At 66.8% G+C, this 57325-nt stretch carries 49 protein-coding genes (1 of these 49 cut by a window edge); 34 read left to right on the forward strand and 15 right to left on the reverse strand.

Features of this window, described 5'->3' with window-relative positions:
• Window positions 1-366 precede the first annotated feature (366 nt).
• The 9 genes from ACO1P8_RS09285 to ACO1P8_RS09325 all read left to right on the forward strand — a co-directional run bounded on the left by ACO1P8_RS09285 (window position 367) and on the right by ACO1P8_RS09325 (window position 12632).
• Window positions 367-1329, forward strand: coding sequence for a Bug family tripartite tricarboxylate transporter substrate binding protein (locus tag ACO1P8_RS09285; RefSeq protein ID WP_486295601.1), 963 nt, complete (start codon window positions 367-369; stop codon window positions 1327-1329).
• Window positions 1330-1377: 48 nt separating this feature from the next.
• Entirely contained in the window at window positions 1378-2856 is a 1479-nt protein-coding gene (locus tag ACO1P8_RS09290) for an aldehyde dehydrogenase (protein ID WP_486295602.1), read from the forward strand.
• Between the two features lie 114 nt (window positions 2857-2970).
• On the forward strand, window positions 2971-3693 hold the full coding sequence (locus ACO1P8_RS09295; RefSeq protein ID WP_486295603.1) for a GntR family transcriptional regulator: 723 nt from the start codon (window positions 2971-2973) through the stop codon (window positions 3691-3693).
• 292 nt (window positions 3694-3985) lie between these two features.
• Complete coding sequence (locus ACO1P8_RS09300; RefSeq protein WP_486295604.1) at window positions 3986-4729, forward strand: SDR family NAD(P)-dependent oxidoreductase; 744 nt, start codon at window positions 3986-3988, stop codon at window positions 4727-4729.
• A 123-nt stretch (window positions 4730-4852) separates the two neighbouring features.
• Window positions 4853-5815 carry a branched-chain amino acid ABC transporter permease gene (locus tag ACO1P8_RS09305; protein WP_486295605.1) on the forward strand — a complete coding sequence of 321 codons (963 nt, stop codon included), beginning with the start codon at window positions 4853-4855 and terminating at the stop codon, window positions 5813-5815.
• Window positions 5812-7845: a branched-chain amino acid ABC transporter ATP-binding protein/permease gene (locus ACO1P8_RS09310; RefSeq protein WP_486295606.1), complete on the forward strand. Its 2034-nt coding sequence runs from the start codon at window positions 5812-5814 to the stop codon at window positions 7843-7845. Before ACO1P8_RS09305 ends, ACO1P8_RS09310 begins: the two co-directional genes overlap by 4 nt.
• Window positions 7838-8545 carry an ABC transporter ATP-binding protein gene (locus ACO1P8_RS09315; protein WP_486295607.1) on the forward strand — a complete coding sequence of 236 codons (708 nt, stop codon included), beginning with the start codon at window positions 7838-7840 and terminating at the stop codon, window positions 8543-8545. Before ACO1P8_RS09310 ends, ACO1P8_RS09315 begins: the two co-directional genes overlap by 8 nt.
• A gap of 95 nt (window positions 8546-8640) precedes the next feature.
• Entirely contained in the window at window positions 8641-9873 is a 1233-nt protein-coding gene (locus tag ACO1P8_RS09320; RefSeq protein WP_486295608.1) for an ABC transporter substrate-binding protein, read from the forward strand.
• Between the two features lie 1265 nt (window positions 9874-11138).
• A complete protein-coding gene (locus ACO1P8_RS09325) occupies window positions 11139-12632 on the forward strand; it encodes a glucosyltransferase domain-containing protein (RefSeq protein WP_486295609.1) in 1494 nt (497 codons plus the stop codon).
• A 23-nt stretch (window positions 12633-12655) separates the two neighbouring features.
• Here ACO1P8_RS09325 and ACO1P8_RS09330 read toward each other — a convergent pair whose 3' ends face one another.
• Entirely contained in the window at window positions 12656-13789 is a 1134-nt protein-coding gene (locus ACO1P8_RS09330; protein ID WP_486295610.1) for a lactonase family protein, read from the reverse strand.
• A gap of 415 nt (window positions 13790-14204) precedes the next feature.
• Between ACO1P8_RS09330 and ACO1P8_RS09335 the strand changes: the two genes are divergently transcribed.
• On the forward strand, window positions 14205-16046 hold the full coding sequence (locus ACO1P8_RS09335) for a hypothetical protein (RefSeq protein ID WP_486295611.1): 1842 nt from the start codon (window positions 14205-14207) through the stop codon (window positions 16044-16046).
• Between the two features lie 366 nt (window positions 16047-16412).
• On the opposite strand, the gene ACO1P8_RS09340 is transcribed toward ACO1P8_RS09335, so the two are convergent.
• From ACO1P8_RS09340 to ACO1P8_RS09370, 7 genes are all read right to left on the reverse strand, one after another.
• Window positions 16413-17207: a MetQ/NlpA family ABC transporter substrate-binding protein gene (locus ACO1P8_RS09340; RefSeq protein ID WP_486295612.1), complete on the reverse strand. Its 795-nt coding sequence runs from the start codon at window positions 17205-17207 to the stop codon at window positions 16413-16415.
• A gap of 105 nt (window positions 17208-17312) precedes the next feature.
• A complete protein-coding gene (locus ACO1P8_RS09345) occupies window positions 17313-17987 on the reverse strand; it encodes a methionine ABC transporter permease (RefSeq protein WP_486295613.1) in 675 nt (224 codons plus the stop codon).
• The gene (locus ACO1P8_RS09350) at window positions 17984-19003 is read right to left on the reverse strand and encodes a methionine ABC transporter ATP-binding protein (RefSeq protein WP_486295614.1); all 1020 of its coding nucleotides are present in this window, start codon (window positions 19001-19003) and stop codon (window positions 17984-17986) included. Before ACO1P8_RS09350 ends, ACO1P8_RS09345 begins: the two co-directional genes overlap by 4 nt.
• 69 nt (window positions 19004-19072) lie before the next feature.
• Window positions 19073-20542 carry an NAD-dependent succinate-semialdehyde dehydrogenase gene (locus ACO1P8_RS09355; RefSeq protein ID WP_486295615.1) on the reverse strand — a complete coding sequence of 490 codons (1470 nt, stop codon included), beginning with the start codon at window positions 20540-20542 and terminating at the stop codon, window positions 19073-19075.
• A gap of 99 nt (window positions 20543-20641) precedes the next feature.
• Window positions 20642-21877, reverse strand: a complete 1236-nt coding sequence (locus tag ACO1P8_RS09360; protein ID WP_486295616.1) for an MFS transporter — start codon at window positions 21875-21877, stop codon at window positions 20642-20644.
• A gap of 4 nt (window positions 21878-21881) precedes the next feature.
• The gene (locus ACO1P8_RS09365) at window positions 21882-22385 is read right to left on the reverse strand and encodes a flavin reductase (RefSeq protein WP_094844908.1); all 504 of its coding nucleotides are present in this window, start codon (window positions 22383-22385) and stop codon (window positions 21882-21884) included.
• On the reverse strand, window positions 22375-23772 hold the full coding sequence (locus ACO1P8_RS09370) for an LLM class flavin-dependent oxidoreductase (RefSeq protein WP_486295617.1): 1398 nt from the start codon (window positions 23770-23772) through the stop codon (window positions 22375-22377). Before ACO1P8_RS09370 ends, ACO1P8_RS09365 begins: the two co-directional genes overlap by 11 nt.
• 328 nt (window positions 23773-24100) lie before the next feature.
• On the opposite strand from ACO1P8_RS09370, the gene ACO1P8_RS09375 reads away from it, so the two are divergent.
• Window positions 24101-25144: a GlxA family transcriptional regulator gene (locus ACO1P8_RS09375; RefSeq protein ID WP_486295664.1), complete on the forward strand. Its 1044-nt coding sequence runs from the start codon at window positions 24101-24103 to the stop codon at window positions 25142-25144.
• Here the strand turns inward: ACO1P8_RS09375 and ACO1P8_RS09380 are convergent.
• Window positions 25051-27924, reverse strand: a complete 2874-nt coding sequence (locus tag ACO1P8_RS09380) for a 2-oxoglutarate dehydrogenase E1 component (protein WP_486295618.1) — start codon at window positions 27922-27924, stop codon at window positions 25051-25053. The two genes, ACO1P8_RS09375 and ACO1P8_RS09380, sit on opposite strands and share 94 nt — an antisense overlap.
• 268 nt (window positions 27925-28192) lie before the next feature.
• On the opposite strand from ACO1P8_RS09380, the gene ACO1P8_RS09385 reads away from it, so the two are divergent.
• Window positions 28193-29188, forward strand: coding sequence for an SLAC1 anion channel family protein (locus tag ACO1P8_RS09385; RefSeq protein ID WP_486295665.1), 996 nt, complete (start codon window positions 28193-28195; stop codon window positions 29186-29188).
• A gap of 68 nt (window positions 29189-29256) precedes the next feature.
• Here the strand turns inward: ACO1P8_RS09385 and ACO1P8_RS09390 are convergent, their stop codons facing one another.
• Window positions 29257-30123 (reverse strand): NmrA family NAD(P)-binding protein, encoded by an 867-nt coding sequence (locus tag ACO1P8_RS09390; protein ID WP_486295619.1) that lies wholly within the window; start codon window positions 30121-30123, stop codon window positions 29257-29259.
• Between the two features lie 294 nt (window positions 30124-30417).
• Here ACO1P8_RS09390 and ACO1P8_RS09395 point away from each other — a divergent pair, with 294 nt between their 5' ends.
• The 3 genes from ACO1P8_RS09395 to ACO1P8_RS09405 all read left to right on the forward strand — a co-directional run bounded on the left by ACO1P8_RS09395 (window position 30418) and on the right by ACO1P8_RS09405 (window position 33047).
• Window positions 30418-31371: a LysR family transcriptional regulator gene (locus ACO1P8_RS09395; protein WP_486295620.1), complete on the forward strand. Its 954-nt coding sequence runs from the start codon at window positions 30418-30420 to the stop codon at window positions 31369-31371.
• Window positions 31372-31474: 103 nt separating this feature from the next.
• Window positions 31475-32041, forward strand: coding sequence for a helix-turn-helix domain-containing protein (locus tag ACO1P8_RS09400; protein ID WP_486295621.1), 567 nt, complete (start codon window positions 31475-31477; stop codon window positions 32039-32041).
• A 94-nt stretch (window positions 32042-32135) separates the two neighbouring features.
• Window positions 32136-33047, forward strand: a complete 912-nt coding sequence (locus tag ACO1P8_RS09405) for a MurR/RpiR family transcriptional regulator (protein WP_486295622.1) — start codon at window positions 32136-32138, stop codon at window positions 33045-33047.
• Between the two features lie 20 nt (window positions 33048-33067).
• Here ACO1P8_RS09405 and ACO1P8_RS09410 read toward each other — a convergent pair whose 3' ends face one another.
• A complete protein-coding gene (locus tag ACO1P8_RS09410) occupies window positions 33068-33928 on the reverse strand; it encodes an HAD-IIA family hydrolase (RefSeq protein WP_486295623.1) in 861 nt (286 codons plus the stop codon).
• 189 nt (window positions 33929-34117) lie between these two features.
• Here ACO1P8_RS09410 and ACO1P8_RS09415 point away from each other — a divergent pair, with 189 nt between their 5' ends.
• Window positions 34118-36289 (forward strand): phosphocholine-specific phospholipase C, encoded by a 2172-nt coding sequence (locus ACO1P8_RS09415; RefSeq protein ID WP_486295624.1) that lies wholly within the window; start codon window positions 34118-34120, stop codon window positions 36287-36289.
• A 68-nt stretch (window positions 36290-36357) separates the two neighbouring features.
• Here ACO1P8_RS09415 and ACO1P8_RS09420 read toward each other — a convergent pair whose 3' ends face one another.
• Window positions 36358-36789, reverse strand: a complete 432-nt coding sequence (locus ACO1P8_RS09420; protein WP_486295625.1) for a type II secretion system protein N — start codon at window positions 36787-36789, stop codon at window positions 36358-36360.
• Between the two features lie 164 nt (window positions 36790-36953).
• On the opposite strand from ACO1P8_RS09420, the gene gspG reads away from it, so the two are divergent.
• From gspG to ACO1P8_RS09490, 14 genes are all read left to right on the forward strand, one after another.
• The gene (gspG, locus tag ACO1P8_RS09425) at window positions 36954-37412 is read left to right on the forward strand and encodes a type II secretion system major pseudopilin GspG (protein ID WP_486295666.1); all 459 of its coding nucleotides are present in this window, start codon (window positions 36954-36956) and stop codon (window positions 37410-37412) included.
• Window positions 37381-37920: a GspH/FimT family pseudopilin gene (locus ACO1P8_RS09430; RefSeq protein ID WP_486295626.1), complete on the forward strand. Its 540-nt coding sequence runs from the start codon at window positions 37381-37383 to the stop codon at window positions 37918-37920. Before gspG ends, ACO1P8_RS09430 begins: the two co-directional genes overlap by 32 nt.
• On the forward strand, window positions 37917-38291 hold the full coding sequence (gene gspI, locus ACO1P8_RS09435; RefSeq protein ID WP_486295627.1) for a type II secretion system minor pseudopilin GspI: 375 nt from the start codon (window positions 37917-37919) through the stop codon (window positions 38289-38291). The genes ACO1P8_RS09430 and gspI overlap by 4 nt, the downstream gene beginning before the upstream one ends.
• Window positions 38288-38941: a PulJ/GspJ family protein gene (locus tag ACO1P8_RS09440; RefSeq protein ID WP_486295628.1), complete on the forward strand. Its 654-nt coding sequence runs from the start codon at window positions 38288-38290 to the stop codon at window positions 38939-38941. The genes gspI and ACO1P8_RS09440 overlap by 4 nt, the downstream gene beginning before the upstream one ends.
• 26 nt (window positions 38942-38967) lie before the next feature.
• Complete coding sequence (gene gspK / locus ACO1P8_RS09445; RefSeq protein WP_486295629.1) at window positions 38968-39888, forward strand: type II secretion system minor pseudopilin GspK; 921 nt, start codon at window positions 38968-38970, stop codon at window positions 39886-39888.
• A complete protein-coding gene (locus ACO1P8_RS09450) occupies window positions 39885-40934 on the forward strand; it encodes a GspL/Epsl periplasmic domain-containing protein (RefSeq protein ID WP_486295630.1) in 1050 nt (349 codons plus the stop codon). The genes gspK and ACO1P8_RS09450 overlap by 4 nt, the downstream gene beginning before the upstream one ends.
• Window positions 40931-41524 (forward strand): type II secretion system protein GspM, encoded by a 594-nt coding sequence (gene gspM / locus ACO1P8_RS09455; RefSeq protein WP_486295631.1) that lies wholly within the window; start codon window positions 40931-40933, stop codon window positions 41522-41524. Before ACO1P8_RS09450 ends, gspM begins: the two co-directional genes overlap by 4 nt.
• A complete protein-coding gene (gene gspN, locus ACO1P8_RS09460; RefSeq protein WP_486295632.1) occupies window positions 41521-42270 on the forward strand; it encodes a type II secretion system protein N in 750 nt (249 codons plus the stop codon). Before gspM ends, gspN begins: the two co-directional genes overlap by 4 nt.
• An 18-nt stretch (window positions 42271-42288) precedes the next feature.
• Complete coding sequence (gspD, locus tag ACO1P8_RS09465) at window positions 42289-44829, forward strand: type II secretion system secretin GspD (protein ID WP_486295633.1); 2541 nt, start codon at window positions 42289-42291, stop codon at window positions 44827-44829.
• Between the two features lie 58 nt (window positions 44830-44887).
• Entirely contained in the window at window positions 44888-46312 is a 1425-nt protein-coding gene (gspE, locus tag ACO1P8_RS09470) for a type II secretion system ATPase GspE (protein ID WP_486295634.1), read from the forward strand.
• Between the two features lie 106 nt (window positions 46313-46418).
• Window positions 46419-47630 (forward strand): type II secretion system inner membrane protein GspF, encoded by a 1212-nt coding sequence (gene gspF, locus ACO1P8_RS09475; protein ID WP_486295635.1) that lies wholly within the window; start codon window positions 46419-46421, stop codon window positions 47628-47630.
• A gap of 72 nt (window positions 47631-47702) precedes the next feature.
• The gene (locus tag ACO1P8_RS09480; protein WP_486295636.1) at window positions 47703-48113 is read left to right on the forward strand and encodes a GFA family protein; all 411 of its coding nucleotides are present in this window, start codon (window positions 47703-47705) and stop codon (window positions 48111-48113) included.
• Between the two features lie 114 nt (window positions 48114-48227).
• The gene (locus ACO1P8_RS09485) at window positions 48228-48566 is read left to right on the forward strand and encodes a four-helix bundle copper-binding protein (RefSeq protein ID WP_486295637.1); all 339 of its coding nucleotides are present in this window, start codon (window positions 48228-48230) and stop codon (window positions 48564-48566) included.
• A gap of 231 nt (window positions 48567-48797) precedes the next feature.
• Window positions 48798-50054 carry a hypothetical protein gene (locus ACO1P8_RS09490; RefSeq protein WP_486295638.1) on the forward strand — a complete coding sequence of 419 codons (1257 nt, stop codon included), beginning with the start codon at window positions 48798-48800 and terminating at the stop codon, window positions 50052-50054.
• Here the strand turns inward: ACO1P8_RS09490 and ACO1P8_RS09495 are convergent.
• Both ACO1P8_RS09495 and ACO1P8_RS09500 read right to left on the reverse strand, forming a co-directional pair.
• Window positions 50016-50687, reverse strand: a complete 672-nt coding sequence (locus ACO1P8_RS09495) for a YrbL family protein (protein ID WP_486295639.1) — start codon at window positions 50685-50687, stop codon at window positions 50016-50018. The genes ACO1P8_RS09490 and ACO1P8_RS09495 overlap by 39 nt on opposite strands.
• A 180-nt stretch (window positions 50688-50867) precedes the next feature.
• Window positions 50868-51818, reverse strand: coding sequence for a LysR family transcriptional regulator (locus ACO1P8_RS09500; protein WP_486295640.1), 951 nt, complete (start codon window positions 51816-51818; stop codon window positions 50868-50870).
• Between the two features lie 156 nt (window positions 51819-51974).
• Between ACO1P8_RS09500 and ACO1P8_RS09505 the strand changes: the two genes are divergently transcribed.
• The 3 genes from ACO1P8_RS09505 to ACO1P8_RS09515 are packed head-to-tail and all read left to right on the forward strand — an operon-like array spanning window position 51975 to window position 55338.
• On the forward strand, window positions 51975-52997 hold the full coding sequence (locus tag ACO1P8_RS09505; RefSeq protein WP_486295641.1) for a Bug family tripartite tricarboxylate transporter substrate binding protein: 1023 nt from the start codon (window positions 51975-51977) through the stop codon (window positions 52995-52997).
• A gap of 18 nt (window positions 52998-53015) precedes the next feature.
• Entirely contained in the window at window positions 53016-54734 is a 1719-nt protein-coding gene (locus tag ACO1P8_RS09510; protein ID WP_486295642.1) for an N-acyl-D-amino-acid deacylase family protein, read from the forward strand.
• On the forward strand, window positions 54724-55338 hold the full coding sequence (locus ACO1P8_RS09515) for a malonic semialdehyde reductase (RefSeq protein ID WP_486295643.1): 615 nt from the start codon (window positions 54724-54726) through the stop codon (window positions 55336-55338). The genes ACO1P8_RS09510 and ACO1P8_RS09515 overlap by 11 nt, the downstream gene beginning before the upstream one ends.
• 45 nt (window positions 55339-55383) lie before the next feature.
• Here the strand turns inward: ACO1P8_RS09515 and ACO1P8_RS09520 are convergent, their stop codons facing one another.
• A complete protein-coding gene (locus tag ACO1P8_RS09520) occupies window positions 55384-56109 on the reverse strand; it encodes a GntR family transcriptional regulator (RefSeq protein WP_094844374.1) in 726 nt (241 codons plus the stop codon).
• 139 nt (window positions 56110-56248) lie between these two features.
• On the opposite strand from ACO1P8_RS09520, the gene ACO1P8_RS09525 reads away from it, so the two are divergent.
• Window positions 56249-57325: the 5' portion of a mandelate racemase/muconate lactonizing enzyme family protein gene (locus tag ACO1P8_RS09525; RefSeq protein ID WP_486295644.1), read on the forward strand. It continues 72 nt past the right edge of the window; only the first 1077 of its 1149 coding nucleotides appear in the window; it begins with the start codon at window positions 56249-56251; the stop codon falls past the right edge of the window.

Here is a 57325-nt window from a genome sequence, read left to right on the forward strand (position 1 = left end):
ATTTTTCGACATGGGCGGCGCCCAGTACGTCCTTGCGGTTCTGGAAGCCTTTCTGGAAGAGCTCGTCGTTTGCCATCGCTGGTTCCTTTTCGATCGGCGCGGCCCGGTGCCGCTGCCGCATGCCCCGCGCAACGGCACCGGGCCCCGCGCGATATGTTCGATCATACAATCCGGCAATCATATAGTAAATGCCGACACGCGCCGCGAATGCGTATCGCGGGAAGGCCGGGGGCTTTCGCCCGCGCCCTGCCGAACGGCATTCCGCCCCGGCGTCCGACGCGTCCGACACGCTAGGGTTATTACTAGCCGAGGCCGCTCATGCTCGATGATACAGTCATACAATCATAACAATACACCGGAGACAACATGAGAAAGCTTGTTGCGATGCTCGCCGCGCTCTGCGGCCTGCTGCTGTACGGCGCCGCGGCCATGGCGGACTATCCCGAACGGCCCATTCGCATGGTGGTCCCCTTCGGCGCCGGCGGCGGCGTGGATGCCCTGGCCCGCCCGCTGGCGCGCGTGCTCAGCCAGATCCTGGGCCAGAGCGTGATCGTCGAGAACAAGCCCAGCACCAATGGCCAGATCGGCATGGCCGAAGTCGCGCGCGCGGAACCGGACGGCTACACGGTGGTGATGAGCTCCGCCGCCTATGCCATCACGCCGGCCTTCTATCGCGACCTGCCTTACGACGTCCGCAAGGATTTCGCGCCGGTCACCATCCTGGCCTCCAATCCGCTCGTCCTGGTGGCGTCCACCCATTTCAAGGCGTCAACCGTGCAGGAGATGATCGCGATGGCGCGCGCCAAGGCCGGCTCGGTCAATTTCGCGGCGCCCGGCAACAGCGGCATCCATTTCCTGGCGGGGGAACTCATGGGCAGCGTGGCCGGCGTCAAGTGGACCAGCGTGCCGTACAAGGGCGCGGGACCGGCCTTTCCGGACCTGATCAGCGGCCAGGTCGACGTCATGTTCGACAACCCCGCGTCCTCGCTGCCGTTCGTGCAGTCCGGCCGGCTCAAGCTGATCGCCACCACGGGCCAGCAGCGCCTGGCCGCCGCGGGCAATGCCCCCACGGTGGCCGAAGTCCTGCCCGGCTTCGACGCGGCCAACTGGTTCGTGCTGGCCGCCCCGGCGGGCACGCCCGCGGACCGCATCCGCACGCTTTACGACGCCAGCAGGCGCGCCATGCAGCAGCCCGCGCTCGTCGAGTTCATGGACCGCAACGGCATCGCCGCCATTCTCAGCCCGCCCGCGCAGGCCGCCGACTATATCCAGGCCGAAGCCGGCAAATGGGGCGGCGTGGTGCGCGATAACCGCCTGGCCGTCCAGTAACGCCGAAGGCCGCGCGCGGCCTTCGGCATGAATCGATAAGGAGCAACCATGCAGGATTTCCAAATGCTTTGCGATGGCCGATGGGTAAATGCCCAGGACGGCCGATGGATCGATTCCTTCAACCCCTATACCGGCGAACCCTGGGCACGCGTGCCCAGGGCCGGCGTCGAAGACGTCGACCGCGCCGTGCAGGCGGCCCGCAGCGCCTTTCTCGACCCGACCTGGCGCGATCTCACGCCCACGGCGCGCGGCGCGCTGCTGCGCCGCCTGGGCGACCTGGTGGCGCGCGACGCCGACGCGCTGGCCGCCATCGAAACCCGCGACAACGGCAAACTGATCTCCGAAATGCGCGGCCAGCTGCGCTACATGCCGCAGTGGTATTACTACTTCGGCGGCCTGGCCGACAAAATCGAAGGCCGCGTCATCCCCATCGACAAGCCGGACTGCTTCAACTTCACGCGCGACGAGCCGCTGGGCGTGGTGGCCGCCATCACGCCGTGGAATTCCCCCCTGCTGCTGGCCACCTGGAAGCTCGCGCCGGCGCTGGCCGCGGGCAATACGGTCGTATGGAAGCCTTCGGAGCATTCCACCGTATCGGCGCTGGCCTTCGGCCGCCTCTTCGAGGAAGCCGGCTTTCCACCCGGCGTCGTCAACATCGTCAGCGGCCTGGGCAGCGACATCGGCGAAGCCCTGGTCACCCATCCGCATGTGGCCAAGGTCGCCTTCACCGGCGGCGACCAGACCGGCCAGCACGTGTACGAAATGGCCGCGCGCGGCATCAAGCCCGTCACGCTGGAGCTGGGCGGCAAATCGGCCAATATCGTCTGCGCCGACGCCGACCTGGACAACGCCGTCAAAGGGACCGTATCGGGGATCTTCGCCGCGACCGGGCAAACCTGCATCGCCGGCTCGCGCGCCCTGGTCCATCGCGACATCCACGACGCTTTCGTCGACAAGCTGGTCGCGTACGCCCGCGCCGCCCGCATGGGCGATCCGTCCCTGCCCGAAACGCAGATCGGACCGGTCACCACGCAGCCGCAATTGGCAAAAATCCTGGACTACATCGAAGTCGCCCGGGCCGGCGGCGCGCGCTGCGTCCTGGGCGGCACCCCGGGCAGCCGCCCCGAATGCGGGCGCGGCTGGTTCGTGGAGCCGACCATCTTCTGCGACGTCAGGCCGGACATGCGCATCGCCCAGGAAGAAGTCTTCGGGCCGGTCCTGTGCGTCATTCCATTCGACACCGACGACGAGGCCATCGGCATCGCCAACGATACCCGCTACGGCCTGGCGGCCGGCCTGTGGACGCGCGACATGGGCCGCGCGCTGAATCTTTCGCGCCGCCTGGAGGCGGGCACGGTGTGGGTCAATACCTACCGCGCCACCAGCTACCTGTCGCCCTTCGGCGGCTACAAGCGATCCGGCATCGGCCGCGAAAGCGGGCTGTCGGCCATTCGCGAGTACCTGCAGGAGAAAAGCGTCTGGATCAGCACCGGCGGCGACGTCCCGAATCCCTTCGTGATGCGTTAGGCATCCACGCAACACCATGCGCGACGATATTGCGATCCGGCACCCAACGGCTTGGGAGCAGTTAAAATCCCCCCCATTGCCGTTATCCGGCCAGCCACTTTCCGAACCATACGCATGAATGCCGTTGCCGCGCCCGAGGGCGATTTCAAAGTGCCGCGTGCCGCTTCCGTCCTGCGGCACAGCGTTACCGAAAGCATACGCAACGCCATCCTGGTCGGCAGATTCCGGCCGGGCGAGCGGCTGCCCGAACGCGAACTCTGCGAAATGACCGGCGTCAGCCGCACCCTGGTACGCGAAGCGCTGCGCCAGCTGGAATCCGAAGGCCTGATCCACGTCATTCCGCATCGCGGCCCGGTGGTCGACCGCCTGTCCCCGGAACAGGCCGAAGGCATCTACCAGGTACGCGAGGAACTCGAAGGGCTGGCCTGCCAGCTTTTCGCCGAACATGCCAGCGACGCCCAGCGCAAGGCGCTGCAGGACGCCTTCCAGGCGCTGAAGCGCGCGATGACCCACGGCACCGCGCTGGAACGCCTCACCGCCAAGAATTTCTTCTACCAGCAGCTGCTGGACGGCGCGGGCAACGAAGCCCTGACCACCACCCTGCGCCTGCTGAATTCGCGCGTCATGCTGCTGCGGTCCACGTCGATGCAGGCGCCGGGCCGCTCCCGCAAGAGCCTGGCCGAACTCTCCGACGTCATCGATGCGGTCGCCGCCCGCGACGGCAAGGCCGCCCGCCGCGCCGGCAGCCTGCACGTGCGCAACGCCGCCAAGGTGGCGATCGAAATCCTGCGCCAGGCCAACGAGGCCGCGGAAGAAGAATCCGCCGCCGCCTCCTGAACCCCACCCCGGGACCCGGCCGGTCGCTGCCGGCAGCAGTCCCGGCCGCGGCCCGTTGTCGACGACGGCGCTCACGCAATCCATCCGCCCCCGACATACCCCGCGACGGCGCCCCGTCCCCCGCGGCTTGCCTGCGCGTAAGTCGCGCGGGTAGCACCCGCAGCCGCCAAGAAAGCCGTCTCCTGATAAACCCCAGCCCCGAAGCCGTTGTAAAGCCGAGAATGCAATAATACAATCATTCTCTAATACGATAACGATACGCCTGGCAGCATCGAGGGCAACGGAGCGGACAATGGCCAGACTTCAAGGCAAGGTTGCGATCGTCACGGGCGCGGCAGGGGGACTCGGCAAGGCAATCGCGCAGGCCTATGCGCGCGAGGGCGCCCACGTCGGCATGCTGGATAACAATGCCGACCTGCTGGACCAGGCCGTGGCCGGCACCCCGGGCGCGGAAGCGCTGGTCTGCGACGTGGCCGACCGTGCCGCCGTCCTCGGCGCCATCGGCGGATACGCCCAGCGCATGAAGGGGCTGGACATACTGGTCAACAACGCGGCGTACTTCCACTACGCGCCCTTGACCGACATGCCGGAAGCCATCGTCGACAAGATGATCGACGTCGGCCTCAAAGGCGTGCTGTGGAGCCTTCAGGCCGCCACGCCGCACCTCATCGCGCGCGGCGGCGGCGCGGTCATCAACCTTTCCTCCGTGGCGGTATCCGTCGCCATCCGGAACGCCGCCGTCTACAGCGCGATCAAGGGCGCGCTGGACACCCTGACACGGCAGCAGGCCGTCGAACTGGGCGCCCACGGCATACGCGTCAATGCCCTGGCCCCGGGCCCGGTCGTCACGCCGGGCGCCAGCTCCGTCATCGATGCGCAAGGCTGGGAAACGCGGCGCCAGAAAACGCCGCTCAAGCGCCTGCCCGCCGGCGACGACATCGCGGCGGCCGCGGTTTTCCTGGCCTGTGACGAAAGCACTACCGTGGCCGGCGTCACCCTGAAGGTCGATGGAGCACTCACGATAAGCGGATATTGACGGCCACGCGGCGCGCGACGCTACTGCGCACGGGTCGCCGCGGCACGACGAAGTTGCGGGACTTCGACGCCACGATAAGAACGTGGAGACATCCATAACAACGCGTTGCTCCAAGGAGACGCGATGACGGAACTGCAGATACAGCTGGAGGCCTTCCTCCAGGCCCTGGCGGCCGGCGTGCTGGTGGGCGCGCTGTATGGACTGATGTGCGTCGGCCTGGCCATGATCTTCGGGATCATGCGGGTCATCAACTTCGCGCAGGGCGACTTCATGATGCTCGGCATGTACGTCGCCTACTTCTTCTTCATCGCCCTGGGTTCGCACGTACTGGCCGGTTCCCCGCTGGGCGCCTATCTGTCCATCCTGCTGACCGTACCGGTTATGTTCGCCGTCGGCTATCTCGCGCATCGCCTGTTGATCTCGCGCGTCACCGGCGGCAGGACCGCCGCGCTGGAGGGCGAGGGACATTACGCGCAGCTGATCCTGACGCTGGGCATCGCGCTGATCCTGCAGAACGGCGGCATGATGGTCTTCGGTCCGCAGCTGGTTTCCATACGGACCTCGGTATCGAGCAGCGCCTGGGAGATCGGCCCGCTGTGGGGCGACTTCGTCAGCATCTTCGTCAACAAGGGGCGCGGCATCGCCGCCGTGATTTCGGTCGCCACCATCCTGCTGCTGATCGCCCTGGTCAATCGCACGCGCCTGGGCAAATCGCTGCGCGCGGCGGCGGACAACCCGGTCGCCGCATCCTACATGGGCATCGACGTCAATCGCGCCTATCGCATCGCCTTCGCGCTGGGCACCTGCGTGACCGCGCTGTCCGGCGGGCTGCTCGCCACCAACTTCCCCTTCCATCCCTTCGTCGGCCTGGAATTCGTCATCATCATGTATGCCGGGGTAGTGCTGGGCGGCATGGGCAGTATCTCCGGCGCCTTCTGGGGCGGCATGGTCATCGGCCTGGTGCAGCAGCTGTCGGCGCTGGTGCTGCCCACGCAGCTGCAGAACGCCGCCATCTTCGTCTTCTTCCTGCTGATCGTGACCCTGCGCCCGCAAGGCCTGTTCGGCCGCCTGTCGGAGCGGACATGAACGGGCGCCGCCATCTCCTGCTGTTGTGCGCGCTGGCGATCGCCTATCCCGCGATCGCGCTGATGGTGCAGAACTCGTATCACCAGCTGATCTTCACGCTGGTGCTGGTGTGGGCCTGCTTCGGCCTGTCCTGGAACATGCTCAGCGGCTACACCGGTCTGGTGTCCTTCGGCCACGCCGCGTTCTTCGGCTTGGGCGCCTACGCCGCGGTGCTCGGCCAGATCTACCTGAACCTGACGCCGTGGCTGATGATTCCCGTATCGGCCGCCATCGGCGCGACCGCCGGCCTGCTCGTCGGCCTGCCGACCTTTCGGCTGCGCGGACATTACTTCGCGCTGGCCATGCTGGCCTATCCGCTGGCGCTGCTCTACGTCTTCGAATGGCTGGGCTACCAGGAGGTCACCTTCCCCATGAAGCGGGAGAACGCGGCCGCCTACATGCAATTCTCCAACCCCGGCGTCTACACCGTGGTAGCGATGATCATGCTGGTGCTGTTCGTGGCATTGACGCGGTATGTGGAACGCACGCGCTTCGGCATGGCGCTGATCGCAATCAAGCAGAACGAGGCAGCGGCCGAAGCCGCGGGCATCGACACCCTGCGCTGGAAGCTGAAAGCCATCGCGCTGAGCGGTGCCATCGCCGGCGCCACCGGTGCCTTCTACGCCGTCGTACTGCTGGTGGTAACGCCGGTATCGGTGTTCGGCATGCTGGTGTCGGCTCAGGCGCTGACCGTGGCAATGTTCGGCGGCGTGGGCACCGTATGGGGCCCCATCATCGGCGCAGCCATTCTGGTACCGCTGGGAGAAATCCTGCACGCCGAACTGGGGGCGCGATATCCCGGCATACAGGGCGTGATCCTGGGCATCGCCATCATCGCGGTCATCCTGGCCGCGCCGGAAGGCGTCTACTGGAAGATACGCGACAGCCTGCGCCGCCGCGCGCCGGCCGCGAGATCCGCCACGCTGCCGACCGCGCCGGCCAGCCAGGCCCCTGACGGCGCGGACTTCGGCACGGCCGCCGCCGGCGCGCGGGGTCCGCTTGCCCGGCCGGGTAACCGCGCCGCTGCCATGACGGCCCCACCCGCGCACGCCGACGCGCTGACGGAAGCGGCCGGCGGCCATGCCATGGCCTCCACGCTGCGCGGCATGGCCGACGGCGCCGCCGCCTTCGTTCCCATGGCCTTCGAAACCATGCCGGCATCCGAGGCCGCGGCCACCATCGCGTCGGCCACGCAGGCGCCGGGCCGCGCCGTGGGCCCGGACACGCGCGGCAGCGCGGCATCGGCGGCAAGCGGCGCGGTGCCCATCCTGGAAGTGCGCAACGTCTCGCGCCGCTTCGGCGGCCTGCAGGCCGTGCGCGACGTCAGCTTCAGCGTGCGGCGCGGCATGATACTGGGCATCATCGGTCCCAACGGCGCGGGCAAGACGACGCTGTTCAACCTGCTCAACGGCTTCCTGCGGCCCGATACCGGCATGGTGCTGGTCAACGGCGTCGATATGGCCGGACGCAAACCGCATGTGCTTTGCGCCGCCGGCATGGGCCGTACCTTCCAGGTGATGCGCCCCTTCATGCGGCTGACGGTGCTGCAGAACGTGCAAGTGGGCGCCTACGTCAAGGCCGACAGCGAGACCCACGCCCGCGAACTGGCGCATCAGGCGGTGGCCCGCGTCGGCCTGTCCGATTGCGCGCACCAGGTTGCCTCGACCCTGACCACGCGCCAGCTGCGGCTGATGGAGCTGGCGCGGGCGCTGGCCGGACAGCCCGACCTGCTGCTGCTGGACGAGACGCTGGCCGGCCTGGGCCATGGCGAAGTCGACGACGTGCTGTCGGTGATCCGCTCGCTATCGCGCGACGGCATGACCATTGTCATCATCGAACACACCATGCAAGCCATGGTGCGCCTGGTCGACCAATTCGTGGTGCTGGATCACGGCGAGGTCCTGGTGGTGGGCGATCCCGCCTCCATCACCCGCGACAGCCGTGTCGTCGAAGCCTACCTGGGCAAGAAGTGGAGCGCCAAGGATGCTTGAGATACGGAACCTCGTCGCCGGCTACTCCGCGCTGCCCGTGCTGCATGACGTCTCCATCCAGGTCGATGCCGGCGAATTCGTCTCCATCGTCGGCCCGAACGGCGCGGGCAAGAGCACGCTGTTCAAGACCGTCTCCGGCACGGTGGCGGCGATGTCCGGCACCATCCGTTTCGACGGCAAGGACCTGCTGACGGTCGCGCCGGCGCAGCGGCCGCACCTGGGCATCGCCCACGTGCCGGAAGGCCGCCAGGTCTTCGCCTCGATGACCGTCCAGGAGAACCTGGAAATGGGTGCCTATACGGCGGCCGGACGGCGCGATTGGCGGCGCAACCTGGCGCGCATCTACGAGTGGTTCCCGGTACTGCCGCAGCGCGCGCGGCAACTGGCGGGCACGCTGTCCGGCGGCGAGCAGCAAATGCTGGCCATCGGGCGCGGCCTGGCTTCGTCTCCGCGTCTTCTGATGCTCGATGAACCCTCGATGGGCCTGTCCCCGGCCATCGCCGATTTCATCTTCGAGCGTCTGATCGATATCCGCCGCGAGGCGCGACTGACGATACTGCTGGTGGAACAGCGCGTGGCCGAAGCGCTGCAGTTCGCCGACCACGCCTACGTGCTGGAGACCGGACGCGTGGCATTGGCCGGCACGCACGAGACCCTGCGGGCGGACGACCGCATCCGCCGCGCGTACCTGGGCATGTGAACGGACGTCCGCGCGCCGGCCAGGCGCCTGGGCATCCGCCCGCGGTTCGAAGCACACTTGGATAGGCCCGCTGACAGGGCCAACAGGAGGAGACGATGAAGACCTTGAAGATCGCGCGCCCGCTGGGCGCGGCGGCCCTGTGCGGCCTTTTGCTGTCGGCCGGCACGCCGGCGCCCGCGCGGGCGGCCGATCCGGCGCCCGTCAGCGTGGGACTGATCGCGCCGATGTCCGGCCTCTATGCCCGCCCGGGGCAGGTGATGCGCATGGGCGCGGAGATGGCGGTGAAGGATATCAACGCCCAGGGCGGCATCAAATCGCTGGGCGGCGCGCCGCTCAAGCTGGTGGTGGTGGACTCCGGCGATTCGACGGAGAAAGCCAAGAGCGCCGCGCAACGCATGGTGGCGGATTACCCCGATCTGGTGGCGGGCACCGGCGCGTACCTGAGTTCTTTCACGTTGGCCGTGACGGAGGTGACGGAACGCGCGAAGCTGCCCATGCTGACGCTGTCGTATTCCGACCAGATTACGGCGCGGGGCTTCAAGTACATTTTCCAGACATCGGCGACAGCGGGCCGCCAGGCCGAGATCGCCTTGCCGATCATTCTGGAGCTGGCCGAGAAAGCATCGGGCAAGCGGCCGAAGACGGTGGCGATCCTGACCGATAACACGGCAGCATCGCTGTCTTCGGTGAAGGCGATGAAGGAAGGGCTGCTGCAGAAGAACCATCTGGAACTCGTGGTGGACGAGACGTTCACGCCGCCGTTGTCGGATGCCTCTTCGCTGATCCAGCGGGTGCGGTCGCGGCGGCCGGATCTGGTGTTCTTCCTGCCGACGGTAATTTCGGATGCGAAGCTGATACTGGAGAAGATGAACGAGACCAATGTGCGGATACCGGTGATTTCCTTCGGGATCGCGATCGCGGAGCCGGACGTGCTGAATACGGTGAGCCCGCAGTTGCTGAATGGGGTGATGTCGGCGGTGGCAAACTGGGGCGCGAAGGGGCAGGAGGCGTTGATCCAGCGGATGAAGACGGAATACAAGGAACCGTGGATGACGCAGAACGCCATTTCGACCTACGGCGATATGTGGATCATGAAGGCGGCGCTGGAAAAGGCGGGCAAGGCGGACCGCGAGGCGGTGGCACAAGCGATGCGGAATCTGAACGAAGGGCCTACGCCGTATTTTCCCGGCGGGGAGTTGAAGTTCGACGAGGCCGGGCATCGGCTGGGGGCGTCGCTGACGATTATCCAGTGGCAGAACGGCGTGCCCGTGACGGTATATCCGGAGAACCTGGCGATTGCGAAGCCGATCTGGCCGGGGGGGAAGTAGGCGGGGCCTTCGTGATGCTGCCGGGGGCGTGGCGAGGAGATGCCGATGCGGTTTCTTGCTCGCTCCCGCAGCTGCTCTCCTTCCCATTCCGCCCGTTGATGGCTGCTGTCGGCAGGTCTTTTGCTCATGCCGTGCGCTGACGGTTGCTGTCCGCGGGTGTCTTGCTGATGCCGTCCGGCGGGGGCGGTGCCTGTCAGGGCCAGCCCGGAGGAGCCGGTCCGGCGCCTTCGCGCCGGACTCCCGCGTTGTCATCTTCGTCCGGCGGCCGAAGCGGCGGTGGTTATCTTGCGGGTTTTTTGCCCGGCCGACCTCCCTACAGATTCCCTCGCGCGGCTCCATCGGGCTGGCCCTGACAGGCACCACCCCCGCCGGACTCCGGTTTGCCTTAATTACGGTCGCTGCGACGGGCTGCGTTCTTGCGCTTCGTGGATGGTGAATGCTGCCGTAGGAAGATTTTGCCGCGCACGTCGATCGCTGGCCGCCCAGCGCGGCCAGCGATCGCCTACACAATGCGCCATGCCGCGGGTGCTTTCGTGCGAAGGTCTGGCATCTGGAGTGGATGCCGTTGCGTGCGTACGCCAGCAGGTGGCCTTGGGCGAGATGACGAACGAGCCGAGATGGTCAGTGAGCCGCGACATTGGCCCCGAACGCGTACGGGACTGCCAGGGCTGAGGGGTGTCCGTGGCATCCAAGCACGTCGCATCCCACGATCGCCGCCATTCGCATGCAGCCCGCCGCATTGAACCACCGCGTAGGCGCAGCGGGGCCGCGCTGGGCGGCCTCGATGCGACGTGCAATGCAAAATCTTCCAGCGGCAGCATCCACCGCCCACGAAGCGCAAGAACCCAGATCGCCCCAGCGGACAGTGAATAAGGCAGACCGGAGTCCGGCGGGGGTGGTGCCTGTCGGGGCCAGCCCGTTGGAGCCGCGCGAGGGAATCTGTAGGGAGGGCGGCCGGGCAAAAAATCCGCAAGAACCCCACCGCCACTTCGGCCGCCGTACGAAGATGACGAAGCGGGAGTCCGGCGCGAAGGCGCCGGACCGGCTCCTCCGGGCTGGCCCCGACAGGCACCACCCCCGACGGACGGCATCAGCAAAATACCCGCGGACATCAACCGTCAGCGCACGGCATGAGCAACAAAACGAGATAAACCACCCAAAAAAAACCATCCGCCTCAAACAAACTTGACGAGAACTAAACGGCCAAGGTGCTCCAATATTGCCCTTCCATGACATGTCGCCGAAAGCCAGTCCCCGATTCTTATATGCTGCCCCCCGCCCCACCCCCGGCATCCCGCAAGAACATCTTCATCGCCGCGATGCTCCTGTACGCCCTGGTAATGTGGCCCATCATCCACGCCGATCGCTTCTACATCGACGACCTCGGCCGGGCCCGCACCGGTTATCTGGGATGGACATCGGATGGCAGGCCGCTATCGAACCTCGTCGTCGAGACCATGAACCTCGGCGCCCCCATCTCCGACCTATCCCCCCTGCCCCAGCTGCTCGCCCTGATGCTGCTTGCCTACCTCGCCGTCACCGCGAGCAGGAAGTTCAACATTCCCGGCACCTGGCGCGCGCCCCTCATCATGGCGCCCCTCGTCGCCAACCCCTTCTTCCTGGAAAACCTCTCCTACAAATTCGACGTCCTGCCCATGACGCTGGCCACCGCCCTATCCTGCATGGCGGTTACCGCCATACCCAGGACGGGATGGCGCGGCGCCCTCGGGGCCGTCGCCTTGCTGGCTACCCTCTGCCTTTACCAGCCCGCGCTGAACGTCTTCCTCGTCCTCGTCATCGCTGAATTCGTACTCGGCCAGCGCGATCGACAGCCCATGCGGCAACTGCTGTGCACCCTGGCCATACGGGCCGGCCAGTTTCTCGCCGCCCTGCTGGCCTACAAAGCCGTCATCGCGAAAACCGTCAAAGGTCATTATGCCCTTGCGCATGGTGCCATCGCTTCCTTCAACACCTGCGTCGCCACCTTCCAGCGCAACCTCGGTGCCTTCTGGCGCTACGCGGTGGACCAGCTTCCCGGCCTATGGGCCAAGCCCCTGTTCGCATTCATCGCCATCGGCGTAGTCGCCGCGCTCTGCTGGAGCGTACGTTACCTGGTGCTTAACTGGCGCGGCGCATCGTCCGCCACGCGCGCAGCAATGGTGGCCGGCATCGTCCTGCTTCCGCCTGCCCTGCTGATCGCGCCATGGGGCCCCATGCTGGTACTCGAATTTCCGGTCTACGCGCCTCGCGTCATGATCGGCTTCGGCGCGCTGGGCGCGGTGGGATTGCTGTTCGCCTGGACCGCGCTGGAAACCACGCACATGAAATCCTCGTGGCAGGTCGTCGTCCTGACCGTGCCCGTCTACGCCTTGCTGACCTTCTGCTTCGTCTACGGCGGTTCGCTGAAGCAGCAAAAGGAATTCGAGAACCGGGTCGCCGCACGGCTATCCGACGATCTTGGCCGGATAGCCGCGCAGCAGGGCATCTCGGAATACGTCCTGCAAGGCAGCCTGGGCCATGCCGTACTGGTCCTGCACACCATGCACAAGTACCCGCTGATCGGCACGCTGGTCCCGGTGTACCTGACGCAAGGTTGGGGATGGGCCTACGAGGAAATGCGGCACTTCGGCGTCGACACCAGACATGAAATGTCGCCGCCGGCCGGCGAGCCGCGCGACCCCGCCGTGGTGGCGTCGCGCGACTACCGCATCTATGTGGACCACGGCAGGGCCGTTGTGGCTTTCACGCCGGCACCGTGACGCGGCGGCCGGCCTTTGCGCGGCTACACTTCGAAAATCGCGATGTCGCCCAGGTCCTCTCCGACATCGACGCCGGGTATGGGAGACAGATTTCCATCCGCTTCGATCTTGCGAACGAAAACATTGGACCCTAAAGCAAAATAGACGTACTGGCTTTGCGGATCGACGACAAGTCCGGCCATACCACCGCCGGTTTTGCGCGCGGGGCGGGTCGATGCGTGGGCCCCGGTTGCCGGGGTACCCGGTTTTTCCAAGCGGCCATCCGGCCCAATGGAGAACGCCAGCAGTTCCCCCCTTCCGGTTCCCGCGATCAGATATTTTCCATCCGGGCTTGCCACGATCGCCATTAGCTCGTCGGATAATCCCGTATTGCCGATGGGCACGAACTCGCCCCCATCTATCCTGAAACCGAACACCTCGCCCCCATTCCCCGTGGGTTCTCCATCTTCGCTACCCGACATATACCCGACGTACAAGAATTTCTGGTTGGGGCATACCGCAAGAAAAATTCCGCCCACGATGGCAAGCTTGCCGCTGTCGTCGTAGCTCAATTTGCCGAAGGCGGAAGATAAAAAGGAAGCGGCATACGTGGTCTTGCCTTCGACGTCGCCGTACACGGCATATAAGCGCGGTGCGGTCTGGGTGCCGTCCTTCCCGATGCCGGATACGCTTTGTAGCGCGTCGATCGGGCCTTCTATAAAAGAAGGCAGGTTGGATGTCGCGTGCCCCATATAGTCCATATTGCCGGGTGGGGTAAATCTGTATCCCAGAATCTCGATGGATTCGGCCGGGGACGGCCCCATCGTGTCAGCGCCTATATAGGCAAAGTAAGCCGCTGTTCCTGGCCACTGCATCGCGGCGAATGCAGTGCTTACCGCGCCCTGCTGCTGCTCCAGTCCCTTGGTGTAATGGTCGACTACCTGGTTCAGCGATCCATCCTTCTCGACGTGATAAACGTCTATACCTTGAACACCCGTCACGGAATCGCTGCCCGCGGTAAACAGATAATTGTCTCCCTGCGGAAACTTCGAATTATTGCAAGGTGCCAGAGCGTATCCGTCGGCCGGGATGCTTCCCAGGGGAGACAGTGAGCCGTCGTCCTTGACGGAATAGCGGTGGATCTTCTGTACGCCAAGCACATATACGAATTTGGCCATTTCCGTTCCATTGAAGTCTTATCCACGATATCGACATTCCGTCCGCGGCCGGACGCTCTCGTAGCGTGGATAAAGCCGCCGCGAGCGTCTTTATTCGGGCTTGCGTGGGTCGGTTCCTGGCATTCTAGGAATTCCCACGGTACGCGATGCGTACTCTATTGAAACCGGGATTGACGAGGACGTCTGTTTTGCCGTTTGAGGCGGCAGTGCCCGCCTTCGCGTCCGAATCAACGGGACACGCCACGGGTACGCGTCCCAGCACGGGTGCAAGCTCCTGCGCTATCGACCCTATCGGGAACCGGGCGGACACGTTTGGTCAAGAAGCATTGACATCCCGGCGCCCCCCCGCATTGCTACCATCAAGTCGCCCGTTTTCCCGACTCAGCCAGCCCGCGAGACGCCATCGCGATAATCCATGCAACGCACGCAGGAGGCGCGCAGCACCATGAACGCACCGACAGTACCGCGGCCGCACACGCCCTCGATTGCCGACAGTGTGCCCTGGGAATCCGACGATGCCCCGGTGTTCATTTTGCTCGGCCAATCCAACAGTTATGGGCACAACACCCTGCTGCCGGCGAATGAGCAAATCACCACAGGCTTGCGCAACGTCCACACGCTTTCGCAAGCCGCGCTATACAACACGAGCTTCACGACGATATCGTGGACCGGACTGACGACGCTTGGCGATTCGAATATCGGCACGCCTGTCGGATCGGGGTTGGGCAACCAGCCCCATCCGGTCAACGCGGCCAACCGATTGGCCCGGCTGTGGCAAGACCACGTCTCCAGCGGCAACACGCTCGGCCTGCCGGATCTGTATGTCGTGTTGATGGGGTGGGGATCCCAGGGGATGTATCTGGGCAATCCGATAGGCGACCGCTGGTCGCCGGACCGCAGCAATACGGATGTCGAGTCGCTTTACCCCAGAGCCTTGCGCACGTTGAGGATTGCCATGGATTCATTGCGCGCCATGGGGAAGAGGCCGCGCATCCTCGCGGTCCATTGGAATCAATGGGAGACGGAGGCAACGGAACTTGCATCCGCCAACGCGGCGGAGATGAACTTCACCCGCATTATCGAGGGCGTCAACGACGCCTTGGCATCGAGCCAGATTCCCTGGCGCTTCTTTTATCCGCTGTCCCTGGTCTACCCGTACACGAAACAGCTGGAGCAGGCCACCGCGTCGATCATCGCTGCGGCTCCCGAATACCGGACAATATTGGATCCCCGGCAAGCGCCGCACTACACGAATGTCGCACCGAACTTCGGGATTTTCGGCCCTGACGACGTGCACTATTCGGCGGCCACGCATGAATGGTTCGCGCAGCAGGAATGGAAAGCGATCGAACAAGGATACAAAGGGTTGGCATTGCCAGCCATGACGCCGCCCATCGAGACGCCGCCGCTGGAGGCCGCGCCGCCCGCGTTGCAATGGACCCCCGGACTATCGCCGTATGGCACATGGATCGATGCCACGACGAGCCAGCCAGGCTTGCTGTTCAAGGATTCCGCCTCGGTCCAAAGCGCCTGGAAAGTCGCCGATATCGGTGGAGAGAAAGCCTACACGGCCGTGACGCTGGCCAAGAAAGGGGTGGGCGGGCAGTCGCTCGCAATATTCAATACCGTACCGGCGGATGTGAAATTCGGCGCCGTCGAGCTGGATCTGTTCTGCGATCCCTGTCCCGACCTGACGGTGTGCCTCCGGATCAACCCCACGGCCCAGCCCTACACCTATGACCAGAACGGCTACGACTATGTCGCCGTGCAATTAAGCTGCGCCTACGTCGGAAAGCCGCAGTACATGCCGGCCAATATCCCGGCGGGCAGCAGCCGGGCGGACGCCAAGGCGTATGCCGTGGTATGGAACCTGCAAGCCGGCGGTGTGATTCAGTCGTTGAACTTCGCCAACCCGTTGGCAGCGGATATGCACACGGGTACGCCAGCCTTCGGCCAGCTCTACGCGGGCCTGGCCATGCCGGCAACCTGGCCGGGCAAGTCTTGGTCGCGTTGGCGGATCGGGCTATATGCGGAAGGGCATGGAACGTTGAAGGTCGAATATTACGATGCCAGCCAGGGTCAATGGCAAACGCTGGCAGGCCAGCAAAACATGGATGCCGTCCTGGTCAACCGCTTGTCCCAAGGACAGTTCGGCCTGCTCGTGGGCATGTCGTCAGTCGCCCCAACCGCAGAACAGCAGAACGCGCTTTACCGGACCGCATTCAAGAATATCGTTTTTCAACCCGGGGGCAAGTAAACGCCGCAGCGGCAATTCGATACACATCGGATACGTACGTCGGGCGCAATATCAAGCTGCCGACGCATTCAACCAGATGATCGCCGCGATCAAACTGCTGGGCAGCACTTCCTTCGCTAACCGTAATGAGCTCCGGGTGGAGGCCTGGAAAAAGGGCGAGCCTGCCCAACGATGGCCCATCCAATCGTTCTTCTATATCGGCGAAATGGGCTGCCAGGCGCGGAAGGACGTCGAAAACCGCGTGGCGGCCCGGCTGTCCGCCCCGGGGCCCGATGCTCCGGGCGCCCCCGTGGCGGTATCGCGGGACTACCGCGCCTACCCGGACCATGAGCGGGCAGCGGTCGCCTTCACGCCCGCATCCCGGGTTCAGAACACCGGCACGATGCTGCCCTTGAAGCGCTCGCGCATGAACTGCGCGGCCTGCGGCGATCGCAGCGCCGCCACCAGCTTCTTCATCGCCGGCGTATCCTTGTCGTCCGGCCGGGCGGCCAACAGGTTCGCGTAGGACGACTGGCCGCCTTCCAGGAACAGCGCATCCTTGGTCGGATCCAGCTTCGCTTCCAGCGCGAAGGTCGTGTTGATCACCGCCAGATCCACTTCGGGCAGCACGCGCGGCAGCATCGGTGCTTCCAGCTGCTTGATCGTAATGTGCCGGGGATTGGCCTTGATGTCCTTCACCGTGGATTTGGTGTTGCGCGGATCGGTCAGCTGCACGATGCCGGCCTGGTCCAGCAGCTGCAGGGCACGGCCGCCATTCACGGCGTCGTTGGGGATGGCCACCACCGCGCCATCCTTCAACTGCTTGATGTCCTTGATCTTGCTGGAATACGCCCCGAACGGCGCGACGAAGATGTCGCTGACCGCAACGATGTCGGTGCCGCGGCTGCGGTTGAACTCGTCCATGAAAGGCTTGTGCTGGAAGAAGTTGGCATCGATGCGCTTCTGCGCCAGCTGCATATTGGGCTGGATGTAGTCCGTGAAGACCACGATCTGCAGGTCCACGCCCTCCTTGGCCAGCATCGGCTTGATGTTTTCCAGTATCTCGGCATGCGGCGTGGGACTGGCGCCCACGACGATCTTTTCGGCGGCATGGGCAGCCGGTTGCAATGCCGCGGCGCAAGCCACGGCCAACACTGCGATCAGTTTGTTCACCTTCGTCATCTCCGTTCGTTGGGACAGTGAAATGCAGCGGTACAACGCACCCGGCGCAACGATGCCGGGATACGGCGAAACACGGCGGGGGCCGGCACGGCGGGCCCCTGCCATCTAACGGGTGTAATGCAGCACCAGCCGGTTGCCCACGGTTTGCAGCAACTGCACCAGCAGCAACAGCAGCACGATGGTGATGAACATCACGTCCAGCTGGAAGCGCTGGTAGCCGTAGCGGATGGCCAGGTCGCCCAGGCCGCCGCCGCCGACCACGCCGGCCAGCGCGGAATACGACACCAGGGCGATCGCGGTCACGGTGGCCGCGGCCAGGATGCCGGGCATGGCCTCCGGCAACAGCGCGCCGAAGACGATCTGCCGCGTATTCGCGCCCATCGCCAGCGATGCCTCGATGATGCCGCGGTCGACTTCGCGCAGTGCCGATTCCACCAGGCGACCGAAGAAGGGAATGCCCGCCACCACCAGCGCCGGCACCGATCCGGCCACGCCCAGCGAGGTCCCGGTCAACAGCGTGGTCAACGGGATCATGGCGATCAACAGGATCACGAAGGGCAAGGAGCGCAGGATATTCACCGCCAGCGACACGCCGCCATAGACGCGCGGCGCGTCGTGCAGCTGTGTCGGGCTGGTCAGGAATAGCAGCACGCCCAGGGGCAGGCCCAGCACCAGGGTCAGGCTCAGCGACCAACCCAGCATCGATAGGGTGTCGACCGAGGCCCAGCCGATATCGGTCCAGTCCACATTACTGAACCACGCGGCGATCAACGCGCTCATGCCCGCAGCTCCTCGACCGTCACGCCCGTCGCCGCCAGGCGCGCCAGGGCGTTCCTGACCTGTTCGTCGGGCCCCTCCAGGGCCACCGTCATCTGGCCGCACGTCAGGGACTTGATGCGTTCGATCCGTCCATTCAGGATGGAAAAATCGACGCCGAACGCGCGCGCGGTCTGGCTCAGGATGGGCTGGTGCACGGTGTCTTGCATAAAGGTCAGCCTGCACAGGGTGCGCGCGCCGCTTTGGACCAGCGCGGCATCGACGTCCTCGTCCTGGATATGCTCGGCCTCCTGCACGAAGCGCCGCGTGGTCTCATGCTGCGGATGCAGGAAGACGGTGCTGACCGGCCCGCTTTCCACGATGGTGCCGGAGTCGATCACCGCGACGCGGTCGCATACGGTACGGATCACATCCATTTCGTGGGTGATCAGCACGATGGTCAGGCCCAGCTTCTCGTTAATCTGGCGCAGCAGTTGCAGGATGGAGCGCGTGGTCTGCGGATCGAGGGCGCTGGTGGCCTCGTCGCACAGCAGCACGCGGGGATGATTGGCCAGTGCGCGGGCGATGCCGACACGCTGTTTTTCCCCGCCGGACAGCTGGCGCGGATACTTTTCCTTGTGGCGGCGCAGGCCCACCAGGTCCAGCAGTTCGTCCACGCGGGCGTCGATGCGGCGGGCGTCGGCCTGTCCCGCGATCTTCAGCGGGAAGGCGACGTTGTCGCCCACGGTTTTCGAACCCACCAGGTTGAAGTGCTGGAAGATCATCCCGACGCCCTGGCGAAAGCGGCGCAGCGCCGTGTCGTCCAGCCCCTGCAGGTCCACGCCGTCCACGTGCACCGTACCGCGGGTGGGCCTTTCCAGGAAATTGATCATGCGCAGCAGCGTGGACTTGCCCGCGCCCGAATGGCCGATGATGCCGAATATTTCGCCGGACGCGACCGTCAGGTCGATATCCTTCAGCGCCACCACGGCCGTTCCCTGGACCGGGTAGCTTTTGTGTATCGATCGCAGCTCGATCATGCTTGCGTATTCCCCTTGTCTTGCTTCTATCGGTTCGACCGGCCCCCGGCCGGTGCCCGGGACGTCGCGTCAAACCGTCAAATGCGAAATGCTCTTCGTCTGCGTGTAGCACTCCAGTCCTTCCGTGCCGCCCTCGCGGCCGTAGCCGCTATCCTTGACGCCGCCGAACGGCGTTTCCGATACCGCCGAGACGAAGTGGTTGATCGCCAGATTGCCGACCTCCAGTTCGTCGCTCAGCACCCGCGCGTTGCGCGCCGAACCGGTAAAGGCATAGCCGGCCAGGTCGTACGGCAGGCTGTTGGCCAGGGCGATGGCGTCGTCGAGGCCATCCACGCGCGTGATCAGCGACAAGGGCCCGAAAGGCTCCTCCCGCATCGCCAGGGCATCGACGGGCACATCGGCCAATGCCGTGAACGGGAAATGAAACCCCGGACCCGGTGCCGGCGCGCCGCCGCACAACAGGCGCGCCCCGCGCCGCAGCGCATCCTCCGTCAGGCGTTGCAGGCCCTGCAGCCGGCGGCCGTTGGCGACCGGCCCGATATCGTTGTCCGGATCCAGGCCGCTGCCCTGGCGCACCGCGCGGCCGATATGCATGTAGGCCTGGACGAAGTCGTCATAGACCGCCTTGTGCACGATGAAGCGCGTCGGGGCCACGCAGACCTGGCCGCCATTGTTCAGCTTTGCTTTCACGCCGGCGGCCGCGGCGACCTGCGCGTCCGCATCGTCGCAGACGATCACGGGCGCATGGCCGCCCAGCTCCATGATGACCGGCTTCATATGCGTGCCGGCCAGGCCGGCCAGCTGCTTGCCCACCCCGGTCGATCCGGTAAAGGTGACCAGGCGCACCACGGGGTGCGGAATCAGAAAGCCGGAAATCGCGGCGGGATCCCCGAACACCAGGTTCAGCGTACCCGCCGGCAGCCCGGCGTCGCAGAAGGCCTGCGCCAGGTGCATCGCGCCGGCCGGGGTTTCCTCCGACGCCTTCAGGATGATCGCGCAGCCCGCGGCCAGCGCGCCGCCGATCTTGCGGGCCGGCGAACTCATCGGAAAGTTCCATGGCGTGAAGGCCGCCACCACGCCGACCGGCTCGCGCAGCACGGTGTGGCGCATGCCCGGCTCGGCCGGGATGACGCGGCCGTAGAGACGGCGCGCCTCGGTCGCATCCCACTCTATCAGGTCGCAGCCGCGCAGCACCTCGGCATGAGATTGCGCCAGCGGCTTGCCCTGCTCCAGCGTGATATCGCGCGCGATGACATCGACGCGCTCGCGCACCAGTTGGACGGCGCGCAGCATGATGCGCGCGCGTTCGGCCGGCGCGACGCGGCGCCAGATCGCGAAACCGCGTCCCGCCGCCGCCGCCGCGCTTTCCAGATGCGCGGACGTCGCACAGGGCACGGTGCCGATCGACGCCCCCGTGGCGGGATCGATGACCGGCGCGCCGGGCGCATCGATCCATTCGCCGCCGATCAACATGCGAATGGCGGGATAGCCGCCCGTCGGGGAGGCCGCGCCAGTCCGCTCGCCGAGTATCGAGCTCATGTTGTTTCCCCTCTTCGTTGGTTAACGCCTGTGATGCCGGGACTGCATACCAACTGCCGTGCTGCCAGGGCAGCGGTCCTGCGTTCTTGCGTCGACCCTTCAGCGCTTGCCGTTGGCCAGCCGCCGCGAGGCCGGATCCCTACGCAGCCGCAGCATCATCGCGCAACCGAACAACGGCCCCAGCGCCAACATGCCGAACGCGCCGGGCCAGCCCAGCGCCTGCTGCACAGGCGGCACCAGATGGATGCTGACCAGCGTCAACAGAAAGCCGGCGCAGGTCTGCGCGGTCAGCAAGGTGCCTATCGAATCCGGCGCGCTCAACTCCGCGATGCTGGCCGAGAACTGGGCCGAATCGGCAATCACCGTAATGCCCCAGGCCACCGCGACCGCGCCGACGATCAGCGGCGGCGCATCGGCCAGCCACCCCATCGCCAGCGCGCAGCCCCCGCTGGCCGCCATCGCCGCCACGGTGACGGCGGTGCGGCCGTAGCGGTCGGCGAACCAGCCGCCCGCCCAGGCGCCGAGCGCGCCGGCGCCCAGCGCGGCGAAAGTCAGGCTTTCGGCGGCGCGATCCGGCGCCGCCATGCCGCCGCGGGCGAAGCTTTCGTGCAGGAACACCGCCAGCCATGCCCACATCGCGTAGAGCTCCCACATGTGGCCCAGGTAGCCCAGGTTGGCCAGCCGCAACGGCCGATGGCGCCAGGCCTGCGCGACCGCGGCCGGATTCAACCGCGTTGCGCGGCGCATGGCGGGGCCGACGCCGCACAGATTGATGGCCAGCCCGGCGGCGCCGGCCAGCGCCGCGGCGGCCAGGTAGATCTGCGGCCATTGCATGCCGCCGAACGCCGCCAGCAAATGCGGACTGGCCGAGCCGAGCGTCAGCGCGCCCACCAGCAAGCCGATCAGCAGGCCCAGGTCGCGGTCCGCCCAGGTCGCGGCCAGGCGCATGCCCACGGGATAGACGCCGGCCATGCACATGCCCGTGACGAAGCGCAGCGCATAGACCGCCGCGCCCGCCGGCTCGCAGGCCAGCAATGCCAGCGTGGCCAGGGCGGCGATCAACGCCGAGGCCATGAACAGCCGGCGCGGATCGAAACGATCCGCCAGCCCCAGCACGGCGCTGGCGATGGTGCCCGCCACGAAGCCGGCCTGCACCGAGCTGGTCAGCAGCGATTCCTGCCAGGAAGTCAGCGCGACGGTTTGCTTGATACTGGCCACGGCGGCCGACGAGGCGAACCACACCGACATCGCGCAGACCTGGCAAAGCAACAGGATGGCCAGCGAGGCCGTCTTGCCAGTGTGCGGCGCCGTCGTGTCCGGCGCGGGTTCGGCCATGGCGTCAGCAACCCAGGTTCTGCGACAGGCGGCCCACGCGATGGAAGCCGCGGCCGAAATAGATCAGCGCTTCGCTATCGTGCTGCGTCGCCGCGGCCCGCACCGCACAATAGAACACGGTATGGGTACCGACCTCGGCGGTGAACGTGATGTCGCAGTCCAGCGACACCGCGGCGCCGCGCAGCACCGGCGAGCCGGTTTCCAGGACGTGCCATTCACCCACGCTGAAGCGGTCCTCCACGGCCAGATCCTTGGCGGAAAACCGCATCGCCAGGGCCTGCTGGCCGGCGTCCAGCACATTTACGCACAGCCGGGCGTTTTCCTTGAATGCCGCGTTGTTCCGGCTACTGCGATTGATGCAGACCAACAGCATGGGCGGCTGGTCCGTCACTCCGCACACCGCCGATGCCGTGCAGCCGCAGCGGCCGGCCGGGCCGTCGCTGGTTACCACATTGACCGCGGCGCCCAGGTGGGCCATGGCATCGCGGTACGTCGCCTTATCGATCATGTCCGCCTCGCTCGCATCCCGGGACACCGACGCCCGCGCGATACGCCGCCGCGGCATGCGTCGCGGGCAGGCGCGCGCGCCCGAACAGTTTTTCACGATAGACGCCATCGGTGTACGCCGTCTTGTACACACCGCGCTCCTGCAACACGGGCACCACCAGTTCGATGAAATCCTCGAAGCATTCCGGCGTGACCGTGCGCGAAAGATTGAACCCGTCGACACCGGCCTGCTCGCTCCAGGCGATCAGCTGGTCGGCGATCTGTCCGGGCGATCCCACCATGGGCTGCTGCCGGCTGCCCAGCACCATCTGTTCGATCAGCTTGCGCTTGGTCCAGGTCGGCCCCGCGCTGCGTGTCATGGCTTCCACGTTGGAGACGATGGCCTGGCTCTTGTCCGTCTGCACCGGTTCGTCCATGCCGTATTTCGCGAAATCGATGCCCATCGAGGCGGACGCGTGCGCCAGCGCCGCCTCCACGTCCACGTGCCGCTTGTAGTCCTCGAATTTCTCGCGGGCCTCGGCCTCCGTGCGGCCGGTCACCACCGTCGCCCCCATGAAAACCTTCACGTCCTGCGCCTGCCTGCCGAATTTGACGGCGAGCGCGCGGATATCGTCAACGATGGCCTTGACGCCGCTCATGCTCTGCCCGTTCACGAACACGCATTCCGCGTGCGTCGCGGCGAACTGGCGGCCGCGCGTGGAGGCGCCGGCCTGGTAGAGCACCGGCGTGCGCTGCGGCGAAGGCTCGCACAGATGCAAGGCATCGACCTTGTACTGCCGGCCGTCATGCACGATGCGATGGACTTTGGACGGATCCGCGTAGACGCGGGCCGCGCGATCCTTGCGCACCGCGCCGTCCTCCCAGCTCCCTTCCCAGAATTTGTAGACCAGCGACATGTACTCGTCCGCCAGGTCGTAGCGGTCGTCGTGCGCCATCTGGCCGGACAGGCCGGTCGCCCTGGCCGCGCTGTCTAGGTAGCCCGTCACGATGTTCCAGCCGATGCGCCCGCCGGTCAGGTGGTCCAGCGTCGACATGCGCCGCGCGAACGAGAAAGGCGGCTCATAGGTCAGGTTGCAGGTCACGCCGAAGCCCAGGTGGCGCGTGGCGGCCGCCATGGCGGGGATGACCAGGCTGGGATCGTTCACCGGCAGCTGCACGGCGCCGCGCAGCGTCGCATCGACTCCGCCGCCGTAGACGTCGTAGGCGCCCAGCACGTCGGCGAAGAACACGCCGTCGAACAGGCCGGCCTCCAGCTTGCGCGCCAGCTCCATCCAGTAATGGATATCCGTGTAGCGCGTGGACTGGTCGCGCGGATGCGTCCACAAGCCTTGCTGGATATGCCCGACACAATTCATGTCGAAGGCATTGAGACGGATTTCGCGCGACATCGGGGGGTCGTCCTTTGGCGATACGGCGGTCCGGGACGCCCTGTGGTGCAAATGCATGCCACAAGGCTGTAGCCGTTTCGTCTACTATAGTGGACGCCGGAAAGCGCGGACAAGACCCTGGAAGGGGTTTGCGGGTTTGTCCCTATGCGCGGGACGCGGGGCCGCAAGCATCGAAGTCGTGGAGGATTTCGCGCCGGTCGATATGCCGGGCAGCGTCACCGGCGTGCTGGTCGTCAACCCCGGCGTTCCAGCGCAGTCGCCGGGTGCACCGCCAGCGCGGGTTATAGTCCCTTCATCCACCATGGTGCCCGACAGGGAAGGCGGCGTGATGAAACTGGCCATCGTCGTCGTCGACGGCGTACAGGCCCTGGATGTGGCGGGGCCGATGGATGTGTTCGCCGAGGCGAACAATTTCCTCCGTCCCGATGACCAATATCGGATCACGCTGGTCGGGATACACCCCGGCAATGTCCGCTGCGCCAACGGCATGGAAATCCAGGTGGGCGTCGACTACCTGCACTATGACGAGCAGCCGGACCTGCTGCTCGTCGCCGGCGGCCCGAGGCTTCCGGATGTGGACGCTCCAGCCAGCTTCCTTCAATGGTTGAAGGCGACGGCGCAGGGTTGCCGCAGGTTCGGCTCCGTGTGCAACGGCGTTTTCCTGCTGGGCCATGCCGGGCTGCTGGCCGGCAAGGAAGTGACCGGTCATTGGCACGACGTCGATCGCCTCATGGCCCTGTTTCCCCGCGCCACAGTCCGCCCCGACAGGATTTTCGTCCGTGACGGCGGCCTGTTCACCTCCGCCGGCGTCACGGCAGGAATAGACCTATGCCTGGCGTTGGTCACGGAGGACTGGGGCCACGACATGGCGTTGCGCATCGCCAAGCAACTCATCGTGTACATCCGCCGCGACGGCGGCCAATCCCAGTACAGCCCCTATCTGGCGGTGGGCCCGAAGGAAGACACCATCGTCGCCAAGGTGCTGCGCTATGTGACCGAGCACATCAGCGAGCCGCTGTCCATCGAAGACCTGGCCGATGCCGTGGCGGTCAGCCGCCGGACCTTCTCGCGCGTGTTCGCCAGGGATGCCAATATGACGCCCCTCGCGTTCGTGGAGCAGGTGCGCGTCGACTATGCCCGCAAACTGCTGGAAGAGACCGACCTGCCGCTGAAGACGGTGGCGTTTCGATGCGGCTTCCATAGCGGCAACCACATGCGCGTGATCTTCGAACGGCGCCTGGACACCACGCCGCGGGAATACCGCGAGCGCTTTCGCCATCAGGAGCGCCCGATGGAAGCCGCCGGCGCGGCGGCGCCGATATCCAGCGCGGAGGCCAGCACGCTTTCATGCAGGAGCACGTGGCCCGCGTGACTGCCCGGCGCGGTCGAGGCGGCTTCCGGGCATCCCGCATAACGCGGACGACCGGCGCCCGGCAAGCTGCCCAGCAGCGGCGCGACAAAGTTCCACGCGCCCTGGTTTTGCGCTTCTTCCTGGCACCATACGATGCTTCGGGCGTTGGGATAGCGCGCCAGTTCCGCTTGCACGGCTTCGGCGGGGAAGGGGTACAACTGTTCCAGCCGCACGAGCGCGATGTCGTCGCGCCCCAGTTTCGCCCGGCGCTCGGCCAGGTCGTAGTACACCTTGCCCGTGCAAAGGACGACCTGACGGATCGCAGCGGGGTCGGCAACGCCGGGGTCGCCGGTCACCGGCCTGAAAGCGTCCTCGGACAGTTGCCCCAGGCTGCTGGTCGCCGCGGGATGGCGCAACAAGGACTTGGGCGTCATGACGATCAGTGGCTTCTTGTCGGGCATCGACACCTGCGCCCTCAGCAAGTGAAAGAACTGCGATGGCTCGGTGGGCTGGCACACCCGCAGATTGTCCTGGGCGCACAGTTGCAGGTAGCGCTCCAGACGCGCCGACGCGTGCTCCGGGCCCTGTCCCTCCTGTCCGTGCGGCAACAATAGAACCAGTCCGCTCCGCTGCCCCCACTTGGCTTCGCCGGCCGCCAGGAACTGGTCGATGACGACCTGCGCGCCGTTGGCGAAATCGCCGAACTGCGCCTCCCATATCGCCAGCGCCTCGGGGCGCGCCACCGAATAGCCGTACTCGAATGCCAACACCGCGGCCTCGGACAACACGGAATTGACCACCTGGAAGCGGCCTTGCGAAGCTCCGATATGGTCCAGCGGCACATACACGCCTTCCGAACGCTGCGTCCGGCCCTGATCATGCAGGACGGCATGCCGGTGCCCGAACGTTCCACGTTCCGTATCCTGGCCGACCAGGCGTACGTCGACGCCATCCGCGATCAGGGTGGCCAGCGCCAGATGTTCGGCCATGCCCCAATCGAGACCGCGCGTTCCCGCGGCCATCTCGCGCCGGCCATCGATGACCTTGCCGACGAGGGGATGCAGCACCATGGCGGCGGGGATATCCACCAAACGCCGCGCCAGGTCCTGGACGCGGACGGCCGTGGGCGGCGTAGTTTGCCGGCCGGCCGGTATCGCGGCCTGCGCGTCGGATGGCGCGGGCCCCGCCGATGCGCAAGCCCTGGCCTCGTCCAGTTCAGCGCGCCAGGCCTGCGCCAGCGCCTCCGCCTCGCCATCGGCCAGGACGCCCGCGCGCAGCAGGCGTTCGGCATAGAGGGTGCGGATTCCCGGATGGGCGGCGATGGCCCGATACATCAGCGGTTGCGTCATTGTCGGCGTGTCCTGCTCCTGATGGCCGTGCCGGCGAAAGCAGACCAGTTCGATAAACACGCTCCGGCCGAATGCGGCGCGGTAATCGAGCGCGAGCCGCGCCGCCAATACGGCCGCGTCCGGATCGTCGCCGTTCACGTGGAGCACCGGCGCCTCGATCGCCTTGGCGATATCGGAGCAATAGTAGGCAGAACGCGCATCGCGCGGATCCGATGTGGTGAACCCGACCTGGTTGTTGAGCACCACATGCACTGTCCCGCCGGTGGTATGGCCGCGAACGTAGCTCAGGTTCAACGTCTCGCTGACGATACCCTGGCCCACGATCGCGGCATCGCCATGGATCTCGATGGGCAACACCTCGCTCGCCGGTCTGTGCAGCTGTTCGGCCCTGCCGCGCGCGATACCTTGCACGACGGGGTTCACGAATTCGAGATGGGAGGGGTTGTTCGCCAGTACGAATTCGACGATTCCGGCGTCGGTCTCGACGGACCCGGTATATCCCTTGTGATACTTGACATCGTCGGCGAGCAAACCGGCATCGGCCTGCCCTTCGAACTCCCTGAATAGCGCCGCCGCGGGCTTGCCGGCCACGTTCAACAGGACATTCAGCCTTCCGCGATGGGCCATTCCCATGACGACGTTCCTGATCCCGCGCGCCGCGCCGCCACGAACGAGCTCATCGAGCAAGGGAATCAGCGACTCCCCGCCTTCCAGCGAGAAGCGCTTCTGGCCCACGTAGCGGGTGTGCAGATACTTCTCCAGGCCTTCGGCGACGGTCAGTCGGTCCAGGATGCGCCGCTTCGTCGCCGTGGACAAGGACGCCCGCGCACGCGTCGACTCCACCCGCCGCAGCCACCAGTCGCGCTGTTCCTCGCTACCCAGGTGCATGACCTCCGCCCCCAGGGTGCCGCAATAGGTTTCCTCGAGCGCGGCATGCAATTCCGCCAGCGTGGCCTCCCGCGGGCCGAAGAAAGCGCCATCCATGCTGAATCTCGTGCGCATGTCGGCCTCGTCAAGCCCGTGATGGGCGGGCGATAAAGCCGGCAACGGCGGGAGCGTCGTCCACTGCAGGGGATCGAGCCGCGCGTGCCGCGCACCCACGGCGCGATACGCCGCGATCAGCGACTCCACGGCCACCTGCTTTCTCGCCAGGGCCAGGACGTCCGCCGCCGGTGCGGCCCGCGTCCTGCTTCTTGCCATTGCGGCGAAGCGCGTCACGACCGGACCGTGCGCGACGTCGTGGGCGCCGGATCCGTCCACGGCCGGCAGCGTCCCCAGCGCGTCGAAATAGCGGCGCCAATCCGCCGCCACACCGGCGGGATCATCCAGGTACTTCTCGTACTGTTCTTCGACATAGGCGGCGTTTCCTCCGTAGAGAAAGGACGTCGACCGATTGCCATCCATCCCGTCATTGGCGCCGGTACTGGTGTAACGATGTGCGGGCGTGTCCATGTTTCATTACCTCTGTTCGTGACCCTCCCGAACAAGTTTATGGACGCCCGAACCCGTGTGTTCGCGCAGATGCGTCGGGTTTGGGCCATACAGGGTCTGTTTCTGGACAAGGCGACGTGTGGCCGGCACTGCTGGCCGAAAACAGCACGTCTATGGCCCAAATCCGGACGTATCGGGCCAGCGCGCGGAATGGCCGCCCCATAAACTTCCGGGCTCATTCGCCTTCGATGGCGCACCGGCGACGGCCCGCATCAATCCTTGGAGCAGCATCATCAACACGCATACCTCACGCGCGGGGGCAAATCCGCGACAAGCATCCATCCAGTATCTTCCGATCAGCCTGTTCGGCTCGGTCATGGGCGTATCCGGCCTGGCGCTGGCATGGCGCCAGGCCGGCCACCAGTTCGGTACGACACCGCTTATCGATGGCGCAATCGGCGGCATCGCGGTGGCGCTTTTCGTGCTGCTGAGCGTCGCCTACGCCGCTAAGGCGTTGATGTACCCGCACGCCGTGCGCAGCGAGTTCCAGCATCCCGTCGCCGGTAACTTCTTCGGGACGGTGACCATAGCGATCCTGCTGGTTTCGTCCGTTGTCGAGCCGCTCAGCCCCTGGGCATCGCGGCTTATCTGGGGCGTGGGCGCCGTCTCCACGATCGCCTTATCGTTCACGATCGTCAGCCGCATGCTGCGAGGCAAGGTCGACGCCGGCCACGCCGTGCCCGCGTGGCTGATTCCGGGCGTAGCGACGCTGGACATCACCGTCGCGGGCGGCGCCATGCCGATGGCGTGGGCGCGCGAGATCAACCTGTTCTCGATGGCGGTGGGCTCGATGATGGCGCTGGTGTTCTTCACCATGATCATGTCGCGGCTGATTCACCATCAGGAAAGGCTGGCCAGCGCGATGGTACCGTCCCTGATGATACTGATCGCGCCCTTTGAAGTGGGCTTTCTCGCGTACACGAACTTCTTCCAGCGCGTGGACAGCTTTGCCGCCATGCTCTTTTATTTCGGACTGTTCATCTTCTTCGCGATGGTCTTCAAGGTCTTCAGGCGGGATATCCCTTTTGCCGCGGGATGGTGGGCGCTCAGTTTCCCGCTCGCCGCGCTCAGCAACGCCGCGCTTCGCTATGCGGATCACGTGCACTACCCCGCCGTGACGGCGCTTGCCATCGCGCTGCTGGCATTCCTTAGCGCGCTCATCGCCGTCCTGGCATTCCGCACGATGCGGATATTGCTTAACGGAACGCTGCTCGGTCCCGCCTGAACGCGGGGACGTGCGGTACGCACGCCGCCCCGTACACCTCGTACGCCTCCGTACATCCCTACGCCGGCTCAATCCGCCCGCGAAACAAGCGCGCGCAGCACGGGTTCCAGTTCCACTTCGCCCTTGACGACATCGTCTGGATCGCCTTCGAAGGCGATCCAGCCTTCATTGAAACCGTCGAGCATGCGCATGCGCGGCACGGGATGCTTCATGCCCTGCGAGCGGAACAGCGCCTCCCAGGTGTCGCGCGCGACGACCTCGGCGCGCACGGGATGGCCCAGGATGCCAGCGAACGCAGCGGCGATGTCGTTCGGGCTGACGCGACGCGGGCCCTCGAGCTCGACGACACGTACACCGCTCCAGGTCTGCTGCAGCAACTGCGCGGCGACACGGCCGACGTCGGCGGTCGCCACCATGGGGAAGGCCTGGTCCAGCGGCTGCAGGAAGCTGGAAATCACGCCTGTATCGCGCGCCGCCGCGATGTCCCATGCGGCGTTCTCCATGAACCAGCCGGGGCGCAGGAAGGTTACCGGCATCGGCAGCTTGCGCAGGGCTTGCTCCAGCAGCGTGCGCTGCGTAAGCAGATTGGACTCGTGCGCCTGGGCGCCGATGGTCGAAAGGCACACCACCTGGCGCGGCGCGGCGGACTGCAAGGCCGCGCACACCGCGTCGACGACGGCGCGCGCTTCCGGGAAGCCCGGCGCGGGGTCGAACTCGGAAGGCGGCAGGATGAAGACGCCTTTGGCGCCCTGGAACGCCGCGCCGAGCGATGCCGCGTCTTCCATATCGGCCATCGCCACCTCGCAGCCACGTTGCGCCCACGCCTGTCCGCGCGCGGCGTCGCGCACCACCGCGCGCACCGGCTGGCCCGCCGCGAGCAGCGCGCCCGCAACGGCGCCGCCGACCTTTCCTGTTATTCCCGTAACTGCGTACATGTTTGTTCTCCTTGCAGGGATAGAGGTGTTTCCACCGGTCATCGATATGCCGCGAAGGCCGTGAAGGTGGCCTTCTTCCGCAGGTCGCGCCGGCCAGGTAAAGCGCTCATTTCGTACTCCCCGGAAGTGGAACGGTAGGAATGGGGATCGCAGGCCATCCGCGACATGAAGCGCATTCTGTGCAAATATGCCGGGAAACAAAATGGCATTCATGTCATTGCATGAATGACATATAGTCACTGATGGCCGTGGCCGGCCCGATGTTTTCGAATTCCCACGCAAGCCCCACAGGCCATGAAATCGTCCAGCGGCAATCTCTCCAGCGGCATCAACGTATTCGCCGTCGTCGTCGACGCCGGTACCTTCGCGGCTGCCGCCGAACAGCTGGGCTTGTCCCCGCCCGGTGTCAGCCGCGCGATCGCGCGGCTGGAAGCTCGCCTGAAGATACGGCTGTTCGATCGGACCTCCCGCGCCATGTCCCTGACCGAAGAGGGCCGCACGTTCTACGAACAGGTCATCCCGCACCTCAGGGGCATGGAGGAAGCGGCCGCGGCGGGGGCGCGCGGCGCCGGCACCGTGCGCGGCAAGCTGCGCATCAACCTGGATCCGGTGTTTTCGCGCATCATCCTGGGCCCCCGGTTGAATGCGTTCATGGACGCACATCCCGAGCTGGCGCTGGAATTCATCGCGCGGGATCATCTGGGCGATCTGGTCGTGGACGGCTTCGACCTTGCCTTGCGATTCGGCGAGCCACGCTCATCCAGCCTGGTGGCCCGCAAGCTGCTGGAAAGCGGAATCGTCACGGTCGCCGCTCCGTCGTACCTTGCAGCGCGGGGACGCCCGGCAGCACCCCAGGCACTGGGCACGGGCCATCACACCTGCCTCGAATTCAGGAATCCGGAAACGGGGAAGCCTTTCCCCTGGGAATTCCATCGCAAGCGCAAGCGGCTGGTGGTGGAAACCCATGGACGGCTTACCGTCAATGATCCGACGGCCCTCGTCAACGCCTGCGTGGCGGGCACCGGCATCGCGCAGATGCTCGCGCTCGTCGCGGAGCCGCTCATACGCGAAGGGCGGCTGGTCAACCTTTTCCCGGACTGGCCGGACGAGCGCTTTCCGCTCTACGCCTACCATCCGTCCCGGCACCACACGCCCGTCAAGACCCGCGTGTTCCTGGACTTTATCGTCGCGTTGACGAGCGGTATTTCGACGGCCGGGATGGAACGCCAAAGACGCACGCGATCGTGACGATTGGCAAGCGGCCGCTGATACAGATCAAGCCGCGCCTAGGACCGCCCCCTATAATTTCCATTCGCGCCCCCGGCAACACATCGGCTTTACCGCACCCACCATGACCGCCTCCTTCTACGACCCGTCCGCCGCCATCGCGCAGCGCATCAAGCAGGAACGCGATGCCCGCAATTGGTCGCTGGCGGAGCTGGCCGAGCGGTCGGGCGTGTCCAAGGCGATGATCAGCAAGATCGAACGCGGCGAAGCCAGCCCCACGGCGACCATCCTGGGCCGGCTGTCAGGGGCCTTCGGCCAGCAGTTGTCCACGCTGCTGACGCTGGCCGAACAATCCAGCGACCGCCTGCTGCGCGCGGAAGACCAGCCCGTCTGGACCGACCCGGAAACCGGTTATGTGCGCCGCCGCCTCTCGCCGCCCAACGGCGGGGTGCTGGAGCTGCTGCGCATCGACCTGCCGCCCAATGCGCGCGTTTCCTATCCGCCGGACGCCTTTACCTTCCAGCATCAGCAGATGTGGGTACTCGAAGGCGTGCTGGTTTTCCAGGAAGGCGCCGAAACGCACACCCTGAAGGCGGGAGACTGCCTGCAGCTGGGCCGGCCTTCCGCCTGCACATTCGCCAATCCCGGCAAGCAGCCCTGCGCCTATCTGATCGCGCTGGCGAAGCGGTAGGCGCTGCCTGCACAATGACGCGTCCGAGGTCGCGGCGTCCAGCCGCCGCTACAATTCGCCCAAACGCGCACAGGCCAGTCACCGGACACCTTCCATGCCCCGTACACGCAAAGCCGCATCGCCCGCCGCCCGAGACCTTGCGTCCGCGCCGGCCGCGGCATCGGTGCCCACCACGCGCGCGCGCATCCAGAACCTGCTGCCCGCCATGGGACCGGCCGCCCAACGCATCGCGGAATTCGTGATCGATCATCCCGACGAGGTCGTGCACATGTCGGTCAGCGAGGTCGCCGAACGCACCGGGTCCAGCGAAGGCAGTGTCGTCGGGTTCTGCAAAATGGTGGGCGCCAAGGGCTTCCAGCAATTGAAGATCCTGCTGGCGCAGGAAATCGTGCAGCCGGTGCAGTACATCCACGAAGATCTGTCGCCGCGCGACGATGTGCAGGCGGTCATTGCCAAGATCTTCAACAGCAATATACAGACCCTGCAAGCGACGGCATCCGTGCTCGACGCCGAGGCCCTGGCGCGCGCCGTCAAGCTGATCAAGCGCGCCAAGCGCATCGAGATCTACGGCATCGGCAGCTCGGCCACCATCGCCGAAGACGTCTACTACCGCATGCTGCGCATCGGCTTGAATGCCGTCGCCGTCACCGATTCGCACATCCAGGCGATCAGCGCGTCGCGCACCGGGCCTGACGTCGCCACGCTGACGATTTCACATTCCGGCAGCACCTACGAAACCGTGCTGGCGACGCGCCTGGCCAAGGAGGCGGGCGCGCATACGATCTGCGTGACCAACTTCGGCAAGTCGCCCATCCAGCCCTTCGCCGATGTCCTGCTGTACACCATGGCCCAGGAAACGCGCTTCCGCACAGAGGCCATGACCAGCCGGCTGGCGCAACTGGCGATCATCGATACGCTGATCGCCTGCCTGGCGCTGGCCGACTACGACCGCTCGGTGGCCACGCTGAAAAGCACCTTCGACGTGCTGTCGCTGAAGCGCTACTGAGCGGCGCACCGCGCCGCGCATTACCTGACGCTTGCCAACGCCCGCCGGGGCATGTCCGGCAAGGTGGCATGCGCGGGCACCGGACTCGCCATCAGGCCGGCCAAAGTCCGGGCATCGGCATGCTCGCCGTCACCGACCAATAGATAGCGCAGGCCCGCCCGCACCGCGCCCAGCGCGTCGGTATCGGGATTGTCGCCGATCACCAGCACGTCATCGCGCGGCCGCCCCAGGCGGCGCAGGCCTTCTTCGAACATGGCGGGGCCGGGCTTGCCCACCACATGCATGGGCTGGCAGCCGGAGCTGAACACTACGGCCTGCATCAACGCGCCCGTCTCCGGCACGATGCAGCCCTCGGGACCGGGATGGCTGGCGTCGGCGTTGCTGACGACCAGCCCGGCACCGCGCGCCAATTGCCGCGTGACCCGTTCCAGCGCGGCATAGGTAAAGCGCTTGTCCAACGCCAGTACAACGATATCGGCCTCGTCGTGCACCAGGCGGCATCCGCTTTGCGCCGCGTAGCGCCTCAACCCGACCGATGCGCACAGCATTACGCGCGCGTCGGGATGACGGTCGCGCAGGTACCGGATGGTCATTTCTCCGGCCAGCACCAGCCTGTCGGGCTCCACCCGCAGGCCCGCCGAGCGCAACCGGCGCGCCATCTGGCCGGCCGTGTGCGTCGAATTGTTGGACACCACGACATAGCGGTCGTGGTAGGCGCGCAGCAGGTCGGCCGCGCCTTGCACGGGCTCGCGCTCGCGCATCAGCGTGCCGTCCAGGTCCAGGATCAGCGCGGGGCGGCCGGCGGCCCAGGGCGCGCGGGCAGGGTCCGGCGCAACAGATGCAAGTCCGTCGGGCCGGAGGCGGCAGGCAGAGATCGTCATGGCGGATGCATCGCTCGCAGGCAAGTGGGAAGGAAGCCGGCCGCGCGCCCCGCGGCGCGCTGCGGATGCGTCATTCTATTTGAGAAATATTCAATGTCACAAATATTTTCATTGAACCATGTTCATTGGCCTGTCACGTTGGCGAACCAAACTTGCCCGCGACTCCCCCCCAACAACCCTCTGAAGGCCATGACCAAGCTCAATCGACGCACATTCCTGACCGGCACGGCGAAGTCGGCCGGCGCCGCCCTGGCGCTGAACATGCTGCCCCCCAGCATCGCGCGCGCGCTTTCCATCGACGCCAAGGTCGAGACCGGCACCATCAAGGACATCAAGCACATCGTCATCCTGATGCTGGAAAACCGCGGCTTCGACCATTACTTCGGCACCCTGCGCGGGGTGCGCGGCTACGGCGACCGCTTCCCCACACCGCTGCCCAGCGGCAAGGACGTCTGGTACCAGCAGGACGCCACGGGCCTGGAGATCCCGCCGTATCACATGGACGGCACCAAGGTGAAAGCGCTGCAATCGCCCAGCACGCCCCACAGCTTCTCCGACATGCAGGCTGCCTGGGGCCAGGGGCGATCGGGCTACTGGCCGCAGTTCAAAACCAAGTACACGATGGGCTACCTGGGCCGCAACGACATCCCCTTCCATTTCGCGCTGGCGGAAGCCTTCACGATCTGCGACGGCTACCACTGTTCGACCACCAGCGGCACCGATCCGAATCGCGTGGTTTTCTTTTCGGGTTCGGGCTTCGATCCCAGCCTGGCAAAGATGGGCATCAACAGCGACGATCGCACCTCCGAGCCGAACAACAACCGCTGCTGGATTACGGGCACCATGCCTACGCCGGGATACACCTACCCCGACAACGCCCTGACCTGGCACAGCCTGCCCAAGGTGCTGGAGGACGCGGGCATCGATTGGAAGATCTACCAGGATCCGAACGATAACTGGACGGGCGCCATGCACGGCGGCCTGGCGTTCGCCGATTTCCGCAACGCCCGGCCCGGCGATCCGCTCTACGAAAAGGGCCTGAAGCTGTACACCATCGACGACCTGAAGCAGGACGTGGTGGCGAACCGCCTGCCGCAGGTGTCCTGGCTGCTGTGCACCGCGGCCAACTCGGAGCATTCCGGCAACAGCAATCCGGCCATCGGCGCGAACTACACCGCGCAAGTGCTGGACGCGCTGACGGCCAATCCCGAAGTGTGGGCCAAGACCGCGTTCTTCCTGACCTACGACGAGAACGACGGCCTTTTCGATCACGTGCCCCCGCCTGCGCCGCCGTCCTACAACGCCGACGGTACGCTGGCCGGCAAGGCGACGCTGCCGCTGGACGGCGAGTACTTCTCGGACCCGGCCGGCGCCTACCGCAACAAGCTCGATACGCTCAGCGGCAGCCTGCGTCCCTGGGGCTTGAGCGCGCGCGTGCCGATGTACGTGGTGTCGCCCTGGAGCAAGGGCGGCTGGGTGAATTCGCAGGTTTTCGATCACACCTCGATCAGCCTGTTCCTGGAGCAGCGCTTCGATATCAAGGTCGATGCGGTCAGCGCCTGGCATCGCGCCGTTTGCGGCGACCTGACCAGCTGCTTCGATTTCAGGTCGCCCCACGATCCGAGTTTCCCGACGCTGCCCGACACCAGCAATTACAAGGCCGTGCTGGCCGCGCAAAGCAACCTGCCTACCGCCAACCCGCCCGCCACGCCGGACGCGCTCTATCAGGAAAAAGGCGTGCGCCCTTCGCGCGCGCTGCCATATGAACTGGAAGTGCATGGAACCGTGGAGGAAGACGGCCGCACGGTGCGGCTGAAGTTCGAGAACAGCGGCGCGCAGGCGGCCGTCTTCCATGTCTACGACCGCAATCACTTGGACCGCATCCCGCGCCGATATACGGTCGAACCCGGCAAGTCGCTGCAGGATCAATGGGACACGGGCGCGGACAGCGGCAAGTACAACCTGTGGGTCTACAGCACCAACGGCTTCGTGCGCACCTTCGCGGGCGACGCCAGCGCGTACCAGGATGCCGGCTTCCAGCCGGAAGTGATCCGGTTCCATTACCAGCCCAGGGCCGGCCGCGTGACCATGAAGCTGAAGAACATGGCCAAACACCATGGCGGCAAAGGCGGCAACAAGAAGGACTACACCTTGACCGTGCGGGCGAATGCCTATCGCGCCGACGGTCCCTGGGTCGTCAAGGTAAAGGAGGAAGGCACGCTGGATTGGGACCTGAGCGCCAGCGGGCACTGGTACGACTTCACCGTGACGGGCCAGGACGGCTTCGAACGGCGCTTCGCCGGCCGGATGGAAACGGGCCGCGATAGCGTCTCGGATCCCGCGATGGCGGCTCACCTGTAAACGGGCCGGCCGGCGCGGCCGTGGCGTATCCGGCTGCGCCGGCACGCCGCGGCCACTGCCGGATGTTGCTACCGATGAACCGGCACGAAGCCTGGCGAAACCAGGGGCGCCTGCGCCGGCGCGGCCACGCGGATGCGCTGCCCGCTCTGCTCCAGCACCACGCCGGCGGCCTCCACGCTGGCCAGCGTCACGCCGTCCACGATGGATTGGCCGACCCGGTAGGCGCGCGGCTCGCCGCCGTCTATCGCCAGGATGGCGGCGCCGTGGGTGCCCGCGGCGATCAAGCCCAGCACATTCACCTTCACCGGCGCGGCGGAGGTTCCGAACCAGGCCGCCAGCGCCGCCGTATCGCCCGCGGCCGGCCGCGGGGTGTCGAGCATGGGCGGCAAGGCGCGCGCACGCGGGGCCAGCAGTACCGCGCCCCAGACCCCTACACCGGCGGCCAGGACAAGGACGGCAACACTGTGCGCGAATCGCGCGGGGTCGACACGTTGCGGCATGTAACGGCAGGAGCTCCGGTGGATGATCGACATATCGCTGTCATTCGGACCCACGATGATAGGGCCCGCATATGACAGAACTCCGAACTTGTTGTGACAGCGAATCGCAAGGCGCCCAGCGTCCCGGCCGGCCCGCAACAGGACCGGAACCGAGGATGAAGCACATGAAACACTGCGGTATCGGACACCCCGGCCGGCGCGCGGGCAGGCGGGCGCGCCAGCGCGGCTTTTCCCTGATCGAGATCATGGTCGTCGTCGTGATCATGGGGATCCTGGCCGGGCTCGTCGTGCCCAATCTGCTGCGGCGCCCCGATCAGGCCCGCGCCGTGGCGGCGCGCCAGGACGTCTCCAGCATCATGCAGGCGCTCAAGCTCTATCGGCTGGACAACGGCCGCTATCCCAGCGCCACGCAGGGCCTGCAGGCCCTGGTGCAGCAGCCCGCCGACGAAAAGCTGCCCGGCTGGCACAGCTACCTGGACCGCCTTCCGAGCGATCCCTGGGGCCACCCGTACCAATACCTGAATCCCGGCGTAAAAGGCGAAATCGATGTGTTTTCCCTGGGCGCGGACAACAAACCCGGTGGGGAAGACAGTGACGCGGATATTGGCTCCTGGAACCTGTGAACCGGCCGCGTCCGACAACGGCGCCAGGCGGCAGGGCGGCTTCACGCTGATCGAGATGATGGTGGTGGTGGCGATCATCGCCATTGTCACCACGGCCGTCGGCCTGTCCTTTCCCAAGCGCGACGATGACCAGCCGCTGGCGCGCGACGCCCGGCGCCTGTCGCTGTTGTTCGCGCTGGCGCAGACCGAAGCCCGCGCAGGCGGCCGCGCCGTCACCTGGCACGCCGACGGCCAGGGCTATCGCTTCACGCGCCGCCCGCCGTGGAATCCGGGCAACGCCGCGGCGGCGGTCAAGGAGGCTCCGCCGCCCGATGATTTCCGCGACGACGACAGCCTGCGGCCGCGCCGCTGGGAGGCATCCGATGTGCACGTCCAGGCGGACTCGGACCAGGCCGGCGTTTTCCCGCCGGAATGGATCGCCGCGCCCATGCGTATCGAACTGAGCGACGATTTCCAGCGCATCGCCATCGTGCGCGACGCGGCCGGACGCTATGCGCTGCAGCCATGAATCCCCGCGGCGCGCAGACGGGCTTTTCCCTGCTGGAGATCCTGATCGCGCTGGCCATCATCGCCATCGCGCTGGCGGCCTGTGTACGGGCGGCGGGCCAGATCGCCACCGGCCAGGCGCAACTGCGCGACCGCGCGCTGGCGCTGGTGTCCGCGGAAAACACGCTGGCCGAACTGCGCGCCCAGCGCGCCTTCCCGCCGCTGGGCGATCTGCGCACGCCTTGCCCGCAAGGTCCTTCGGCATTCGTCTGTATCAGCCATATCGAGTCCACCCCCTACAAGGAAATGCGGCAAGTGACGGTGCGCGTCATGGCGCAAGGCCAGGGGCCGCAACTGGCGCAATTGCGCGGCCTGCTGAGCGCGCGGCCGTGAAGCGCCACATCCGCTTTCCCCGCCGGGCGGGACGCGCGGGCGGCCAGGGCGGATTCACGCTGATCGAAGTGCTGGTCGCGGTCGCGCTGCTGGCCATCGTCAGCGTCCTGGCATGGCGCGGACTGGACAGCGTGGTGCGCACCCGCGATCACGTGCAGCGCGATGCCGATCGGGACGATGCCCTGTTGCGCGTATTGGGGCAATTGCAGCTGGACATGCAGATGCGCGCACCCGACACCGTTATGGACGGCGGCGCGGCCGATGCGGTTGTGAAGCGAGTCCTGCCCGCGGCATTGCGCGTCGATGCCGCGCACGAGGGCGAACGCGAAGGCGCGGCGCTCGATATCGTGCGCGGCCCCGCGCCGGGCGGCCGCTGGCAGCGCGTGCGCTGGTGGCGCGACGGCGCTGAGCTGCGCCGCGCCGCCGGCAGCGGCGGCGACGCCTTTCCCCTGCCGCGGCCGGGCGCCGGCGTGGACCTGCTGGACGGCGTCGTCGGCTTCAGCATGCAGGCCTGGATACCCGGCCGGGGCTGGGTTCCACTGCCCGACAACGATGCCGGCTCAGCGGCCACCGGCATTGCCATCGAGCTGCGCCTCGCCGCGCCGGGCGGCCCGGCGCAGGTCTATCGCAGGGTGGTGGCCCTGCCATGACGCATCCGGCGCGACACCAGAAAGGTATGGCCGTGATCGCGGCCTTGCTGGTCGTGGCCGCCGCGGCGGTCATCGCCAGCACCATGCTGCGTGGACAAAGCGAGCGCGCGCAGCTCGTGATGAGCGAACGGTCGCGCGTACAGGCACGATGGCTGTTGCTGGGCGGCATCGACTGGGCCAGGCAGATCCTGCGCGACGACGCCCGCCACAGTCCGATCACCCGCGCGGATCAGCCCTGGGCCGTACCCATCGTCGATCTGCGTCTCGATCCGCCCGGCGAGCCCGACCCCGCCTTGCTGTCGGGCCGCATCGAAGACGAGCAGGGCAAGTTCAATCTGCAGAACCTCGCGTTCCAGGGCCAGGTGGATCCGCGCCAGCTGGTGGCCTTCGAACGCCTGCTCCAGGCCTTGAACCTGCGCCCCTCGATCGCGCCCGACATTGCGCGCCGCATCGCCGCCGGCCAGCCCATGGCCGTCGACGGCACGGTGCAATCCCCGGGCAACGGGACCGCCGCCAAGGCGGTGAGGCCACCTCGCGCGCCCGGCCTGCAATCGCTGGCGGACCTGCGCGGCCTCGCCGGCCTGGACGAACAGGCGATACGGCGTCTGGATTGCTGCGCCACCATCCTGCCGGACCAGAGTCCGGTCAACGTCAATACCGCGCCGGCCGAAGTCCTGTACGCCGTCGTGACGCAGCTGCCCCTGGGGCAGGCCGTGGCGCTGGTGGCCGAGCGCGACCGCGGCCGCTACTTCAACGACGCCGCGGACTTCGTCAACCGCTTGGCCGACCCGCGGATCAAGCTGGACAAGGACAGCGTATCCACCGACAGCCAATGGTTCAGCCTGGCCGGAATCGTGCGGCTGGGCCGCGCCACGGCCGCCATGCGCGCGCTGCTGGAACGCGACGACCTGTCCACGAGCATCGTCTGGATAAGGGAAGTGAATTGAAGACCATCCTGCGCCTGGCCCTGCCGCCCTTGCGCGCGCTGAACCCCGATCTGGAAATCCCCTTCGTCCTGCTGGACCGGGACCGGCGCATCTTGCGCAGCGGCGAACTCGCGCTGCATGAGCTCGCCTCCGCGGTGCCGGCCAGCCGCGTCGAAGCCATCCTGCATCCCCAGGACACGGTCGAGACGCGCATCGCGCTGCCACCCTTGCGCGGCGCACGCCTGCACGCGGCGGCGATAGCCCTGGTCGAACCCCTGACCCTGTCGGCCACCGACGACCTCGCCATCGCCTACGGCCCGCGCGACGGCGACGGGCAGGCGCATGTGGCCTGGGCCAGCCGCGCCGCGCTGGAGCGGGGATGGGCGACGCTGGCCCAGGCCGGGCTGGAGATCGCCGCGCTTTACCCGACCAACGCCATGCTGGGCCCGCAGGCGGGCCATGCCGACGCGCCGCTGTCCCTGCCGGCCGATGCGCGCTGGCAGCATCCCGGCCCGGCATGGTCGCTGGCGCTGGCCGATCTGCGCCCGGCCGCGCAAGGCCGCTCGCGCTGGCGCGGTCCCCTGGCATGGTCGGCGGCCGCCCTGGCCGTCTGGGTCGCCGGCCTGAACATCCACGCCGCGCAACTGGCCGCCGAAGGCGAAGCGCTGCAGCGATCGGTACACGATCGCGTCGCCGCCGCGTTTCCGGAACTGCCCCTCATCGTGGACCCGCTGAAGCAGGCGCAGCAACGGGTGGACGCCCTGCGCGCCGCCCGCAGCGTGGCCAGCGACAGCGACTTCATGCCGTTGGCACAGGCCGCCGCGCAGATGTTGCCGGCCGGCAGCTTCGAGCTATCGGCCCTTGCCTACCAGGATGGCGTCCTTGCCATCGATCGCGGCGACAACGCGCCTGGCGCGGTTCCGCGCGAGGCCGGCGCGCGGCCGCAGAACGGCCCGGGACCGGTATTGGCGTCCAGCGCGACGGGCTGGAAGATCGCGCCGGCGCGGCTGGCCGATCGGCTCCATGCGTCCGAACGCGCGCAGGTCGCCGCGGGGTCGCGGCCGTGAACCTCGCCACGCAACGGACCTTGCTGCCGCCGGCGTGGCTTGCCCGCTGGCGCAAAACCGCGGACCAGGCATCGCAATACTGGCAACAGCTCACCGCGCGCGAACGTCGGCTGGTGCGCGTCCTGGGCGCCGTCCTGGCCGCCGCCGCCTTCTTCGCGATCGGCTTGCGGCCGGCCTGGCGCGATATCGAACGCTGGCAGGACGCGCTGCCGCGATTGCGCGCCCAGGCCGCCGCGGTCGACGCCCTGGTCCAGGAAGCGCAGGCGCTGAAGCGCGAGCAGGGGCGGCAAGTACCCGCCGCCGACATGGAAGAAGCCTTGCGCGCCAGCCTGGCGCGCGCCGGCCTGGGCGGCACCCAGCGGATCGAAAAGACGGACAACGGCAAGGCCTGGAGCGTCGCCTTCGAGGATGCATCGCCAGCCGCACTTTTCGATTGGCTGGCCCATGCGCCGGCGCTGCTGCGGCTGCGCGTCGCCCAGGTGCGCATCGTCCGGCCGCGCGATTCGCTGGGGCGTCCCATCCCCGCCCGCGCTTCCGGCACGCTGCAGCTGAGACACGCCGACGATGGTCCAGCCGGGGGCCGATCATGACGCTACGCCGCTGGCCGCTGCTCCTGGCGGCCGTCCTGGTGGCCCTGGTTGCGGCCGTCGCCACCCTGCCGGCGCGCTGGCTGCTGCTCGCGGTACCCGCGAACGCGCTACTGGTCCCGGTGGACGCATCCGGCACGCTGTGGGACGGCCAGGCGCGGCTGGCGGTCGGTCCGCCCGGCATGCGCCGCACCCTGCCGCAGCCCGTGAGCTGGCGCTGGCATTGGCTGGCGGGCATCGGCCCCGCCGCGCGCGTCACGCATCCCTGGCTGCGCGACCCCTTGGAAATCGCTCCCCGCCCGGGCGGCACCCGGCTGGGCCAGGGCACATTGACCTTGCCCGCCGCCACGCTGGCCGCCGTCGGCGCGCCGCTGAACACCATCGAGCCGGGCGGACAACTGGCACTGTCCTGGCCGGCGCTGAATCTGGGCGACCCGCCATCCAGGGGCGCGCTGCTGCAACTGACCTGGTCGAGCGCCTCGTCCGCGCGGGTGCGCGTGCAGCCCCTGGGCGACTACCAGGCGGCCCTGGCGGCGGACGGTGCCGGCGGCCTGGCTCTGCAAGTGCATACCGTGCGCGGCGCCCTGCGCGTCGAGGGCCATGGCCAGGACCGCGACGGCCGCTGGCGCTTCGAAGGCCAGGCCAGGCCCGCGCCCGACACCGATGCCGCTACCCGCGACGCCCTGGAGCCGCTGCTCGGCGTGCTGGGCGCTTACCGGAACGGCGTTTCCCAATTGCGATTTCCATGATCACCGAGTAAAGCTTCAATGAACGCAGCACGCGCTTTTCGCATCGACTCCACCGCCCGCGCCGCCCGGCGCCCCGCTCGCGGGTCCCACGGCGCGGCGGGCCGGCACCTGGTTCCCACCGTGCTCGCCGTCCTGCTGTTGCTGGGCGGATGCACGGCGCCGGCCCGGCGTACCGCGCGGCCGCCCGTGCCGGACAATCCGCTCATCAGCGCCGGCGCCAGCCAGTCCGATCCGGAAGTCGCACGCGCCCGCAACGCCACCACGGCACCCGCCGCGGCCCCGCGCGATCTCGGCCCGCTGCATGTGCGCGTCAAGGTGGACGGCCGCGACGTGGATCCTGCCGACGCCAATCTCGCGGCGGCGGCCAACCAGGCCGGCGCGGGCACGAGCGGCGCCGACAGCGTTAACCTGAACTTCGTCGACGCCGACCTGCCTTCGGTCGTGCGCGCGCTGGCGCGCTACACCAGCCGCAATTTCGTCGTCGATCCGCGCGTCAAGGGCAAGCTCACGCTGGTCTCCGAAAAACCCGTGGACCCGAACACCGCCTACGACATGCTGCTGGGCGCGCTGCGCATGCAGGGCGTCGCGGTGGTCGAAGTCAACGGCGTCAGCCGCGTCGTACCCGAAGCGGACGCGAAACTGCAAGGCGCCCCCGTCACCGATGGCGGCGGCGCCACGGCCGGCGGCCTGGTCACGCGGGTCTTCCACCTGCGGTACGAGAACGCCACCAATCTGCTGCCCGTGCTGCGCCCCATGATCGCGCCCAACAACCCGATCAACGCCTATCCCAACAACAACACCCTGGTCGTCACCGACTATGCCGACAACATGGCGCGCATCGCCAAGGTGATCGCCGATATCGACAATCCCGATTCGCTATCGGCAGACGTCATCCCCGTGCGCTACGGGATCGCCAGCGATATCGCGTCGGTGGTGGGCGGCATGATGGACACGCGTGGCGGCAACGATGCCAGCCAGCAGGTCACCGTCGCCGCGGACCCGCGCAGCAATAGCGTACTGGTGCGCGCATCCAACCCGGCGCGGGCGCTGCTGGCGCGCGAACTCGTCAAGCGCCTGGACAATCCGCAGGCCGCGGCCGGCAATCTGCACGTGGTCTATCTGCGCAACGCCCAGGCCGTCAAGCTGGCCGGCGTGCTGCGCGGGGCGCTGACGGGACAGTCCGACAACCGCGGCGCAACCGGCGGCGCCGGTACCGGCACGGGGGGCAACGGGGCCGGCGGCGACTACGGCGGCAGTCCCTTTCGCGGCGGTACGTCCGCCGTGAACACCTCGCAGGCAAGCGCGACGCAGAACACCATGGGCGGCGGCGCGAACGGCGCCAGCGGCTCGCTGCGCTTCGGCCAGGGCGCCGACAATGCGGACCGCGATGCGCAGGGCAACGCGTTCTCGGCCAATGGCGCCACCATTACGGCCGATCCGACCACCAACACGCTGATCATCTCCGCACCCGAACCGCTCTATCGCAGCCTGCGCGAGGTCATCGACGAACTGGACCAGCGCCGCGCGCAAGTCCTGGTCGAAAGCCTGATCGTGGAAGTTTCCAGCGACGATGCCGCGCAATTCGGCATCCAGTGGATGTTCGGCGGCAACGGCCTGAACGGCAACGGCACCACGGTGTTCGGCGGCACCAACCTTAACGGCAGCGGCCTGAACCTCAGCAGCAGCACCGCCACGTCGATCGACGCCCTGGGCTCGGGTCTGAACCTGGGCATCGTCAAGGGCACGGTCGATGCGCTGGGCCACCAGATCATCAACCTCGGCGCGCTGGCGCGCGCCATGCAGGGCATACAGGGCACCAACATCCTGTCCACGCCGAACCTGCTGACGCTGGACAACGAACAGGCCAGCATCATCGTGGGCCAGACCGTGCCTTTCGTCACCGGCTCCTATGTGACCAGCTCCGGCGACGGCTCCAGCAACCCCTTCCAGACCATCGAGCGCGAGGACGTCGGCCTGACGCTGAAGTTGCGGCCGCAGATCTCCGAAGGCGGCACGGTCAAGCTGGACCTTTACCACGAAGTCAGCAGCATCGACGACACCGCCACCAGCACGGCAGGCATCATCACCCGCAAGCGCGCCCTGGATACCAGCGTCCTGGTCGACGACGGCCAGATCATCGTGCTGGGCGGGCTGCTGGAGGACTCCGGCACGGACGGCACGCAATCGGTGCCCATACTGGGCGACCTCCCCCTTATCGGCTCGCTGTTCCGCTACACCAGCCGGCATCGCACCAAGACCAATCTGATGATCTTCCTGCGTCCGCATATCGTGCGCAGCAGCCAGGACAGCCGCCGCCTGACCCTGGACCGTTACGACTACATGCGGCGCGTGCAGGACAACGCGAGGACGCCGCACAGCTGGCCGCTGCCCGACGTCGCTTCGCCGCAGCTGCCGCCGCTGGGCACCGACGCGCAGCCGCTGTCCTCGCGCCCGCTGGACCTGCGGCCCAGCGCCGCCGGCCAGACCTTGGTCCAGGACCCGCCACCGACGACCACCGAGACACGCGTGTACCCATCGACGGCGCGGCCGAACTTTTGACGAAGCTGGGCTACCAGCCCGAGACGATACGGTAGACAACGGCATCGGAGACCGCACGATGACATCCCTGCCATACGCCTGGGCACGCGCGCAGCGCGCCCTGCTGACGATCCGCCCGGAGGGCGCGCAGCTGACCTTCAGCCCGCGCACGCCGCAGTGGGCCCGCGCCGAGGCGCGGCGCCATCATCCCCTGGCGCAGGAACGCGAGATCGCCGACGACGAGCTGGAAACGCTGCTGGCCGCCGCCTACGCCCATGCCGGCGATGCGGCCAGCGTGGTGGCGGCGTCGGAAAACGAGATCGACCTGGATCGCCTGATGCAGGACATCCCGGAGATCGAGGACCTGCTCGATACCCAGGACGACGCGCCGGTGATCCGCATGATCAATGCCCTGTTCACCCAGGCCGCGCGCGATGGCGCCAGCGATATCCATCTCGAAGCCTTCGAAACGCACTCCATGGTGCGCTACCGCGTCGACGGCACGCTGCGCGACGTGGTCAGCCCGCGCCGGGCCCTGCATCACGCGCTGATCTCCCGCATCAAGATTATGGCCAACCTCGACATCGCGGAAAAACGCCTGCCGCAGGACGGCCGCATCGCGCTGCGCGTCGGCGGGCGGCCCATCGACGTGCGTGTCTCCACCTTGCCCACCGGCCATGGCGAACGCGCCGTGCTGCGCCTGCTGGACAAGGAGGCGGGACGCCTGCGCCTGGAAACCCTGGGCATGGCGCCCGCCGTCCTGCAGCGCCTGGACCGCCTGATACACCAGCCGCACGGCATCGTGCTGGTCACCGGCCCGACCGGCAGCGGCAAGACCACCACGCTGTATGCGTCGCTGGCGCGCCTGGATGCCTCCACCACCAACATCCTGACGGTCGAAGACCCCATCGAATACGACCTGCCCGGCATCGGCCAGACCCAGGTGAATCCGCGCATCGACCTCAGCTTCGCCACCGCCCTGCGTGCCATCCTCCGCCAGGATCCGGACGTCGTCATGATCGGCGAAATCCGCGACCTGGAAACCGCGCAGATCGCCGTGCAGGCCTCGCTGACCGGGCACCTGGTACTGGCCACGCTGCATACCAACGATTCCGTATCGGCGATCACGCGCCTGACCGATATGGGCGTCGAACCCTTCCTGCTTTCGTCGTCGCTGCTGGGCGTCCTGGCGCAGCGGCTCGTGCGCCGCCTGTGCGCGCATTGCAGGCAGCCGGCCACGACGGCCGACGGACGGCAGGCATGGCGCGCCGTCGGCTGTTCCGCGTGCAGCCACACCGGCTATAGCGGCCGCACGGGCATCCACGAACTCTTCGTCATCGACGACGGGATACGCGGGCTGATGCATACCGGCGCGGGCGAACAGGCCATGCGCCGCGCCGCCGAAGCCGCCGGCATGCGCAACATGCGCCACGACGGCCAGCGTTGGGTGGAAACGGGGGAAACCTCGCCGGAGGAAATCCTGCGCGTCACGCGCGACGATTGATCCGTGGTGCCGCCAATGCGTAGATAACCTCCCCAGTGCCCCTTCGGACGCTCGAACACCAACCCACGCCAACGAAATCCACGAGCTCAGCAAGCCCCAGACGCCCATGCCTTCCTACACCTTCGAAGCCTCCGACGCCGCGGGCCACCTGGAACGCGGCATGATCGATGCAGACTCGCCGCGCGGCGCGCGCAATGCCCTGCGCGCGCGCGGCCTCACGCCACTGAGCGTGCGCGATGCGTCCGGCCACCACCGCGCCGGCTCCGCGCGCTGGCTGGGCAAGCACCTGAGCGATACCGAACTGGCGTGGCTGACGCGGCAGATCGCCAGCCTGCTGGCCGCGCGCCTGCCCCTGGACGCGGCATTGACCGCCACCCTGGAGCAGGCCGAAAAGCGACACATCGTCCAGGCCATTTCGGCGGTACGGGCCGACGTGCGCGCCGGCCACCGTCTGGCCGATGCGCTGGCTTCCCGGCCCAAGGACTTCCCCGACATCTACCGGGCGCTGGTCGCGGCGGGCGAGGAATCCGGCGACCTGTCGCTCGTCATGGAAAGGCTCGCCACCTACGTGGAACAACGCAACGCGCTGCGCGGCAAGGTGCTGACGGCCTTCATCTACCCCGCCATCGTCGGCGTCGTATCGGTGGGCATCATCTTCTTCCTGCTCGGCTTCGTGGTGCCGCAGGTCATCGGCGCCTTCAACCAGACGCACCAGCAATTGCCGCTGATCACCCGCATCATGGTGGCGATGAGCGACATCGTGCGCGACTGGGGCGCGGCGGGCCTGGCGGCCGGCGTCGCGGCCTTTGCCGCATGGCGCTGGAGCCTGCGCGCGCCGCCCGCACGGCTGCGCTGGCACGCGCGCGCATTGCGCCTGCCCATGGCCGGCCGCTTCATCCTGGAAATGAACGCCGCGCGCTTCGCCTCCACGCTGGCCATTTTGACGGGCAGCGGCGTATCGCTGCTGCGCGCCCTGCAGGCCGCGGCACAGACCTTGACCAACGACCGCCTGCGCGCGGCCGTCGCCGATGCCACCGACCGCGTGCGCCAGGGCGCGGCCCTGGCTGCATCCCTGCAAACCCAGAAGGCCTTCCCGCCGCTGCTGATACACCTGATCGGCAGCGGCGAACGCACGGGCGAACTGGCGCCCATGCTGGACCGCGCGGCCACCACGCTCGCGGCCGACCTCGAACGCCGCGCCATGGCCATGACCGCATTGCTGGAACCGCTGATGATCCTGATCATGGGAGGCGTCGTACTGGTCATCGTGCTGGCCGTCATGATGCCGATCATAGAGATCAATCAAATGGTGCAGTAAGGGTTTGCGTCGCCCGGCTCATGCGCAGGCTTGCGCCGCACTAGAATGGTCGTCGCAAATCGAGGAGTGCGCATGTCAAGGAATGACGTGAAAGGCAGCTGCCTGTGCGGCGCCGTCCGCTACGCCGTCGAAGACCGCTTCGAATACGCCATGAACTGCCATTGCTCGCAGTGCCGGCGCGCAACCGGCTCCGCCTACAAGAGCTTCGCCGGCATCGCCGCCGATCGTCTCAGGATCGAACATGGCGCGGACGCCACCATGATCCACGGCAATCCGGGCGCCGAGCATGATGTCCATTGCGGCACCTGCGGATCCCTGCTCTATTCCATCGTGCGCGGCGGCGCCTATGCCCACGTCACCATGGGAACGATGGTGGACACGCCGGCGATTCGTCCTTCGATGCACATCTTTGTCGGCTCGAAGGCACCCTGGCACGAGATCACGGACGGGCTTCCCAGGTACGACACGCTGCCGCCCGGCTGATCCGGCGACGCACCGCCGCGGGACCCGGCCGATGCCCGCCCGCGTCGCGTCGGCACAGCAGTTGCTCGCCTCCAGGTCTCGCACCCTTCGCCGACCGCATTCAGGAGACCCACCATGAAACCCATCCCCCCCGAGGCGCAGCTTTGCATCGACGAATGCCTGCGCTGCTACCAGACCTGCACCGCAATGGCCATGAACCACTGCCTGGAAGAAGGCGGCCCGCACGTGGAGCCCGGCCACTTCCGCCTGATGATGGCTTGCGCGGAAATGTGCCGCACCGCGGCGCACTTCATGCTGATCGGCGTGCCCCATCATCGGCATACCTGCGCCGACTGCGCGTCCATTTGCCGCCAATGCGCGGACAGCTGCGATGCGCTGGACAGCATGGACGACTGCGCCACGATGTGCCGGCGCTGCGCCGACGCCTGCGAGCGGATGGCCGGCCCCGCCTAGGGGGATGCGCGTGAGACTGCCGCTGCCGCCGTTGCCGGTCGCCGTCAACGTCGACGGGCGCCGGCCCGCAGCGGGCAACACCATCGCGAAGGGGGGCATCTACCGTACAATTTGATGGAAATTTCACACCGGCCCGCCGACACTGCGGCGCAGCACTTTACTCTCGCCAGATCGATATGCGCTTGAACGCCCGCCGCGCCGCTTATGGCGCCTCGTCATGAGCGCCCACTGATGGATTCCCCTCCCGTTTTCGATTCATCCGCTTGCGCGCGCGCACTGCGCGACTTCATCGAGCTGGGCCAGGCCGGCCATATCCCCTGCGTCATGCTGCGGCCGCGCGACATTGCCGGCGACGGCATATTCCAGGGCGACTTCGACTTTCTCATCGACGAAGCCCGTTTCGACGAAATATTGCGGGCGGTGTTTTCGCTGTGCCAGGCAGCCGGCGTCAGCTTCGTTCTGCGCCAGTCGGCGCCTTTCAAGCGCCAGGTCGAGCTGCTGGACGGCAGCGGCCGCCGCGTAACGATAGAAATGTGGCCGCACGCGGAATTGCGCACGCGCAGCGAACGCGGCCGCCTCAGCCGCGCGGGTGTCGCCTATACCGCCTACGAGCGACTGGACGCCCAGGGACGCGAGGAATTGCTGGCGGCGCTATTCCTGCTGCACCTCCACCACAAGGGCAAGGACCTGCGTGACGCCCTGGTACGAGACAGGCTGGCCTACTTCGCCGACCGCGTCGCCACCGTGCCGGGGCTGCGCGATGCCATGAACGGCTTGTTGGCGGGCACCATGGAAATGGATGCCGCGCACCAGGCGGCCACGGCCTTCCTGCGCGCCCGCGGCATACCGGTTACCCCGCCCACCGCCATCGCGCTCAAGCGCCTGGCGTGGCGCGCGCGCCGCGTGCTGCACTGGCCCGCCGGCGACACCACCGCCGTGATCGGTCCGGACGGCAGCGGCAAAACCGCGTTGATGGACGGCATCGAATCCAGCCCGTCGGGCAAACGATTCCGCTTCAGGCGCTTCAAGCGCCTTTTCCGCAAGCCGCTGTTCTACTGGGGCAGCGAACCGCGCAACGTGCGCGACGAAAAACGGCTTTGGCTGATATTGCCCGTCGCGTGGGCGGCTTTTTCGCTCATGCAGCTCTTCACGGGCTGGCGCCGCCCGCTCATCCTCGATCGCTACTTCTACGACTACTTCGTACGCAACGTCCGCCTGAACAGCCAGGGCGATTTCCGCCGTATCGCGGCCTACGACCTGTGTACCGCGCTGGCGCCGCGCCCGCGGCGCCTGATCGTCGCGTCCTGCACCCCGGCCATCATCCACCAGCGCAAGCAGGAGATGTCGCAAGAGGCCATCGCGGCGCTGTACGAGATGTACCTGGACCAGGTGCGGCGCAGCCGCGTGCCATCGACCTTGTTCTGCTATACGGGCGCCCGGCCCGAGCTATCAGGCCGTCAGGTGCTGCATTTCCTTGGGAACCCATAGCCGGCTTGAACGATCGCGCAGCAAGCCCAGCGTTCTCTCGCGGAAGGCCTGTGCCTTCTGCCGGGCCGTCCAGTGCTCCAGCGGCGTGAACGTGCACCGGGCCCAGTACTTGAAGTCGAAGTGCCGCGTACCCAGCCCATCGACGAAAACCAGGTGCGCCCGCGCGGCGGCGCCCGCTTCCCGCACCAGGAAGTTATCGACGCCATAGTCGGCCAGGATCACGCCTGCGCGCGCCAGCCAGTCGGCGGCTTCGTAGATCAGCCCGACCGCTTCCAGTTCGGTGATCATGCCGCTGCGCAAGGCCCGCGACAAGGTCGGACAGGGCGTGCCGTCCGGCCGTTGGACCAGATCGACCACCAGGCCCCGGCCACGATCCGTCTGGACCCAGCCATGCACGCGTGGGATGTGAGGCCCCGCCACACCCAGGCGTTCCAGGTGCGTGCTGTAGTGCAGGTCGATGTCGTTCTGCGCCCGTTCGTGCTCCGGCTTGGCAACCTTGACGCCCAGCGCGCGATTCAAAGGATGCCGCCAGACTTCACGATCATGGCCGGCGCCGATTTTTTCGGTCAGAACGAGGACGACATCCTGCAAGGAGGGCGCGTCTGCCAGACACCCCGAAGGAAGTGTGCTCATGTAATTTTCGTCAAATTGATCTGATAATTTTGACGGCGTTCAGAGTTATATGACAATAGTCTTTCAGTATGCCGTCGCGGGACGACAACGGCAAAAGACTAAAGCCCATATAGATCAAAGACTTACCTGATAAAGCACTTTCAACGTCTCAGGTTCGACGAAATTTCGACGGGCAGCCTGCTATAGGGGACGCTTCGCGCCGGCGATACCGGGCCCGGATCCGCGCCCGTCCAGCAGCCCCCTCACCATCGAGACGATCAACGCGCAGGCGGGCGATAGCGTGCGCCGGGCGCGATGTACGACGCTGTAGGTCAACGCGTCCGTGCCGGGTAAGGCCACCGGCAGGGCCACCAGGCTGCCCTCGCGCAACTCGGCCGCAATGGCTTCCCGCGTACAGAACAGGACGACATCGCTGCCTTGCGCGACATCGCGCAGCGTCGCCACGCTGTCGCATTCGAAAGCGATGGGCAGATCGTCCGGGTCCGCCACCCTGTACAGACGCGACAGGTTGGCCCGTGCCCGCCGCGGCAAATGCGTCGCGGCAAGGCGATATTCCTGCATGCAGGTGCGCAACCGTCGGGAGGGAACGCCTAGCAGCGGATGCCCGGGACGCACAAACAATCCCCCATGCTGCGGCGGCAACGTATACACGGCGAAGTCCGCCGGCGGCGGCAGGCTATGCGTGACGGCAACGGCGAAGTCCAGCTTGTCCTGCTGCAGCTTGTCCAGCAACCGTTGCCAGCTTTCGATTTCGACATGGACGGCAAGCCCGGGATGCTCCCGGGCGATGCGGGTCAGCAGGGGGGAAAGGAACGTCGCTGCCGGAAACACCCCAACGCCCAGGCTCACCCGGCCGGATTCGTAGCCGCGCAGCCCGTCCGCCCGCCGCTGCAGCTCGGCCGTCTCGCCCATAATCCGGCGCGCGTGCGCCACCGCCATCTCGCCGGCCTGGGTCAGCGATACGCCGGACGCTGAACGGTCCAGCAGCACCAGGCCCAGCGTCTCTTCCAGGGACTGGATGCCCCGGCTCAGCGCCGATTGCGTCAGGTGCAGCCGCTGCGCCGCGCGGGAAAAATGCTTCTCCTCCGAAAGCACCAAAAGCTGCTGCAAACCGCGGATCGTAAGGCTCATGAGTTTTTCTCATCAGATAGCGCTCCAATATGCATTGGATGCGGCCGGTGCGGACGACTATAAATGGGCTCCGCGGCATTGGCCAACGGCTTGCCGCGCGCATTCCAACCGATAGAGCTGCCCCGCACGGAGGCGGCCACCCATGGAGGAGGCAATATGAATATCCGTTCATACCCGACGCGCCTGTCCGCGGCCGCGCTGCGCATGGTCTCCGCCGGCACCCTGGGCGCGGCGATGCTGGCCGGCGCGCCGGCGGCCGCCGCCGATCCGGCGGCCTGGCCGGCACCGGGCAAAACCATACGCGTCATCGTGCCCTTCCCCGCGGGTTCCGGCTCCGATTCCCTGGCGCGGCTGCTGGCATCCAAAGTCGCCGAGCAGACCGGGGCACCGGTCATCATCGACAACAAGCCTGGCGCCGGTACCGTGATCGGCGCGCAGGAGGTGGCCCGGGCCAATCCCGATGGCTATACCCTGCTCTATACGATCGTGGTCACCCACACGCAGAACCCGCATCTCTACAAGAAGCTGCCCTACGACCCGTTCAAGGACTTCACGCCTATCCTGCAGGTGGTCCGGTCCGCCACCGTGCTGGTCGCGTCGAAGAACACGCCATTCAATACCACCCGGGAGATGATCGCCTACGCCAAGGCCCATCCCGGGAAATTGAACTATGCGTCCTACAGTCCCGGCTCGACGTCGCACCTGAATGCCGAAATCCTCAAGATGCGCACCGGCACGGATATCGTCCACATCCCCTACAAAGGGACGGCGGACGCGTCCATGGCGCTGATCGCCGGGGACGTACAGATCTACTTCGACGGCACGGCGACCGCGGTGCAGAACGCGCAAGCCGGCAAGGTAAAAGTGCTCGGGCCGGCCTCCGACAAGCGCCTTAGCGTCATGCCGGATATGCCGACGCTCGAAGAGCAGGGTATCCCGGGCTTGAACATCGTCGGCTGGCAGGGCCTGTTCGCGCCCGGCAATGTCCCGCCCGCCCTCGCCGAACGCATCGCTTCGGTTTTCCGCCACGCGCTGGATACCCCCTCGGTCGTCCAGACCATCGTTTCCCAAGGCAACGAGCCCAGCGGCGCCGGCCCCGGCGAATTCGCCGCGATCGTGCGGCGCGACTACGACCGCTGGGGCGAGGTCATCCGCCGGACGGGCCTCTCGCTCGACTAATCATTCAGGAGACCCTCCATGCACGATATCGTTATCCGCGGCGCGTCGATCGTCGACGGCTCCGGACAACCCGCCCATACCGGCGACGTGGCCATCAGCCATGGCGTCATCGCGCAAGCCGGCGGGCACGCCGGCGCCGGGCGTCGCGAGATCGCGGCCGATGGCTGTCTCGTAACGCCGGGCTGGGTCGACATCCATACGCACTACGACGGCCAGGCCACCTGGGACCCCTACCTCAGCCCGTCCACATGGCACGGCGTGACGACGGCCATCATGGGCAACTGCGGCGTCGGCTTCGCGCCAGTGAAGCCAGACCGCCGCGACTGGCTGATCAAGGTGATGGAGGGCGTGGAAGACATCCCCGGTACCGTCCTGTCCGAAGGCATACAGTGGGATTGGGAGACCTTCCCGCAATACCTCGATGCGCTGGACCGCCGGCCGAAAGCACTGGATATCGGCGCGCAGATCCCGCACAGCGCGGTGCGCGCCTACGTGATGGGCGACCGTGGCGTTCACCACGACGAGGCGTCCCCGGAAGACTTGCTGGCCATGCGCAACGTCGTGCGCGAGGCCATGCAGGCCGGCGCGGTCGGCTTCTCGACATCGCGCACCTTTCTTCACAAGTATGACCAACGCAAGTATCCGCCCGGGACGTTCGCCACGGATGAAGAAATCAGTGCCCTGGGTTCCGTACTGGGTGAAGTCGGGCACGGCGTATTCCAGATGACGGCCAACCACCCCGCCATGGAAGCCGAGCTGCCATGGCTGGAACACCTGGCGCGATCCAACAAACTGCCGGTGCTTTTCAATCTGCAGCAGACCGACGGCGCGCCCGACGTCTGGAAACAGATCGTCCGCACGCTGGACCGCGCGCGTGACGAGAACGTGCCGCTCCTGGCCGGGATCAGCGGACGCCCCCTGGGGATTCTTTTCTCCTGGCAAAGCAGCCTGCACCCCTTCATCGCGCATCCGACCTACATGGCGCTGCAGGACCTGCCGTTCGAGCAGCAGCTCCAACGCCTGCGCGACCCCGCGGTGCGCACGCGCATCATGCAGGAAGAGCGGGGCCTGCTCGATCGCCGCGCCCAAACGCTGTTCAACAGCTTCCACAAGATCTATCGGCTGGGCAGGAACCCGGACTACGAGCCCCATCCCGAGCAGAGCGTCGCGGCCATGGCAGCGCGCGAGGGCCGCCCGCCCCTGGAGGTCGTGTACGACCTGATGCTGGAAAACGACGGCAAGGCGATTCTCTACTATCCGTCGTTCAATTATTCGTACGAGAACCTCGATCACCTGCATCAATTGATGCAGCACCCCAATACCGTCAACAGCCTGTCGGACGGCGGCGCCCATTGCGGCTATATCTGCGACGTCAGCTTGCCCAGCTTCATGCTGAGCTTCTGGACGCGCGACCGGACGCGGGGCCCGCGGCTGCCGCTGGAGCATATCGTCAAGCGCCAGACCGCCGACACGGCCAGCGTCTACCGCTTGAACGATCGCGGCATGGTGCGCGCCGGCTACAAGGCCGACATCAATATCATCGACCCCGCGGCGATTGCCGTGCATTGCCCCGAAATGGTTTTCGACCTGCCCGGCGGCGGCCGGCGCCTGGTCCAGCGTGCGGACGGCTATATCGCAACCCTGGTCGATGGCCAACCGATTTTCGAATCGGGCGAGGCCACCGGCGCCCTGCCCGGCAAGCTCCTGCGCGGCGCCAAGGTTCGCCATGGACGCTAGGCCGCAAGCGGCGCCGCCCCGCGCGGTGGACGAAGTCCAGCTGGACAGCTTGTTTCGCGCTGCGCGCTCCACGCGGGAATGGCAGGATCGCGCGGTACCCCACGCACGGCTCGAGCAGCTCTACGATCTGATGCGCATGGGCCCCACGGCAGCCAACTGCCAACCCACGCGGATCGTCTTCGTCGCCAGCCAGGCGGCCAGGCAAAAACTGCTGCCGCTGATGGACGAAGGCAATATCGAATCCACGCGCCGCGCGCCCGTGACGGCCATCGTCGGCTACGACCTGCGCTTCCACGAGCACCTGGCCAGGCTATACGCCCACCAGCCCGACGCGGCCTCCTGGTTCAACGGCTCGCCGGCAGTGGCTCGCGAAGCGGCCCTGCGCAACGGCAGCCTGCAGGGCGGCTACTTCATCATGGCGGCCCGCGCCCTCGGATTGGATTGCGGCCCCATGGGCGGCTTCGACGCACCCGCGGTGGCACAGTCCTTCTTTCCCGGGAGACCGGTCGAAGTCAACTTCCTGTGCAACCTCGGCTATGGCCTGCCCTGCCGCCACCCGCGGCTGCCCAGGCTGGATTTCGAGGAAGCCTGCGCCATCGTATAGCCGGGCTTTGCCGCCCCCTCGCCGCAGGGCGCGGCGCACCGGGCCTCAAGCCTTCAGATCGATCTCGAGCCGGATCGCGTCGCCGCGATAGATCACCTCCGCGTAATAGATGACCTCGCCCGCCGCGTCGTGGAAGATGCGTGCCACATGCGCCACCGGCGCATCCTTGGCGATGTGCAGCAGCGACGCGGTCTCGGCGTCCGCCGTGCCGATGGTCAAGGTCTGGTGCGCACGCGCGATCTGCACCCCCGGCAGCTCCAGCATGACCGGTATCACTGCGCGCGAGCGGAATTTCTCCGGCGCCAGGGTGAAAACCGATTGCGCCACATACAGCGCGATCACGCAGTACGCGCGGCCATCGTTCATATGCAGGCGGCGCATGTAGGCGTAGCCCTCTTCCCGGCCGCCGCCCACCGGCAGGGGACGTGGGGTTTCATCGATGGCCAGGATCACCGGCGCCAGGCTGCGGTAGGTATCCCCCAATTCACGCAAAGAGCTTTCCAGCGGCGCGGTACGGATGGGTCGTACGGTCTCGGCCACGAATGTCCCCTGGCCGCGATGACTGGCCAGCAACCCTTCGGCAACCAGCAGTTGCACGGCCTGCCGGGCAGTAAGCCGGGCGACATCGAAAGTCTCCGCCAACTGCTGCAGCGAAGGCAGGGCGTGGCCCGCGGGCCACTCGCCTTTTTCGATGCGGCGGCGCAATTGGTCCGCGACGGCAACGTAGCGTGGAATCGGCCCGGCCGGAAGTGTTTGACGGTGTACAGACATATATAAGTCTAGTATTATGTACTTTTAGATTTCATGGCGGTGATTTTGCGCCATTTTTATTCGGCCGATGTCTTCCGGCACGGATTGTTTCAATCGTCCGTCCATCGACCGCGCTTCATTCAGGATCAACCTGCCGCACATGATTCAAGACCATCCCTTCCAAGTCGCCAAGCTGGAAACCTTCGTTCTGCGCGTGCCCGCGGATCCTCCGGTGCGCACCTCTTTCGGCATCATGCATGATCGCCCCGCGGTCCTGGTGCGCGTCACCGATACCGAAGGACATCATGGCTGGGGAGAAGTATGGTGCAATTTCCCGGCCGTCGGCGCCGAACACCGCGCGCGTCTGGTCGACACCTGCATACGCCCGCTGCTGTGCGGCCGTACCTGGTCGACGCCGGTCGAATGCTTCCAGTCGCTGAGCGACAGCGTGCGCATTTTAGCGATCCAGTCCGGCGAACCGGGCCCGCTCGCGCATGCCATCGCGGGCGTGGACACGGCGATCTGGGACATGGTGGCGCGCCGCGCGGGGCTACCTTTATGGAAGCTGCTCGATCCGCAAGGCGGCGCGACGATCTCGGTGTATACCTCCGGCATCAATCCGGAGCACCCGGAGCGAGTCGCCGAAGCCAAGGCGCGTGAAGGCTATACCGCGTTCAAGTTGAAGGTGGGCTTCGGCGACCGGCGCGATGAAGACAATGTTCGCGCACTGCGCGATGCCATGGGACCGGATGCCACCCTGATGGTCGACGCCAACCAGGCATGGACGCAGCCGCAGGCCGAAACGATGGCGCAAAAGCTGGCCGCCTATCGCCTGGAATGGCTGGAAGAACCCCTGCCCGCGGATACGCCTTGGGACACCTGGCGCGCCTTGACCGATAAAGTGCCCCTGCGCATCGCCGCCGGCGAAAACCTGCGCGGCGCCGATGCCTTCGATGCGGGCATGGAGCAAGGGGGATTGGCGGTCATCCAGCCGGACCTCGGCAAATGGGGTGGCTTCAGCGCCTGCCTGCCCGTGGCCCGCGCTGTCCTGAAACAGAATCGCTGGTTCTGCCCGCATTGGCTGGGCGGGGGCGTCGGCTTGACCGCCTCCATGCATCTGAAGGCTGCGGTTGGCGGGCCGGGCTATGTGGAAGTGGACTCCAATACCAACCCGCTGCGCGATCTGCTGATGCCGGAAGGGCATGGCGTGAAGAACGGCAAGGTGACATTGCCGGAC

It is taken from the genome of Bordetella sp. (assembly GCF_057362025.1).

What these genes read in the sequence shown, in the direction of transcription:
- ACO1P8_RS09480 (WP_486295636.1), top strand. Translation starts at nt 47,703, where the DNA reads ATGTCAAGGAATGACGTGAAAGGCAGCTGCCTGTGCGGCGCCGTCCGC.
- ACO1P8_RS09400 (WP_486295621.1), top strand. Translation starts at nt 31,475, where the DNA reads ATGACCGCCTCCTTCTACGACCCGTCCGCCGCCATCGCGCAGCGCATC.
- ACO1P8_RS09410 (WP_486295623.1), bottom strand. Translation starts at nt 33,928, where the DNA reads ATGACGATCTCTGCCTGCCGCCTCCGGCCCGACGGACTTGCATCTGTT.
- gspK (WP_486295629.1), top strand. Translation starts at nt 38,968, where the DNA reads ATGGCCGTGATCGCGGCCTTGCTGGTCGTGGCCGCCGCGGCGGTCATC.
- ACO1P8_RS09515 (WP_486295643.1), top strand. Translation starts at nt 54,724, where the DNA reads ATGGACGCTAGGCCGCAAGCGGCGCCGCCCCGCGCGGTGGACGAAGTC.
- ACO1P8_RS09330 (WP_486295610.1), bottom strand. Translation starts at nt 13,789, where the DNA reads ATGGCCAAATTCGTATATGTGCTTGGCGTACAGAAGATCCACCGCTAT.
- ACO1P8_RS09490 (WP_486295638.1), top strand. Translation starts at nt 48,798, where the DNA reads ATGGATTCCCCTCCCGTTTTCGATTCATCCGCTTGCGCGCGCGCACTG.
- gspE (WP_486295634.1), top strand. Translation starts at nt 44,888, where the DNA reads ATGACATCCCTGCCATACGCCTGGGCACGCGCGCAGCGCGCCCTGCTG.
- ACO1P8_RS09365 (WP_094844908.1), bottom strand. Translation starts at nt 22,385, where the DNA reads ATGATCGATAAGGCGACGTACCGCGATGCCATGGCCCACCTGGGCGCC.
- ACO1P8_RS09335 (WP_486295611.1), top strand. Translation starts at nt 14,205, where the DNA reads ATGCAACGCACGCAGGAGGCGCGCAGCACCATGAACGCACCGACAGTA.
- ACO1P8_RS09505 (WP_486295641.1), top strand. Translation starts at nt 51,975, where the DNA reads ATGAATATCCGTTCATACCCGACGCGCCTGTCCGCGGCCGCGCTGCGC.
- ACO1P8_RS09355 (WP_486295615.1), bottom strand. Translation starts at nt 20,542, where the DNA reads ATGAGCTCGATACTCGGCGAGCGGACTGGCGCGGCCTCCCCGACGGGC.
- gspD (WP_486295633.1), top strand. Translation starts at nt 42,289, where the DNA reads ATGAACGCAGCACGCGCTTTTCGCATCGACTCCACCGCCCGCGCCGCC.
- ACO1P8_RS09375 (WP_486295664.1), top strand. Translation starts at nt 24,101, where the DNA reads ATGAAACTGGCCATCGTCGTCGTCGACGGCGTACAGGCCCTGGATGTG.
- ACO1P8_RS09340 (WP_486295612.1), bottom strand. Translation starts at nt 17,207, where the DNA reads ATGACGAAGGTGAACAAACTGATCGCAGTGTTGGCCGTGGCTTGCGCC.
- ACO1P8_RS09500 (WP_486295640.1), bottom strand. Translation starts at nt 51,818, where the DNA reads ATGAGCCTTACGATCCGCGGTTTGCAGCAGCTTTTGGTGCTTTCGGAG.
- ACO1P8_RS09290 (WP_486295602.1), top strand. Translation starts at nt 1,378, where the DNA reads ATGCAGGATTTCCAAATGCTTTGCGATGGCCGATGGGTAAATGCCCAG.
- ACO1P8_RS09390 (WP_486295619.1), bottom strand. Translation starts at nt 30,123, where the DNA reads ATGTACGCAGTTACGGGAATAACAGGAAAGGTCGGCGGCGCCGTTGCG.
- ACO1P8_RS09495 (WP_486295639.1), bottom strand. Translation starts at nt 50,687, where the DNA reads ATGAGCACACTTCCTTCGGGGTGTCTGGCAGACGCGCCCTCCTTGCAG.
- gspN (WP_486295632.1), top strand. Translation starts at nt 41,521, where the DNA reads ATGACGCTACGCCGCTGGCCGCTGCTCCTGGCGGCCGTCCTGGTGGCC.
- ACO1P8_RS09305 (WP_486295605.1), top strand. Translation starts at nt 4,853, where the DNA reads ATGACGGAACTGCAGATACAGCTGGAGGCCTTCCTCCAGGCCCTGGCG.
- ACO1P8_RS09520 (WP_094844374.1), bottom strand. Translation starts at nt 56,109, where the DNA reads ATGTCTGTACACCGTCAAACACTTCCGGCCGGGCCGATTCCACGCTAC.
- gspI (WP_486295627.1), top strand. Translation starts at nt 37,917, where the DNA reads ATGAATCCCCGCGGCGCGCAGACGGGCTTTTCCCTGCTGGAGATCCTG.
- ACO1P8_RS09325 (WP_486295609.1), top strand. Translation starts at nt 11,139, where the DNA reads ATGCTGCCCCCCGCCCCACCCCCGGCATCCCGCAAGAACATCTTCATC.
- ACO1P8_RS09295 (WP_486295603.1), top strand. Translation starts at nt 2,971, where the DNA reads ATGAATGCCGTTGCCGCGCCCGAGGGCGATTTCAAAGTGCCGCGTGCC.
- ACO1P8_RS09310 (WP_486295606.1), top strand. Translation starts at nt 5,812, where the DNA reads ATGAACGGGCGCCGCCATCTCCTGCTGTTGTGCGCGCTGGCGATCGCC.
- ACO1P8_RS09405 (WP_486295622.1), top strand. Translation starts at nt 32,136, where the DNA reads ATGCCCCGTACACGCAAAGCCGCATCGCCCGCCGCCCGAGACCTTGCG.
- ACO1P8_RS09485 (WP_486295637.1), top strand. Translation starts at nt 48,228, where the DNA reads ATGAAACCCATCCCCCCCGAGGCGCAGCTTTGCATCGACGAATGCCTG.
- ACO1P8_RS09370 (WP_486295617.1), bottom strand. Translation starts at nt 23,772, where the DNA reads ATGTCGCGCGAAATCCGTCTCAATGCCTTCGACATGAATTGTGTCGGG.
- ACO1P8_RS09285 (WP_486295601.1), top strand. Translation starts at nt 367, where the DNA reads ATGAGAAAGCTTGTTGCGATGCTCGCCGCGCTCTGCGGCCTGCTGCTG.
- ACO1P8_RS09415 (WP_486295624.1), top strand. Translation starts at nt 34,118, where the DNA reads ATGACCAAGCTCAATCGACGCACATTCCTGACCGGCACGGCGAAGTCG.
- ACO1P8_RS09360 (WP_486295616.1), bottom strand. Translation starts at nt 21,877, where the DNA reads ATGGCCGAACCCGCGCCGGACACGACGGCGCCGCACACTGGCAAGACG.
- ACO1P8_RS09395 (WP_486295620.1), top strand. Translation starts at nt 30,418, where the DNA reads ATGAAATCGTCCAGCGGCAATCTCTCCAGCGGCATCAACGTATTCGCC.
- ACO1P8_RS09380 (WP_486295618.1), bottom strand. Translation starts at nt 27,924, where the DNA reads ATGGACACGCCCGCACATCGTTACACCAGTACCGGCGCCAATGACGGG.
- ACO1P8_RS09350 (WP_486295614.1), bottom strand. Translation starts at nt 19,003, where the DNA reads ATGATCGAGCTGCGATCGATACACAAAAGCTACCCGGTCCAGGGAACG.
- gspF (WP_486295635.1), top strand. Translation starts at nt 46,419, where the DNA reads ATGCCTTCCTACACCTTCGAAGCCTCCGACGCCGCGGGCCACCTGGAA.
- ACO1P8_RS09420 (WP_486295625.1), bottom strand. Translation starts at nt 36,789, where the DNA reads ATGCCGCAACGTGTCGACCCCGCGCGATTCGCGCACAGTGTTGCCGTC.
- ACO1P8_RS09300 (WP_486295604.1), top strand. Translation starts at nt 3,986, where the DNA reads ATGGCCAGACTTCAAGGCAAGGTTGCGATCGTCACGGGCGCGGCAGGG.
- ACO1P8_RS09320 (WP_486295608.1), top strand. Translation starts at nt 8,641, where the DNA reads ATGAAGACCTTGAAGATCGCGCGCCCGCTGGGCGCGGCGGCCCTGTGC.
- gspG (WP_486295666.1), top strand. Translation starts at nt 36,954, where the DNA reads ATGAAACACTGCGGTATCGGACACCCCGGCCGGCGCGCGGGCAGGCGG.
- ACO1P8_RS09315 (WP_486295607.1), top strand. Translation starts at nt 7,838, where the DNA reads ATGCTTGAGATACGGAACCTCGTCGCCGGCTACTCCGCGCTGCCCGTG.
- ACO1P8_RS09510 (WP_486295642.1), top strand. Translation starts at nt 53,016, where the DNA reads ATGCACGATATCGTTATCCGCGGCGCGTCGATCGTCGACGGCTCCGGA.
- ACO1P8_RS09345 (WP_486295613.1), bottom strand. Translation starts at nt 17,987, where the DNA reads ATGAGCGCGTTGATCGCCGCGTGGTTCAGTAATGTGGACTGGACCGAT.